Annotated in this window: 45 protein-coding genes and 1 tRNA gene (1 of these 46 running past the window's edge); 27 read left to right on the top strand and 19 right to left on the bottom strand. The window is 72.7% G+C overall.

Annotated features, from left to right (window positions below):
- A protein-coding gene (locus LN042_RS04345) for a nuclear transport factor 2 family protein (RefSeq protein ID WP_230048575.1) crosses the window boundary here: on the top strand, positions 1-362 show its 3' portion. Its footprint begins 34 nt before the window's first position; the window shows 362 of its 396 coding nt (coding positions 35-396); its start codon lies off the left edge, out of view; its stop codon occupies positions 360-362.
- A 7-nt stretch (positions 363-369) separates the two neighbouring features.
- Here the strand turns inward: LN042_RS04345 and LN042_RS04340 are convergent, their stop codons facing one another.
- Together LN042_RS04340 and LN042_RS04335 are read right to left on the bottom strand one after the other, a co-directional pair.
- Positions 370-1,617 carry an MFS transporter gene (locus LN042_RS04340; RefSeq protein ID WP_230048573.1) on the bottom strand — a complete coding sequence of 416 codons (1,248 nt, stop codon included), beginning with the start codon at positions 1,615-1,617 and terminating at the stop codon, positions 370-372.
- A gap of 125 nt (positions 1,618-1,742) precedes the next feature.
- Positions 1,743-2,510 carry a DedA family protein gene (locus LN042_RS04335; RefSeq protein ID WP_230048571.1) on the bottom strand — a complete coding sequence of 256 codons (768 nt, stop codon included), beginning with the start codon at positions 2,508-2,510 and terminating at the stop codon, positions 1,743-1,745.
- Positions 2,511-2,640: 130 nt separating this feature from the next.
- On the opposite strand from LN042_RS04335, the gene LN042_RS04330 reads away from it, so the two are divergent.
- Positions 2,641-3,426 carry a ZIP family metal transporter gene (locus LN042_RS04330; protein WP_230048569.1) on the top strand — a complete coding sequence of 262 codons (786 nt, stop codon included), beginning with the start codon at positions 2,641-2,643 and terminating at the stop codon, positions 3,424-3,426.
- Positions 3,427-3,433: 7 nt separating this feature from the next.
- On the opposite strand, the gene LN042_RS04325 is transcribed toward LN042_RS04330, so the two are convergent.
- Positions 3,434-4,015, bottom strand: a complete 582-nt coding sequence (locus LN042_RS04325) for a nucleosidase (protein ID WP_230048567.1) — start codon at positions 4,013-4,015, stop codon at positions 3,434-3,436.
- 28 nt (positions 4,016-4,043) lie between these two features.
- Complete coding sequence (locus tag LN042_RS04320) at positions 4,044-5,075, bottom strand: cytochrome c oxidase assembly protein (RefSeq protein WP_230048565.1); 1,032 nt, start codon at positions 5,073-5,075, stop codon at positions 4,044-4,046.
- 226 nt (positions 5,076-5,301) lie between these two features.
- Between LN042_RS04320 and LN042_RS04315 the strand changes: the two genes are divergently transcribed.
- The 13 genes from LN042_RS04315 (at position 5,302) to LN042_RS04255 (ending at position 26,049) form a co-directional block, all read left to right on the top strand.
- Positions 5,302-6,630 (top strand): GlnX family signal transduction membrane protein, encoded by a 1,329-nt coding sequence (locus LN042_RS04315; protein ID WP_230048563.1) that lies wholly within the window; start codon positions 5,302-5,304, stop codon positions 6,628-6,630.
- Positions 6,627-7,565 (top strand): glutamate ABC transporter substrate-binding protein, encoded by a 939-nt coding sequence (locus LN042_RS04310; protein WP_230048561.1) that lies wholly within the window; start codon positions 6,627-6,629, stop codon positions 7,563-7,565. The genes LN042_RS04315 and LN042_RS04310 overlap by 4 nt, the downstream gene beginning before the upstream one ends.
- 23 nt (positions 7,566-7,588) lie before the next feature.
- Entirely contained in the window at positions 7,589-8,938 is a 1,350-nt protein-coding gene (locus LN042_RS04305; protein ID WP_230048559.1) for a hypothetical protein, read from the top strand.
- 5 nt (positions 8,939-8,943) lie between these two features.
- Positions 8,944-11,475 (top strand): serine/threonine-protein kinase, encoded by a 2,532-nt coding sequence (locus tag LN042_RS04300; protein ID WP_230048557.1) that lies wholly within the window; start codon positions 8,944-8,946, stop codon positions 11,473-11,475.
- 2 nt (positions 11,476-11,477) lie between these two features.
- Positions 11,478-12,605, top strand: coding sequence for a PP2C family protein-serine/threonine phosphatase (locus tag LN042_RS04295; protein WP_308191758.1), 1,128 nt, complete (start codon positions 11,478-11,480; stop codon positions 12,603-12,605).
- Between the two features lie 78 nt (positions 12,606-12,683).
- Entirely contained in the window at positions 12,684-14,048 is a 1,365-nt protein-coding gene (locus tag LN042_RS04290) for a vWA domain-containing protein (RefSeq protein ID WP_230048556.1), read from the top strand.
- A gap of 164 nt (positions 14,049-14,212) precedes the next feature.
- Positions 14,213-15,340, top strand: coding sequence for an FHA domain-containing protein (locus LN042_RS04285; RefSeq protein WP_230048554.1), 1,128 nt, complete (start codon positions 14,213-14,215; stop codon positions 15,338-15,340).
- Positions 15,341-15,401: 61 nt separating this feature from the next.
- Complete coding sequence (locus tag LN042_RS04280) at positions 15,402-16,319, top strand: ABC transporter ATP-binding protein (RefSeq protein WP_230048553.1); 918 nt, start codon at positions 15,402-15,404, stop codon at positions 16,317-16,319.
- Complete coding sequence (locus tag LN042_RS04275; RefSeq protein ID WP_230048551.1) at positions 16,316-17,422, top strand: ABC transporter permease; 1,107 nt, start codon at positions 16,316-16,318, stop codon at positions 17,420-17,422. The genes LN042_RS04280 and LN042_RS04275 overlap by 4 nt, the downstream gene beginning before the upstream one ends.
- 157 nt (positions 17,423-17,579) lie before the next feature.
- Entirely contained in the window at positions 17,580-17,981 is a 402-nt protein-coding gene (locus LN042_RS04270) for a globin (protein ID WP_230048549.1), read from the top strand.
- Between the two features lie 213 nt (positions 17,982-18,194).
- The gene (locus LN042_RS04265) at positions 18,195-21,548 is read left to right on the top strand and encodes an FtsX-like permease family protein (protein WP_230048547.1); all 3,354 of its coding nucleotides are present in this window, start codon (positions 18,195-18,197) and stop codon (positions 21,546-21,548) included.
- Between the two features lie 191 nt (positions 21,549-21,739).
- Positions 21,740-24,973: an FtsX-like permease family protein gene (locus tag LN042_RS04260; RefSeq protein ID WP_230048980.1), complete on the top strand. Its 3,234-nt coding sequence runs from the start codon at positions 21,740-21,742 to the stop codon at positions 24,971-24,973.
- Between the two features lie 170 nt (positions 24,974-25,143).
- On the top strand, positions 25,144-26,049 hold the full coding sequence (locus tag LN042_RS04255) for an ABC transporter ATP-binding protein (RefSeq protein WP_230048978.1): 906 nt from the start codon (positions 25,144-25,146) through the stop codon (positions 26,047-26,049).
- A gap of 123 nt (positions 26,050-26,172) precedes the next feature.
- Here LN042_RS04255 and LN042_RS04250 read toward each other — a convergent pair whose 3' ends face one another.
- The 5 genes from LN042_RS04250 to LN042_RS04230 all read right to left on the bottom strand — a co-directional run bounded on the left by LN042_RS04250 (position 26,173) and on the right by LN042_RS04230 (position 32,506).
- Positions 26,173-26,937: a DUF8010 domain-containing protein gene (locus tag LN042_RS04250; RefSeq protein ID WP_230048545.1), complete on the bottom strand. Its 765-nt coding sequence runs from the start codon at positions 26,935-26,937 to the stop codon at positions 26,173-26,175.
- Complete coding sequence (locus LN042_RS04245; RefSeq protein WP_230048544.1) at positions 26,934-27,461, bottom strand: acyl-CoA thioesterase; 528 nt, start codon at positions 27,459-27,461, stop codon at positions 26,934-26,936. Before LN042_RS04245 ends, LN042_RS04250 begins: the two co-directional genes overlap by 4 nt.
- 145 nt (positions 27,462-27,606) lie before the next feature.
- Entirely contained in the window at positions 27,607-29,271 is a 1,665-nt protein-coding gene (ettA, locus tag LN042_RS04240; protein WP_230048542.1) for an energy-dependent translational throttle protein EttA, read from the bottom strand.
- Between the two features lie 359 nt (positions 29,272-29,630).
- Positions 29,631-31,079: a thioester domain-containing protein gene (locus LN042_RS04235; protein WP_230048540.1), complete on the bottom strand. Its 1,449-nt coding sequence runs from the start codon at positions 31,077-31,079 to the stop codon at positions 29,631-29,633.
- 458 nt (positions 31,080-31,537) lie between these two features.
- Positions 31,538-32,506 (bottom strand): single-stranded DNA-binding protein, encoded by a 969-nt coding sequence (locus LN042_RS04230; RefSeq protein WP_230048538.1) that lies wholly within the window; start codon positions 32,504-32,506, stop codon positions 31,538-31,540.
- Positions 32,507-33,123: 617 nt separating this feature from the next.
- Here LN042_RS04230 and LN042_RS04225 point away from each other — a divergent pair.
- Positions 33,124-33,196: transfer RNA gene (locus LN042_RS04225), tRNA-Arg, on the top strand.
- A 381-nt stretch (positions 33,197-33,577) separates the two neighbouring features.
- Here the strand turns inward: LN042_RS04225 and LN042_RS04220 are convergent.
- The 3 genes from LN042_RS04220 to LN042_RS04210 all read right to left on the bottom strand — a co-directional run bounded on the left by LN042_RS04220 (position 33,578) and on the right by LN042_RS04210 (position 36,262).
- A complete protein-coding gene (locus LN042_RS04220; RefSeq protein WP_230048536.1) occupies positions 33,578-34,525 on the bottom strand; it encodes a rhomboid family intramembrane serine protease in 948 nt (315 codons plus the stop codon).
- A gap of 171 nt (positions 34,526-34,696) precedes the next feature.
- Entirely contained in the window at positions 34,697-35,404 is a 708-nt protein-coding gene (locus LN042_RS04215) for a 4'-phosphopantetheinyl transferase family protein (protein WP_230048534.1), read from the bottom strand.
- 366 nt (positions 35,405-35,770) lie between these two features.
- Entirely contained in the window at positions 35,771-36,262 is a 492-nt protein-coding gene (locus tag LN042_RS04210) for an NUDIX domain-containing protein (RefSeq protein WP_230048532.1), read from the bottom strand.
- A gap of 113 nt (positions 36,263-36,375) precedes the next feature.
- Between LN042_RS04210 and LN042_RS04205 the strand changes: the two genes are divergently transcribed.
- Positions 36,376-37,191, top strand: a complete 816-nt coding sequence (locus LN042_RS04205; protein WP_230048530.1) for an enoyl-CoA hydratase/isomerase family protein — start codon at positions 36,376-36,378, stop codon at positions 37,189-37,191.
- A gap of 186 nt (positions 37,192-37,377) precedes the next feature.
- On the top strand, positions 37,378-37,575 hold the full coding sequence (locus LN042_RS04200) for a DUF1918 domain-containing protein (RefSeq protein WP_230048528.1): 198 nt from the start codon (positions 37,378-37,380) through the stop codon (positions 37,573-37,575).
- A 74-nt stretch (positions 37,576-37,649) separates the two neighbouring features.
- On the opposite strand, the gene LN042_RS04195 is transcribed toward LN042_RS04200, so the two are convergent.
- On the bottom strand, positions 37,650-38,882 hold the full coding sequence (locus tag LN042_RS04195; protein WP_230048527.1) for an acyl-CoA dehydrogenase family protein: 1,233 nt from the start codon (positions 38,880-38,882) through the stop codon (positions 37,650-37,652).
- A gap of 119 nt (positions 38,883-39,001) precedes the next feature.
- On the opposite strand from LN042_RS04195, the gene LN042_RS04190 reads away from it, so the two are divergent.
- Both LN042_RS04190 and LN042_RS04185 read left to right on the top strand, forming a co-directional pair.
- Positions 39,002-39,718 carry a TetR family transcriptional regulator gene (locus LN042_RS04190; protein WP_230048519.1) on the top strand — a complete coding sequence of 239 codons (717 nt, stop codon included), beginning with the start codon at positions 39,002-39,004 and terminating at the stop codon, positions 39,716-39,718.
- 76 nt (positions 39,719-39,794) lie between these two features.
- Positions 39,795-41,207, top strand: a complete 1,413-nt coding sequence (locus LN042_RS04185; RefSeq protein WP_230048517.1) for a glycoside hydrolase family 5 protein — start codon at positions 39,795-39,797, stop codon at positions 41,205-41,207.
- Here the strand turns inward: LN042_RS04185 and LN042_RS04180 are convergent.
- Together LN042_RS04180 and LN042_RS04175 are read right to left on the bottom strand one after the other, a co-directional pair.
- Positions 41,204-42,172 (bottom strand): LuxR C-terminal-related transcriptional regulator, encoded by a 969-nt coding sequence (locus LN042_RS04180; RefSeq protein ID WP_230048515.1) that lies wholly within the window; start codon positions 42,170-42,172, stop codon positions 41,204-41,206. The genes LN042_RS04185 and LN042_RS04180 overlap by 4 nt on opposite strands.
- Positions 42,173-42,236: 64 nt before the next feature.
- Positions 42,237-44,279, bottom strand: a complete 2,043-nt coding sequence (locus tag LN042_RS04175) for a M3 family metallopeptidase (RefSeq protein WP_230048513.1) — start codon at positions 44,277-44,279, stop codon at positions 42,237-42,239.
- A gap of 123 nt (positions 44,280-44,402) precedes the next feature.
- Between LN042_RS04175 and LN042_RS04170 the strand changes: the two genes are divergently transcribed.
- Complete coding sequence (locus tag LN042_RS04170; protein ID WP_230048511.1) at positions 44,403-46,094, top strand: bifunctional 3'-5' exonuclease/DNA polymerase; 1,692 nt, start codon at positions 44,403-44,405, stop codon at positions 46,092-46,094.
- Between the two features lie 15 nt (positions 46,095-46,109).
- Here the strand turns inward: LN042_RS04170 and dhaM are convergent, their stop codons facing one another.
- Complete coding sequence (gene dhaM / locus LN042_RS04165; protein ID WP_230048510.1) at positions 46,110-46,505, bottom strand: dihydroxyacetone kinase phosphoryl donor subunit DhaM; 396 nt, start codon at positions 46,503-46,505, stop codon at positions 46,110-46,112.
- A gap of 107 nt (positions 46,506-46,612) precedes the next feature.
- Here dhaM and dhaK point away from each other — a divergent pair, with 107 nt between their 5' ends.
- The 4 genes from dhaK (at position 46,613) to LN042_RS04145 (ending at position 51,071) form a co-directional block, all read left to right on the top strand.
- Positions 46,613-47,608 (top strand): dihydroxyacetone kinase subunit DhaK, encoded by a 996-nt coding sequence (gene dhaK, locus LN042_RS04160; RefSeq protein ID WP_230048508.1) that lies wholly within the window; start codon positions 46,613-46,615, stop codon positions 47,606-47,608.
- Between the two features lie 32 nt (positions 47,609-47,640).
- Complete coding sequence (gene dhaL / locus LN042_RS04155; protein ID WP_230048506.1) at positions 47,641-48,282, top strand: dihydroxyacetone kinase subunit DhaL; 642 nt, start codon at positions 47,641-47,643, stop codon at positions 48,280-48,282.
- A gap of 234 nt (positions 48,283-48,516) precedes the next feature.
- On the top strand, positions 48,517-48,735 hold the full coding sequence (locus LN042_RS04150) for a heavy-metal-associated domain-containing protein (RefSeq protein WP_230048504.1): 219 nt from the start codon (positions 48,517-48,519) through the stop codon (positions 48,733-48,735).
- Between the two features lie 71 nt (positions 48,736-48,806).
- Complete coding sequence (locus LN042_RS04145; RefSeq protein WP_230048502.1) at positions 48,807-51,071, top strand: heavy metal translocating P-type ATPase; 2,265 nt, start codon at positions 48,807-48,809, stop codon at positions 51,069-51,071.
- Positions 51,072-51,123: 52 nt separating this feature from the next.
- Here the strand turns inward: LN042_RS04145 and LN042_RS04140 are convergent, their stop codons facing one another.
- The 3 genes from LN042_RS04140 to recD2 all read right to left on the bottom strand — a co-directional run bounded on the left by LN042_RS04140 (position 51,124) and on the right by recD2 (position 56,178).
- Positions 51,124-51,843, bottom strand: coding sequence for an SDR family NAD(P)-dependent oxidoreductase (locus LN042_RS04140; RefSeq protein WP_230048500.1), 720 nt, complete (start codon positions 51,841-51,843; stop codon positions 51,124-51,126).
- A 550-nt stretch (positions 51,844-52,393) separates the two neighbouring features.
- Positions 52,394-53,704 (bottom strand): citrate synthase, encoded by a 1,311-nt coding sequence (locus LN042_RS04135; protein WP_372495669.1) that lies wholly within the window; start codon positions 53,702-53,704, stop codon positions 52,394-52,396.
- 221 nt (positions 53,705-53,925) lie between these two features.
- A complete protein-coding gene (gene recD2, locus LN042_RS04130; RefSeq protein ID WP_230048496.1) occupies positions 53,926-56,178 on the bottom strand; it encodes an SF1B family DNA helicase RecD2 in 2,253 nt (750 codons plus the stop codon).
- 159 nt (positions 56,179-56,337) lie between these two features.
- Here recD2 and LN042_RS04125 point away from each other — a divergent pair, with 159 nt between their 5' ends.
- Together LN042_RS04125 and LN042_RS04120 are read left to right on the top strand one after the other, a co-directional pair.
- Positions 56,338-57,129: a VOC family protein gene (locus LN042_RS04125; protein WP_230048494.1), complete on the top strand. Its 792-nt coding sequence runs from the start codon at positions 56,338-56,340 to the stop codon at positions 57,127-57,129.
- 30 nt (positions 57,130-57,159) lie between these two features.
- Positions 57,160-57,612, top strand: a complete 453-nt coding sequence (locus LN042_RS04120; protein ID WP_230048492.1) for a GNAT family N-acetyltransferase — start codon at positions 57,160-57,162, stop codon at positions 57,610-57,612.
- Positions 57,613-57,671 lie beyond the last annotated feature (59 nt).

The raw sequence follows: 57,671 nt of genomic DNA, 5'->3' as shown, positions 1-57,671 counted from the left end.
TCCGTACCGGTCTGCTGGCGGGCGCGTTCGCGCCGACCGGGGAGCTGTGGGCCGAGGACGCGGTCGTCGAGTTCCCCTACGCGCCCGACGGGCGGCCGCAGAAGCTCACCGGGCGGGACGAGCTCCTGGCCTTCGCCGCCACCACCGAGGCCGAACGGCCGGTGCGCTTCGACGACTTCCAGGTGATCGCGCTGCGCGACACGGCCGACCCCCGGGAGCTGATCGCGCAGTACCGGCTGACCGGCGCGGCCACCGCCGACGGGCAGCGCAGCACCGCCGTCTTCGTGCTGAAGCTGCGGGTCCGGGACGGCCGGATCACGCACTGGCGCGAGTACCAGGACCTCATCGCGCCACGGATCTGACGTCCCGTCAGACCGGCACGAGTTCGGGCGCCGGCTGGTCGTCGTGCACGGTCAGGGTGCGCACCGCCCGGACGGCCAGCGCGGCCGCCGTGGCCAGCGCGATCAGCGCGGCGGCGGCCAGCAGGGTGCGACCGGTGCCGATCCTGGCCGCCAGCGGCCCGGCGGCCGTCTCGCCCAGCGGCAGCGCCAGGAAAGAGCCCAGCGCGTCGAAGGAGTAGACCCGGGCGAGGCGGTCCGCCGGCACGTTCTGCTGCAGTGACAGGTCCCAGGCCACGCAGAAGAACTCGACCGAGAAGCCGGCCACGAACATCGCCGCGGCGACCGGCACGGCACCCGAGCGCGCCGCCAGCGCCAGCACCGGCAGCGCCATGGCGAACACCGCGGCCACCCCGACCAGCAGCGCCCGCCGGAACGCCGACCGGGCCACCACGAAGCCCGCCACGACCGCGCCCGCCATCTGGGTGGCCAGCACCAGCCCCCAGACACCGCGGCCGAAGGTGGCGTCGGCGATCCCCGGCCCGAGCACCGTGATCGAGCCGGACTCCGCCGCGTTCACCACCATGAACTGCAGCACCACCACCCAGACCCACCGACGGGCGGTGAACTCCCGCCAGCCTTCCAGCAGTTCGGCCAGCGGGCGGGCCTTCTCGGCAGCCGGTACGGCCGGCGCGCCGGACGGCAGCCGGACCGCCAGGTAGCCGCCCGCCGCGGCCAGCAGCACCAGCGCGTCCACCGCCAGCGCCCAGCCCGGGCCGACTCCGGCCGCCAGCAGACCGCCCAGCGAACTGCCCGCGATGAGCCCGGTGTTGAGGCCGATCCGGTTGACCGCGTTGGCCGGCCGCAGCTCCTCGGCGGGCACCGTCTGCGGCAGCAGCGCGGCACTGGCCGGCATCGACAGCGCCGCCAGCACGCCGTTGACCAGGCTCAGTCCGATCAGCAGCGGCAGCGAGGCGGAGTGCAGCAGCACCGCGAGGGCCACCAAGGCCTGGGACAGCGCCGAGGCCAGCGCGGTGCCCTGGAGGATCACCCCGCGCCGCACCCGGTCGGCCAGCACCCCGCCGAACAGCAGCGCCGCCACGTTCGCCAGCGACCGGGCGCCGACCACCAGCCCCAGATCGGTCAGCGATCCGGTCAGGTCCAGCACCGCGAAGGCGAGCGCCACCGGGGCCATGCTGTTGGCCAGGGTGGCGCAGCTGCGCCCCACGACCAGCCAGCGGAACGGTCGGTGGCGCAGCGGTGCGAAGGTGGCGGACATCCGGCCAGCCTGGCCAGGTCGGTCCGTCGCGTCAACGGATTAACGCCTCGGCCGGTCCGGCGGCGGGCCGGCCGGACCCCCGGGCCGAACGAGCGCCCGCTTGGGCGGACGAACAGCGGCCCGGGTCAGGGCCGTTCGTCGCCCCGCTCCTGGGCCTCGCCCCGCTCCTCGGCGTCCGTCCCTCCGCCGTCGTCCCGCTCCTCAGCGGCGCCCCGCACCGCCTCGCCCCGCTCCTCCGCGTCGCCCCGCTCCTCCGCGTCGCCCTGCTCCTCGGACCGCAGCGCCGCCCGCTCCCGCCGCCGCTTGCGCCAGAACCAGACCCCCAGCGCCACCACCACCAAGGCCGCGACCAGCACCGCCAGCGCCGTGCCGACCAGGTGCTCCACCTGGGCGTAGGCCGAGCCGGCCGCATACCCTAGCAGCACGAAGCCGACGCCCCAGATCACGCCGCCGGCCGCGTTGAAGACCAGGAACTTGCGGTACTGCATCCGGGAGACCCCGGACAGGAACGGCACCAGGGCGCGGAACAGTGCGACGAACCGGCCCAGGAAGACCGCCGCCGGGCCCTTGGCACGGATGAAGGCACGGGCCTTGTCGAGCCGGGCCCGGTGCTTGACGGCCGGGCGGGTGCGCAGCAGCCCCGGCCCCCACCAGCGGCCGAGTTCGTAGCCCGTGGTGTCGCCGAGGATCGCGGCGGCCACCACGACCGCCATCATCACCGGCAGGCTCACCTCGCGGTGCGCGGCGGCGATGGTGCCGCCGAGCACCGCGGCGGTCTCCCCGGGCACCACGAAGCCGACGAACAGCGCGTCCTCCGCGAAGACCAGCGCGCCCACCACCGCGTAGACCACGGGCCCGGAGAGCCCTGCGAGCCAGTTGGTCAGCGATCCCACCGGCAGGCTCCTTCCATCGCACCGTCTACGTCACTGTAGACGAACGATTCCCGAGAACTTCACGACATTCCCGGCCGGCTGCCCTAACCTCGGCCATCGTCATTCCCACCGACACCCTCGGAGAACCCGGATGTCCAGCGGTCAGATCGCCCTGCTCGGAGCCGTCGCCGGCGTCACCATCTACCTCGGTCTGCCGATCGGCCGACTGCGCCGCCCCGCGCCCCGGCTGCGGGCGGGGCTGAACGCGCTGGCCATCGGGATCCTGCTGTTCCTGGTGTGGGACGTGCTCACCCATGCCTGGGACCCGACGGACAAGGCGCTCGGGGACAAGCACTGGGGCACCGCCGTCGCCGGGATCCTGGTGCTGGCCGCCGGCCTGGCCGTCGGCCTGTGCGGGCTGGTCCACTACGACCGGTGGAACGCCCGGCGGCTGGCCGCGGCGAGCGAACGCGGCGAGCGGAGCGCGGCCGACCTGGCGATGATGATCGCGGTCGGCATCGGCCTGCACAACTTCGCCGAGGGCCTGGCGATCGGCAACTCGGCCGCCACCGGCCAGATATCGCTGGCCGTGCTGCTGATCATCGGCTTCGGGCTGCACAACGCCACCGAGGGGTTCGGCATCGTGGCCCCGCTGGCCGCCGAGGGCACCCGGCCGTCCTGGGGCAGCCTGGCGCTGCTCGGCCTGATCGGCGGCGGCCCGACCTTCGCCGGCACCCTGGTCGGCCAGCACCTGGTCAACGACTACCTGAGCACCGCGTTCCTCTCGCTGGCCGCCGGGTCGATCCTCTACGTGGTGATCGAGCTGCTCGCGGTGGCCCGCCGGGCCGCACTCAAGGAGCTGACCACCTGGATGGTCCTGGCCGGCCTGCTGGCGGGTTTCATCACCGACGCGGTGGTCACCGCCGGCGGCGCCTGACGGGCGCTCAGGCGGTGGCGAGGTCCTCGGCCAGCCAGGCGGCCAGCGCCTTGGCGCAATCGTCCACGCCCTCCCGCCAGGCCTTGGCCGCGCCCTCGCCAGCCTCGTCGCTGACGTGCTTCACCAGCCGGATCGGCACCCCGGCCGGCTGCGCGACGGCGGCCAGCGCATAGCCCTCCATGTCGACCAGGTGGGCCCGGGCGGCCAACTGCTCGCGGGCCACCGGGTCGGAGACGAAGAGGTCGCCGGTGGCCAGCGTCGGGCCGTCGGCGGCCAGGGTGATCGGGGCGCCGTAGCCGCGGCCGGTGAGCAGGGCCAGCACCCGGCTGTCCAGGTCGTGCTGGAGCACCGACCCGATCACATGGGTGCGGCCGGCCAGGCCCGGGCGCAGGGCGCCGGCGGTGCCCAGGTTGATCACCTCGGCGGGGCGCGGGCCGCCGGCGAGCACGGTGGCCAGGGCCGCGGCCGCGTTGACCTTGCCTATGCCGGTGAGCAGCACCGGGAGGCTGCCGTCCAGGTGGGCGGCCTCCTCGGCCACGGCCAGGACCAGCAGGGGGCGCTCGGGGGTGATCGTTCCGGTCAGCTGCATGCCGGCCATGGTAGTCGGACGACCTGGTTCACGAGCCGGAGCCGAACCGGTGCTTGAGGTTGGGATCGTCCAGCCACCAGGGGCGCATGCCCTCCTCGGGCTCCGGCTGCTGCTCCGGCGCGCCGCCGGGTGCCACCACCCGGGCGGCCCGCTCGGCTGCCTGCCGCTCGTACTCGGCGTCCAGCGCGGCGTCCACCGCGGCGTTCTCCTCGCGCCCGTCAACGATCATGCGGCGGATCAGCGCGCAGAGGAACGGCACGCCGACCAGGTCGCCGAGCACCCAGAAGGCGTTGCCGCCCCAGAACTGGTCCTGCGCCGGGCTCGGGCCCCAGGGGCGGGCCAGCCCGGTGTAGTAGTGCTGGGCCACGAGGTGCCCGCCGTAGATCAGCACGATGGCCAGCGCGGCGTCGAACATCACCTCGACGAAGGTGATGCACAGGCCCACCAGGTGCGGGTACTCACGGCCGACCGGGTCGAGCTGCAGCCGGGGCCAGAAGTAGGCCAGGCCGAGCAGCACCAGCGCGAGGTGCGTCGCGATGTTCCAGGCGCCGCTGGTCAACGACTTCTCGTACCAGGAGGTGAAGTAGAGCAGCCACGGCGGCACGATGAGCAGCACGGTGGAGACCGCCGGGAACATCAGCACCTTGGACGGGCCGCTGCGCAGCGCCCGCAGGATCCTCTGCCGGCGGGCCGGCGGCGAGGCCTCGACCAGCAGCGAGATCGGCGCGCCCATCGCCAGGAGCAGCGGCACCAGCATCAGCAGCAGCACCACCTGCACCGCGCGGTCGGTGAACAGGATCCGCTCGTAGACGCCCATGCCCGAGCAGGTGCACCAGACCCACAGCAGCACGCCGCCGAGGAAGGAGAGGGTGCGGGTGGGCTGCCAGCGGGTGCCGGAGCGGGCCAGCTTGGCCACCCCGAGCAGGTAGCCGCCGCCGAGCAGCACCGAGAGCGCGAGCACCACCGGCTCGGCGGTCCACGAGGTGGCGAGGTCCGACCACTGCCACGGCGGCGGCCCGTGGTAGCCGGTCGCGGCCAGGACGGTCTGTGCGGTCTGCATCACTTCGGCTCCATGTTCCGCCCCTTTTGGGCGGGTCTCGGCTGCCATCATGGCCGATCCCGAGACGATCACCGCGCCCGGGGCGCCCCGGGGGTGCCGCGTCGCAGGCGGAACCGCATAGGGTACGGCTCGCGTCTTGGACCCGCCGGGCCCGTCTTGGCGCGGCCCGGTGGCAGACTGCTGGCAGCAGCCGGTCCCGATCGGGCTCTTGGGGGAGGTAGGAACGGTGGCGACACCAGTACTACGGACGGCGGTGGTGCCACCACCGCGCGGCCCAGCGCGCGTGCGCCGCCGGGACCGCTGGCGCGCCGCGGCGCGCACCGCACCGGGGCGGCTGCGGCTGGCCGCCGTCGGGCTGAGCGTGCTCGTCCTGGGCCTGGGCGCGCTGACCGGCTGGCAGGTGACGGACCGGACCGACGCGGCCGACCAGGTGGTGACGCACAGTCAGCCGCTGAGCCAGAACGCGGCCGAGATCTACCGTTCGCTGGCCGACGCGGACACCACCGCCGCGGCCGGCTTCCTGCTGGCCGGCAGCGAGCCGGCCGACCTGCGCCGGCGCTACCAGGACGACCTGTCCAACGCGACCCAACTGCTCACCCAGGCCGCCGCGCAGTCCACCGGCTCGGCCAGGGCGCAGGCCCTGGTCAGCCAGCTCAACCAGCAACTGCCGGTCTACGCGGGCCTGGTGGAGACCGCCCGGGCCGACGACCGGCAGGGCCTGCCGCTCGGCGCGGCCTATCTGCGGTACGCCTCCACCACCATGCAGCAGCAGCTGCTGCCGCAGGCCCAGCAGCTCTCCGACCTGGAACTCGCCCGGCTGGACGGCGACTACGCGGACGCCCGGGCCACCCCGTGGGCGGCCTACGGCCTCGCGGTGGTGGTCCTGGTGGCGCTGGCCTGGGTGCAGCTGCGGCTGTTCCGGCGCACCAACCGGGTGTTCAACCCCGGCCTGTTGGGCGCCACCGGCGCGGTGCTGGTGATGCTGCTCTGGCTGGGCGCGGCGGTGCTGGCCGGCGACTCGTCGCTCAAGGAGAGCATCGACCGCGGCGCCGCCCCGCTGAAGGCGCTCAACGTGGCCCGGATAGACACGCTGAAGGCGCGCACCGCGGAGAACCTCAACCTGGTGGCCCGCGGCTCCACCACCACGTACGCGCAGCAGTGGACCGAGGACGAGATGGGCGACGCCACCGCGCTCTCCCGGGCCGCCGGGCTGGCTCCGGCCGGCGCGGCGGGGCACATCGCGGACGCCCGGGGCTCGTTCAAGGAGTGGAACGACCGGCACAACGCGGCCGGCGCCAAGAACGACGGCGGCGACTACCAGGGCGCCCTGGACGACACCGTGGGCAGCGGTGCCGGCAGCGCCGCGACGTCCTTCGACGCGACCGACCAGAGCCTGGCCGCTGCCGTGAAGGTCGAGCAGGCCGACTTCCTGAGCGCGGCCCGCGACGGCCGGGACGCGACCGGCACGGTGGCCGTGGCCGCGGGCGTGCTCGCGCTATTGGGCACGGCGGGCGCGCTGACGGGCATCGGGCGCCGGCTGGCGGAGTACCGATGAAGGGGACCGGACGGATGCGCACCAGGATCGCACTGCTGGCCGCCGTGCTGGCCACCCCGCTCACCCTCACCGGTGCGGCGGCCGCTCCCGGCAGCGGGCCCCGGGCGGCCGCGGCCGGGTCGGCCACCGCGGTGGCCGACCGGAACTGCGACCCGACCAAGAGCATCCGCCCCAGCACGAACGAGAACGGGCCGGCGGTGTCCGCCATCAAGGCGCGCGGGGTGCTGGTCGCCGGCGTCGACCAGGACAGCTACGACTGGGGCTTCCGCAACCCGGTCACCGGTCAACTGCAGGGCTTCGACATCGATCTGGTCCATGCGATCGCCAAGGCGCTGCTCGGCGATCCCGACAAGGTCCAGTTCAAGACGGTGCCGACCGCGAAGCGTATGGATGCCATCAAGAGCGGCTCGGTCGACCTGATCGCGCGTACCATGACGATCACCTGCGACCGGCTGGACGACCTGGCCTTCTCCACCGAGTACTTCCAGGCCGGGCAGCAGGTGGTGGTGCCGAAGGCGGCCCACGCCAGGACGATCGACGACGCGGTGAGGGGAAAGCGGGTGTGCGTGGCGGACTCCTCCACCGCGCAGGACTACCTGGGCAAGCATCCGCTCGGACAGTCCGCCGAGGTGGTCGTGGAGAACCAGCTGGACTGCCTGGTCCGCATGCAACTCGGCCAGGCCGACGCCACCGTGACGGACAACGCGCTCGCCGTCGGCCAGGCCGCCCAGGACCCGACGGTGCAGGTAATCGGCCCGTCGCTGACCAACGAGCCGTACGGCGTCGCGATGGCCAAGAACGCGCCCGACCTGGTGGCCCGGGTCAACCAGGTGCTGGAGGACTACCGTCGTAGCGGTTGGCAGGACAGCTACGACCACTGGCTGAAGCCGGGGCTCGGCCCGATGAGCCCGCCGGCTGCCAACTACCTGCCGTAGCACATGGGATCAGGAGGAAGGGCGTGGCGTTGACAGGATCCGCTGGCCCGGTGCTGAGCCGGGAGGAGGTGGACCGCGAGCTGACTCGGCTGACCGCCGAGCGGGAGGCCGTGGAGGCCGCGCTGCTCGCGCTCCAGGACCACCCGGGCCGCCGGCTGCTGGAGGGCGCCACGCTGACCGGCCGCACCGAGGAGCGCTGGCAGGCCGCCGCCCAGGGGTTCACCCTGCTGTGGACCTACTTCGACCGCTACAACGAGGCGTTGGCCGCGGCCCGGGCGGTGCGCTCCCGGCGCAGCCGGCCCGGCTCCCCGGAGCTGGCCGAGCTCAGCGAGCTGCTGCGCGGTCGGGCGGTCACCGTCTCCGGCGGCCAACTGCCCGACGCGGCACACCAGCTGACCGGGCCGGCCCGGCTGGTCGAGCAGCTCAGCCTGACCGAGCTGATGGACCGGATGAACAGCTGGTACGCCACCGTGCTGGAGGTGGTCAACGCCGCCGACGCGGTCTGGTCGGCACTGCCGGCCCGGATCGACCTGCTGCTGGCCGAGCTGCGCCGGGTGACCAGCCTGGCCGGCTCGGTCGGGGTGCGGCCCGGCAGCCATCCGCTGGGCGACGACCTGTCCGACCTGGAGCAGGAGTTGACCGGTCTTCGGGCCGAGGTGCTGGCCGATCCGCTGGCGCTGTGGCGCCCGGCCCGGGTGCCGGCCCAGCGCGGCCGGGAGACCACCACCAGCGTGGTCGCCGCCCAGCAGGCGGCGGCCGGCGCCGTGGACGTGAGCCGGTTCGACCAGGCCGGCCGGACCCTGGACTCGATACGGGTCGAACTGGAGCAGCTGCTGCGGCTGCGCGACGAGGCGGACGAGCGGCTGCACCAGGTCGCCGATCTGCTGCACCGTGCGGACGCCACGCTGGGCGAGGCGCGGCAGGCCCGCGGCGAGGTGCTGGCCAAGATCGCCGCCACCGAGGTGCCGGCCGTGCCGGGGCCGCTGGCGGCGCTGCGCGACGGCGTGCACCAGGCGGCGGAGCTGCGTCAGAACGGCCTCTGGCACCGGCTGGCGCCGCTGCTGGACGCCCTGGAGGAGCAGGCCGCCCAGGAGTTGCAGCGGGCCCGGCAGTCGCTCACCGAGGTGACCGCCCCGCTCGCGGTCCGGGCCGAACTGCGCGGCCGGCTGGACGCCTACAAGGCGATGGCCGCGCGCCTCGGGGTCGCGGAGGACCCGGAGGTGATCGAGCGCTACGAGAAGGCTCGCTGGCTGCTGTGGAGCGCGCCGTGCGATCTGCGCGCGGCCGCCGCGGCGGTGACCAGGTTCCAGCAGGCGCTGCGCCCGGCGGCGGCGCCGCAGGACGCGCGGCGGTACGACGGACAGGGGGAATGATCGCCATGGGCGAAGCGTGTGTCCGGCCGGGGTGTTCCGGCGGAGTGATCGACGCGGACGGGTACTGCACCGAGTGCGGCCTGGCGCCGCTGGGCGCGTCCGGCACCACCGGGACCGCCACCGCGACCACCGGGACCGCCACCGGGACGGGTGTCGGCGCCGGGTGCGCGCAGCCCGGCTGCACCGGCACCATCGACGCCGACGGCTTCTGCGACGAGTGCGGCATGGCGGCCGGCCCGGCGCGGACCGCGACCCCGGCACCGGCCCCGGTGCCCGGCTCCCGGAGCGCGCCGGACTCCGGCTCCGGCTCGGCCCGTTCGGTGCCGTCCAGCCGCACCGGCTCCTCCCGTTCGATGTCCGGCCGGTCCCGTTCGCACCGCTCCACCCGGACCGGCACCCGCGGCTCGGTCTCGGTGCGCAGCTCCAAGGGCAGCCGCAGCACCGGCAGCCGCAGCCGGCTGGGCGCCGGGCTGGTCAGCGTGCCGCCGGTGCCGAAGAGCGATCCGGCCCAGGCCGTGCTGGCCAACCCCGAGGTGCCCGAGCGCAAGCGGTTCTGCAGCAAGTGCGACGCGCCGGTGGGCCGGGAGAAGAACGGCCGGCCGGGCCGCCCGGAGGGCTTCTGCACCCAGTGCGGCCACCCGTACTCGTTCACCCCCAAGCTGCACCGCGGCGACCTGATCGGCGGTCAGTACGAGGTGATGGGCTGCCTGGCGCACGGCGGCCTCGGCTGGATCTACCTGGCGGTCGACCGCCGGGTCAGCGACCGCTGGGTGGTGCTCAAGGGCCTGCTGGACACCGGCGACGAGGACGCGCTGGCGGTGGCGATCGCCGAGCGGCGGTTCCTGGCCGAGGTCGACCACCCCAACATCGTCCGGATCATTAACTTCGTCGAGCACCCGGACCTGAGGACCGGCACCACCGACGGCTACATCGTGATGGAGTACGTCGGCGGCAAGTCCCTCAAGGACATCGCCAACGACCGCCGCACCCCGGACGGGGCACGTGATCCGCTGCCGGTGGCGCAGGCCATCGCCTACGCCCTGGAGGCGCTGCCGGCGCTGGGCTACCTGCACGGCCGCGGTCTGGTCTACTGCGATTTCAAGATCGACAACGTGATCCAGAGCGAGGACACGCTCAAGATCATCGACATGGGCGCGGTCCGCCGCTTCGACGACGACGGCCCGATCTACGGCACGGTCGGCTACCAGGCGCCGGAGATAGCGACCGACGGCCCCTCCCCCGCCTCCGACCTCTACACCGTGGCCCGCACCCTGGCGGTGCTGACCTTCGACTTCCAGGGCTACAGCACCACCTACCGGGACGAGCTGCCCGGGCCCGAGGAGGTGCCGGTCTTCGCCCAGTACGAGTCGTTCTACCGGCTGCTGGTGCGGGCCACCGACCCGGACCCGTCCCGGCGGTTCGCCTCCGCCGAGGAGATGGCCGACCAGCTGACCGGCGTGCTGCGGGAGATCCTGGCGCTGACCGACGGACAGCCCCGGCCCTCGCTCTCCACCCTGTTCGGCCCCGAACTGCGGGTGGTGGACACCGAGTTGATCGCCGACGGGGCGACCGGGACACCGGGGACGCCGCGGCTGGTGGTGCCGGACGCGGCCGCCTCGGCGCTGGCCCTGCCGGTGCCCCGGGTCGACCCGGGCGACCCCAACGCCGGGTTCCTGGCGGCACTGATGGCCACCCGGCCGGACGACGTGCTGAGCGCGCTCGGCACCGCTGCGCAGTTCTCGCCGGAGCTCGCGCTGCGCCGGGTGCGGGCACTGACCGAGCTCGGCCTGCACACCGACGCCGAGCAGACCCTGACCAACCTGCGCTCCGACCACGGCGACGACTGGCGGGTGGTCTGGTACCGCGGCCTGGCCCAGCTGGCCCAGGCCGGCGCGTCCGCGACCCAGGCGACCCGCGCGCTGGTCGAGGCCGCCGCCGAGGCCTTCGACGCGGTCTACGACGCCTTCCCCGGCGAGGCCGCGCCCAAGCTGGCCCTCGGCATCTGCGCCGAACTGCTCGGCAACCGCGAGGACGCCGCGGAGTTCTACCGGCTGGTGTGGACCACCGACCACGGCTACGTGAGCGCCGCCTTCGGGCTGGCCCGGGTCTGCCTGGCAGGCGGCGACCGGGCCGGCGCGGTCGCCGCCCTGGAGTCGGTCCCGGAGGTCTCCACCCACTACACCGCTGCCCGGATCGCCGCGATCCGGGCCCGGGTGCGGGCCCGCACGCCGCAGGAGCCGATCGGCGACGACCTGGCGGCGGGCAACGCCCAGCTCGCCCTGCTCGGTCTGGACGACCGGCGGCGCGAGCAGCTCTCGGTGGAGGTGCTGGAGGGCGCGCTGGGCTGGGCGCTGGCCGGCGCCCCCGGCCACTCGCCGGCCGGCGCCGAGCTCGGCGGCCTGCCGACCGAGGAGCGCGAGCTGCGGTTCGCGCTGGAGAAGTCCTACCGAGCACTGGCCCGGCTCGCCGAGCGGGCCGAGGACCGGATCGAACTGGTGGAGCGGGCCAACCGGTCCCGACCGCGGACGTGGGTGTGACGATGACCGAGTGTCCGGGCTGCGGCGAACCGCTCGACCCAGCGGACGTCTTCTGCGAGAACTGCGGGACGAGCCTGGTCGCCGCACCACCCGTGCCCGCCCCGGCGGCCGGGGCCGACTCCGCGCTGCCCCCGGCGGCCGGGCCGGTCTGCGTGCACTGCGGTGCCGGGCTGGTGGGCGGCGACGGCTTCTGCGAAGCCTGCGGGATGGCCCAGCCGAGCCCCCGCGACCACGTGGAGCGCTCGCTGGCGGGCGGCGCCGGCGTCAGCGACCGCGGGGTGCGCCACCACCGCAACGAGGACTCCTTCACGCTGGCCGCCACCTCGCTGCCGGACGGCCGGCCCGCCGTGGTCGCGGTGGTCTGCGACGGGGTGTCCTCCGCCTCCCGGCCCGACGAGGCGTCCCAGACCGCGGCCGACGCCGCCGGCGAGGCGCTGCTCACCGCGCTTGAGCACGGCGAGGCGGCCGAACCGGCGATGCGCGGCGCCATCGCCAGCGCCGCCGCCGCGGTGGCCGCGCTGGCGGCCGACGGCACCGCCCCGGAGCCCGGGCACAACTCCCCCGCCTGCACGGTGGTCAGCGCGGTGGCCGCCGCCGGGGTGGTCACCGTGGGCTGGGTCGGCGACAGCCGGGCGTACTGGATCCCGGACGACCGCACCGACGCCGAGCCGTACCGGCTGACCGAGGACGACTCCTGGGCGACCGGCATGATCGCGGCCGGCCTGATGACCGAGGCCGAGGCCTACGCCGACGCCAGGGCGCACGCCATCACCGGCTGGCTGGGCGCGGACGCCGACGAGGTCGTGCCGCACACCGTCGCCTTCACCCCGCACGTGCCCGGGGTGCTGCTGATCTGCACCGACGGCCTGTGGAACTACGCCGAGGCCGCCACCAGCCTGGCCGACCTGGTGCGCGCCGACGCCCGCACCGACCCGCTGCGGGCCGCCCGGGCCCTGGTGGCGTTCGCCGTCGCCGCCGGCGGGCACGACAACATCACCGTCGCGGTGCTGCCGGTGCAGCCGGATCCGGCGTCCGGCTGGGTGGACACCGTGCTCGACCTGCCGGTGATCAAGCCGACCGTTCCGCCGATGCCCAGCTTCCCGCCGGCCGTCCCCACCGAGCAGGGCTGACGCCCGCTCATCCAGCGTCCGACCGGCGCCTTCCACGGCCCTCGAGCCGATCGTCAACTCTTGTCAGGGGGTATGGCCATGGCCAGTCTTGCCAAGTCGAACCTGCCCAGGTTCACCACCGAGATCTTCCAGAACGAGTACCTCGCCGAAGGTGCCCGCGAGGTCAACGCCATCGTCACCGTCACCGCCACCGGCGGCGGCACCACCGGCGGACGGCCGCTGGGCCCGGGCGCCGACGCCGCGCCCGGCGCCGTCCAGGACGCCGCGGTGATCCTCATGGTCGACTGCTCGGGCTCGATGGACTACCCGCCGACCAAGATGCGCAACGCCAGGGACGCCACCGCCGTGGCCATCGACACCATCCGCGACGGCGTGGCCTTCGCGGTGGTGGCGGGTACCCACGAGGCCCGCGAGGTCTACCCGGGCGACGGCTCGCTGGCCGTCGCCTCGCCGGCCACCCGGGAGGCCGCCAAGCAGTCGCTGCGCAAGCTGACCGCGGGCGGCGGCACCGCCATCGGCACCTGGCTCACACTGGCCGACAAGCTCTTCCTGACCCGCCACGACATCACCATCCGGCACGGCATCCTGCTGACCGACGGCCGCAACGAGCACGAGAAGCCGCAGGACCTGCAGAAGACCCTGGACCGGGTGAGCGGCCACTTCACCGCCGACTGCCGCGGTGTCGGCACCGACTGGGAGGTCGCCGAGCTGCGCAAGATCGCCTCCGCGCTGCTCGGCACCGCCGACATCGTGGCCGAGCCGGCCGACCTGGCCGAGGACTTCCGCTCGATGATGACCGCCGCGATGGGCAAGCAGGTCGCCGACGTGGCCCTGCGGGTCTGGACCCCGGCCAACGCCCGGGTGAAGTTCGTCAAGCAGGTGGCGCCGGACCTGGAGGACCTCACCCAGCGGCGGTCCGAGGCCGGGCCGCGGGCCGGCGACTACCCGACCGGCTCCTGGGGCGACGAGAGCCGCGACTACCACGTCTGCGTCGAGGTGCCGTCCGCCGCGGTCGGCAACGAGATGCTGGCCGCCCGGATCTCCCTGGTGCTGCCCGGTGCCGACGGCTCCACCGAGGTGCTGGCCCAGGGCCTGGTCCGCGCGGTGTGGACGGACGACCTGGCCTCGTCCACCCGGATCAGCCCGCAGGTGGCCCACTACACCGGGCAGGCCGAGCTCGCCTCGTCGATCCAGGAGGGCCTGGAGGCGCACCGGGCCGGCGACGTGGACACCGCCACCGCCAAGCTGGGCGCGGCGGTCCGGCTGGCCCACCAGACCGGCAACGAGGGCACCTTCAAGCTGCTGCAGAAGGTGGTCGACGTGGTCGACCCCAAGGAGGGCACGGTCAGGTTCCGCAAGAACGTCAGCGAAGCCGACTCGATGACCCTGGAGACCCGCTCGACCAAGACCGTGCGGGTCGCCGCCAAGAAGCGCGAGGGCTGAGCGGCGGTCGGCGCGGCACCGGGAAGGCGGCACCGCGCGGCCGCCTTCGCAGTACCCGGCTGACCTGCCGCCGTTCACCACGGCTCGGCAGATCGGTATCGTGAGAAGCTGTCGTGAAACTGGTTCCGTCGGGGGCCGGGACCTGCCGAGATGTGGGGGACTTGATGCCGATCTGCCCTGGTGGCCACGAGTCGCAGTCGGACGACTACTGCGACTACTGCGGCCTCTCGATGCACCCGGCCGCCGCGGTCGGGGCCCCCGGGCCGTTCGGTGCTCCGGTGCCCCCGCCGCCGGCCATGCCGCCGCAGGCGCCGCCGGTGCCGGGTGGCTACCCCGGGGCCACCGAGAGCATGGCCGGCTGCCCGATCTGCCGCACTCCGAAGACCGGCCGCTACTGCGAGGAGTGCGGCTACGACTTCGAGCTGTCCACCTCGCCCGGGATGCCGGTGGTGGGCGCGCCGCAGGGCTACGGCTATCCGCCGCCGGGACCCGCGCAGCCCGGGCCGGCGACGACGCAGTCGCAGTCGCAGTCGGGATACGGCTATCCGCCGCCCGGCTCGGCGTACCCGTCGCAGCCCGACCCGGCCTTCCCTCCCGCGGACCTGTTCGGATCGGCGCCGTCCACCCGCTCGCCGTACCAGCAGCCGGGTCAGCCGGGTCAGCCGGGTGCCCAGCCGGCCGGGCACCCGGGGATGCCGCAGCCCGGCCAGCCCGGGATGCCCCCGCAGCCGTCCCGGGCGGTGCCGCCGCAGCAGCCGGGCATTCCGCCGCAGCCGGGGGCCCAGCAGTCGGGCATTCCGCCGCAGCCCAACCTGGAGCAGTACGGCACCTCGTTCTACCTCGCGCCGCCGTCCCAGCAGATGCCGCAGGCCGAGCCGGTCAGATCCCAGTGGGTGGCCGTGATCACCGCGGACCGCGAGTACTTCACGGACATGATGGCCCGCAGCGGCCCGGAGGCCTCCGGGCTGTTCTTCCCGCCGTACTGCCCGGAGCGCCGGATCCCGATCACCGGTCGCGGACAGCTGCGGATCGGCCGGCGCAGCCAGCACCGCGGCACCGTGCCGGAGATCGACCTGTCGGTGCCCCCGGAGGACCCGGGCGCCTCGCACCAGCACGCGCTGCTGGCCGAGCAGCCGGACGGCAGCTGGGTGCTGGTCGACCAGGACTCCACCAACGGCACCACGATGAACGGGGGCTCCGAGCCGATCGCCCCGCACACCGCGGTGGCGCTCAACGACGGCGACCGGATCCACATCGGCGCGTGGACCACCATCACCGTGCACCGCTCCTGAGTCCGTGACGAACGGTCCCGCCTATGGTCGGCGGGACCGGACGGCCCCTATCGTCGGCGCCATGACGACAGCGATAACCGCCGACGGGATACGGAAGCGGTACGGGGACGTGCAGGCCGTCGACGGGGTGTCACTGACCGTCCGGGCCGGGGAGTTCTTCGGACTGCTCGGGCCCAACGGCGCGGGCAAGACCACCACCCTGGAGATCCTGGAGGGGATCCGCGAGGCCGACGAGGGGCGGGTCGAGCTGCTGGGGCTGCCGCCCTGGCCGCGCAATCCCAGGCTGCTGCCGCGGATCGGCGTGCAGTTCCAGGCCTCGGCGTTCTTCGACCGGCTCACCGCCCGGGAGACCATCCGCACCTTCGCCTCGTTCTACGGAGTCGGCGCCCGGCAGGCCGACGGCTGGCTGGAGCGGGTCGGGCTGACCGACTCCGCAGCGGTGCGCACCGACAAGATGTCCGGCGGCCAGGCGCAGCGCCTGTCGATCGCCTGCGCCCTGGTGCACGATCCCGAGCTGGTCTTCCTGGACGAGCCGACCACCGGCCTCGACCCGCAGGCCCGCCGCAACCTGTGGGACCTGCTGCGCGACATCAACGCCGAGGGCCGCACGGTGCTGCTCACCACGCACTACCTCGACGAGGCGGAGGTGCTCTGCGACCGGGTCGCCGTGATGGACCACGGCAAGGTGCTGCGCACCGGGGCGCCCGCCGCGCTGGTGCGGGACCTGGACGACACGGTGCGGATCAGCGTGGAGTCCGGCCTGCTGGACGTGGCCGCGGCCCGTGAGCTGTTCACCGCGGCCGGCGCCGAGGTGACCGCCGTGCACGACGACGGGGTGCTGCTGTCCATCGCCACCCGGCTGCCCGGCCCGGTGCTGGCGGTGCTCGGCGAGCAGCAGGCGCTGCGCGGCCTGGAAGTCCGCGGCGCCACCCTGGAGGACGTCTTCCTGCACCTCACCGGACGGGAGTACCGGGCATGACCGAGCCGACCGACCGGTCCCGGAGCGGCGCCTTCGCCGGCCTCTCCCGGGTGATGCTGATCGCCTTCCTGCGGGACCGGACGGCGCTGTTCTTCGCGCTGCTGATGCCGCTGATGTTCCTGGTGCTGTTCGGGTTCCTGTTCAAGGGCGCCACCTCGGCGCACGTCAAGGTGGCCCAGGTCGGGCCGGTGGCGGTGCTGGACTCGGTGCCGCCGGACGCCAGGGCCGACCTCGACAAGGTGCTGACCATCCACCAGGTGCCGGACGAGGCCACCGCGGTGAAACAGGTCGAGAAGGGCGACTACGACGCGCTGATCGAGCAGGGGCCGGGCGGGCAGGTGATCGTCCGCTACAGCGCCGCCGACCAGGTCAAGGCCGGCGGTGTGCAGGCGGTCGTCCAGAGCGTGGTGCAGCAGGCCGACCAGCAGGTCTACCAGCAGGCCACCCACCAGGGGCCGGCCTACACGCTGGTCACCAGCCAGGTCGAGGACCAGTCGCTGAAGCCGATCCAGTTCCTCACCCCGGGCCTGCTCGGCTGGGCGATCGCCACCAGCGCGATCTTCGGCGCGTCGCTCAGTCTGGTCTCCTGGCGCAAGAAGCGGCTGCTGCGGCGGCTGCGACTGGCTCCGGTGAGCATCGGGGCGATCGTGGGCTCCCGGGTGCTGGTGACCACGGTGGTGGCGCTGGCCCAGACCGCGATCTTCCTGGCGGTGGCGACCACTCCGACGTTCGGGCTGGAGCTGACCGGGGAGTGGTGGCTGGTGATCCCGCTGGTGCTCTGCGCCACCTGGGCCTTCATGGCGATCGGGCTGGTCACCGGCGCGCTCGCCAAGACCGAGGAGGCGGCCAACGGCATCAACCAGGTGGTGATCCTGCCGATGTCGTTCCTGTCCGGTGCGTTCTTCCCGCTGGACAACACCCCGAGCTGGATCCAGCAGTTGTCGCACGTCTTCCCGCTGCGGTACCTGGTCACCTCGGCGCAGAGCGTGCTCTCCCGGGGCGGCGGGCTGGGCGACGCCCTGCCGACCATGGGCGGGCTGCTGCTGTTCACGCTGGTGGTGTCCGCGCTGGCCTGGCGGCTGTTCGACTGGGACGACGCGTAACCGCCTCTCCTCCCGCGTTCCAGGGGTCGCTGTGGGTTCCTCCTGGTTCCCATCGGCTCCTGGGGGACGCCTCCGTGTTCTTCCGCCCCTCCGCGGCCGGAGTCGTAGGACCGACGTCTCGGTTCCGGCTCCGGCCGCGGTCTGCGACCATGGTCGGGTGACTGAGACCGGGCATAGCGAGACTCGCGAGGAGACGTTCTATGAGGCGGTCGGCGGCGAAGCCACCTTCCGCCGGTTGGTGCACCGCTTCTACCAAGGGGTGGCCGGGGACGAACTGCTGCGCCCGATGTACCCCGAGGAGGACCTCGGCCCGGCCGAGGAGCGGCTGGCGCTCTTCCTGATGCAGTACTGGGGAGGGCCGCGCACCTACAGCGAGGAGCGCGGACACCCGCGGCTGCGGATGCGGCACGTGCCGTTCAAGGTCGACCGGGCCGCGCACGACGCCTGGCTGCGGCACATGCGGGACGCGCTGGACGAGCTGGAGCTGGCGCCGGCCGCCGACCGGCAGCTCTGGGAGTACCTGACCTACGCCGCGGCTTCGATGGTCAACTCCCAGTAATCCGGGGGCAATTGACTGCTTGACATGTACGAAGTGCATTTGCTTTCGCTCCGGACACTTTTTGCGCCGAACCCTTCCTCCTGAGTTCGCAGTCTGACAACATCGCCCGGTATTCGGTGCCAGGGCTCCGCAGGCCGCGACTCGGCAAGCACCTTCGCCGCCCCGCGCCCGAATCCACACTGTCGGGGGTTCTTCGGGGGAGGGACAGCGTCCATGGGCGGCTTCGTCCTGCGCAGGCTGCGCAGCAGACTCGCACTGGCTGGTGCGGCGATGCTGACGGTCCTGCTCACCGCGACCGCGCTGGCCGCGCTGAGCGCCTTCGAGGCCGGGGTCGGCGACGCCGGCCTGCACCGCGCGCTCTCCGTCCAGGACCGTGATCGGGCCACCGTCGATGTGGCCGTCGATGGCGGCGCCGAGCAGCGCGGCAAGGCCGGGCACCAGGTCCAGCAGTTGGCTCGTGGCCTGTTCGGCTCGCTGCCCACGGCCGTGCGGTGGGTGGCTCGCAGCCATCCGTTCGCCCTGCCCGCGCCGGTCCCCGCGCCGCGCAGCGCCGATGGTAGTCCCGCCGATCCCGACCTGACGTTCCTGTCCTCGCTCGACCCGGCCCAGGTCACCGTGACCGCCGGCCGCCTACCTACGGCCACTGCCGCGGGGGCGCCGATCGAGGTGGCGGTGCCCGATGTCGCGGTCACCCGGCTCGGGTTGCGCGCCGGTGCCCTGCCGGTGCCGTTGCGCCTGGTGGACCGGTTCGACGGCTCGGTGCGTGAGGTGCTGATCACCGGCACCTACCGCCCCACGGACATCACCGATCGCTACTGGCAGCTGGACGAGCTGGGCGGGCACGGGTTGTCGGTCAACGGCTACACCACCTACGGCCCGCTGCTGGTCCCGGACAGTGCGTTCACCGGCTCGGCGCTCACCCAGCAGAGCGCCGACTGGCAGATCACCGCGGACTTCGACAGCGCCAAGGCGGCCGACCTGGACGCGCTGCGCAGCCGGGTGGCGCAGGTGGTGGGTGACTTCCAGGGCGCCAGCGGGTACACGGTCAGCACCCGACTGCCGGCTGCTCTCGGTGACTTGCACGACGATCTGCTGGTGGCCCGGTCCACTCTGGTGATCGGCGGGCTGCAGTTGGTGGTGCTGGCGGTCGCCGCGCTGCTGCTGGTCACCCGGCTGCTGGGGGAGCGGCAGGCGGGGGAGAACGCGCTGCTCGCCGCGCGTGGCGCGGCTCGACGCCGGATCGCCGGGATCACCGCGCTGGAGGCGGGGCTGCTGGCGCTGCCCGGTGGGTTGTTGGGGCCGCTGCTGCTGGCGCCGCTGCTGGGGTTGGTCGGGCGGTTGGGGCCGCTGGCGCGTACCGGTGTGCGGCTGGGCAGCGGGCTGACGCCGAGCTCGTGGCTGGTGACCATGGCCACTGCCGTGGGGGCGGTGCTGATCGTGCTGGTGCCGAATGTGCTGCGGGCTGGTGGAGCCGTGCTGCGGCGCCGCTCCGGGCGGCGGCAGGCGGCGGTCTCGGGGCTGCTGCGGTCGGGGGCCGATGTGGCGCTGCTGGTCCTGGCGGGGCTGGCCTACCTGCAGCTCGATCACTACGGTTCGGGCGCGGCGGGTGGCGGGGCGCTGTCCACCGATGCCGGCGGGCGGCTCGGCCTGGACCCGGTGCTGGTGGTGGCTCCCACGCTGGCGCTGTGTGCCGGCACCTTGGTGACGCTGCGGCTGCTGCCGCTGGTCGCCAGGCTGGGCGAACGCTGGGCGGTCCGCGGCCGGGGGCTGGCGGCCGCGCTGTCGGGTTGGCAGTTCGCCCGGCGGCCGCGCCGCAATGCCGGGCCGGTGCTGCTGATGGTGCTCGCCGTCTCGATGGGCATGCTGGCGCTGGGCCAGGGCGCCACACTGAGCGCCTCGCAGCGCGACCAGGCCGATTTCAGCTCGGTCGGCGGGCTGCGGATCAGCGGGCTCGGTCTCACCTCGCTCGGGCAGGCCGGACTGCTCGGCGCCCTGCCCGGTGGCGATCGGGTGATCCCGGTCTCCCGGCAGGCGCTGCCGCTCAAGGGCGGTCAGACCGGTCAGCTGCTGGCCATCGACACCCGGCAGGCGAGCAGCTCGGTGTGGCTGCGCGAGGACGTGACCGGCGGGCGCACGCCCGCCCAGCTGTACGGTCCGCTCGCCGACCCGGTGTCGGGCAGCGCCGACGGCATCGCGCTGCCCGGCAAGCCGCTGCGGATATCCCTCGACGTCAGCGTGGCCACCACGGTGACCGGGCCGGCGGCCGTCCTCTCGCCGTGGTCGCCGCCCGCCCCCGCCACCGCGCCGCGCCTGCAACTGGTGATGCACGACCGCTACGGGCTGGTCTTCACCGCGCCGTTGGACAACGACCTGCCGTTGAACGGCGACGCCACGGTCACCGCCGATCTGAGCGCCATCTTCGCCCACCCCGCCGGGACGCCCGCCTACCCGCTCACCGTGACCGGCATCCAGGTCGCCTACTACGAGACCACCGACGGCAAGGCCAGCCGGCAGCTGACCGTCCACCGACTCACCGCCGGGCCGGCCGACGGCACGCCCAGCCGGCCGCTCGGCCGCCCCGACCGCCTGCGGTGGCAGCTGGCCGACCACGACCCGGCCGCGCAGCACACCCAGGACGACGCCGCGGTCACCCCCGCGAACCCGCAGGACCTGCTCGCCATGACCCTGACCACCGCTGTCGGCAACGCCGCCCCGGTCGCCACGGCCCAGCTGTCCGGCCGCGACACCGCCCCGCCCGCGATCATCCCCGCGCTGGCCACCAAGGACTTCCTGACCGCCGCCGGCGCCGAACTCGACGACGAGATCCCGATGCAGATCGGCACCGACCAGCTGACATTCAAGATCACCGGGGTGGTGGCAGCCCTGCCCACCACCGGCAGCCCCACCGGCGGGCCCGCCAACGCCCTCCTCGCCGACCTGCACACCATCGACCGCGTCATCACCAACCAGAACGACAGCCCGCTGGGCCCCACCGAGTGGTGGCTGCCCAGCCGGGGCCCGGGCGACCCCCAGCCCGCCGCCCTGGCCGCCGCCCTGCGCACCAGCGCGGTCTCGGGCCAGCTCCAGCTGGACGCCGACCTGGTGGCGGGCATGCGGGCCGACCCGCTGACCGCCGCCCCGCAGACCGGACTGCTCGCACTCACCATCGCCGCCGCCGTACTCGCCGCGATCGGCTTCGCCGCCGCGGCCATCGGCGCCGCCACCGAACGGGCCGCCGAATTCGCGGTGCTGCGCGCCCTCGGCACCCCGCACCGGCAACTGGCCCGCACCGCCGCCAGCGAACAGGCGATCCTGATCGGGCTGGGACTCGGACTCGGCGCCCTGCTCGGCACGGCACTGGTCCACCTCGTGGTACCGCTCACCGTCCTCACTCCCACCGCCCGGCGACCGGTCCCGACCGCGCTGGTGGTCCTGCCGGTCGGGCAGGTGCTGGTACTGCTGGCAGCCATCGCCGCGCTACCGGTCCTGCACACCGTCCACCGGATCCTGCGGCCGGGCCGCGCCGCCGAGACCACCACGCGCCTACGCCACTCGGAGGAGATGTGAGCCGAGGAGACGGGAGTGGAGGAGACGTGAGTGGAGGAGGCGGGAGCGCAGGAGACGGGAGCCGAGGAGGCGTGCGCCGCGGAGACGTGAGCGGAGGAGGCGGGAGCGCAGGAGGCGGGAGCACAGGGGGCGGGAGCACAGGGGGCGGGAGCCGAGGAGCCGGGAGCGCAGGAGACGTGAGCGGAGGACATGTGAGCGCAGGAGATGTGGGCCGCGACCACGTCGACTCGCCGGGGAGCGGTCGTGGGGCCGGACGGCGGGCCGGCCGGAACCCGGCGCCCTGGGTGCGCACCCGGCTGCGCACCAGCCGAGCCGCCGCCGCGTTGATGACCGTGCTGGTGCTGGGCACCAGCTTCCTGGCCACCGCGCTCCCCCGGACCCTGGACCGCGACGCCGACCGGGAGGTGACCCGACTGCTGGCCGCCCTGCCGGGGGCCGAGCGCGGTGTCTCCGCCACGGTCCTCGACACCGACCACACCAGTGACGGCGGCTCCGCCACGGCAATGTTCAGCCCGTCCAGCGTCAGCGCCACGGCGAGCAAGATCCAGCGGCAGCTGATCGCCCCGCTGGCACCGAACCCGCAGAACGCCTCCTTCGGCGCCCACTCGATCAAAGGGCGTCCACTGACCGATCCCGGACTGTCCCGAGTGGATGAGGTCGACCCCCAACTCAACCTGTTCGGCATCGTCGGACAGCTCTCCCACGTGACGGTGGTCCAAGGCCGGGCACCGCTGCCGACAGAAGGACTGCCCGGAATCGGCGGCCAGTCCTACGAGGTCATGATGTCCAAGACGACCGCCGATCAACTCGGCGTCCGACTGGGCGCGTTCCTCACTGCTCCGGGGGCGCCGGGGGTGCTGCACGAGAGCAGGGCGCCGAGCACCGCCAAGCTCCAGGTGGTCGGCCTCTTCCAACCCAACGACCCGAACGACCCGTTCTGGAACAGCGCACCCTGCGTCGTCAGTGCCTGCATCGCCTCCACCCCGGACAAGCCGCCCCTGCAGTACTGGAACGCCAGTGCCTTCATCAACGAGCAGTTGATGAGTGTGCTGCCCGACTACGCCCACTCCGAGCTGTTCTGGAACATCCCGGTCGACGCGCACCACCTGCACGCCGCCCAGGTGCCCGCCGCCCAGCAGTTGGTGAGCTCGATCCTCAACGGCCAACGCGCCGCCACCCTGCGCGACCAGGTCGGCGTACCGTCGATGGGGATCGATTCCCAACTGCCCGGCGTGTTCACCCAGGCGCTGCAGGAGCAGGCGGCGGCCGCCCCGATCTACGCGATCGGGCCGGTCGGCGCGGGATCGGTCGCGCTGGTGCTGCTGGCGCTGGCGGCCGGCCTCGCGGTCGACCGCAGGCAGTCCGAACTCCTGCTGCTACGGGCCCGGGGCGGCTCGCTGCGGGGCATCGGCGGACGGCTGCTCGCCGAGACCGCGGTGCCGGTGCTGCCCGCCGCCGTGCTCGGCACCGCGCTCGCCCTGGTACTGCTGCCGTCACCGCGCTGGGGGGCTGCGGTGCTGCTCGGCGCGGCGACCGGCCTGGCCTCGCTGCTGCCCTTCCCGATCCGCGCCCTGCTGATGCTGCGCGACCACGGGCCGCGCGGCGGCCGGAACCGGCGACCGGAACGGACGGCCGGCCGGCGGCGCGCGTCCATCGTGCGAGCGCTCGGCGAACCGCGGCGGCTGGTCGCGGAACTCGGTGTGCTCACGCTGGCCGTCGGCGCGGTGGTCGCGGTGCGCCGGCGCGGGGTGACACCGCCCGGCAGCTCGCTGGACCTGCTGCTGAGCTCGGCACCGCTGCTGCTCGCGCTGGCCGGTGCGGTGCTGCTGGCCCGGATCTTCCCACTGCTGCTGTCACCGGCCGCGCTGCTGGCCCGGCGGGGCAGGGGGGCGCTCGGGTTCCTCGGGCTGGCCCGCGCCACCCGGGCCGGTGGGGTCGGCGGCGGGCAGGGCGCCGGCGGTGATCGGGGGGCCGGGGGGCGGGCGCCCAGCGTGCTGCCGCTGCTCGCACTGGTGCTCGCGGTCACCACGGCCGGATTCGGCGTGACCGTGCTCGACTCCGCGACCCGGCAACGGCAGGTGGCGGTCCGGCAGATGCTCGGCGCGGACGCCCGGGTGACCGGCAACGACGAGACCACGCTGCCGCCCGGCTTCCTGGCCGCGGTGGCCAAACTGCCCGGGGTGCACGGTGGTACCGCCATGTTCCTCGACCGCGATGCCTCGCTCGGCGGCCAGGTCAGCGGCAGCATGATGCTGATCGTCGACCCGGCCTCGTACGCGGCCCTGGCCGGCCGAGTGGGCTACGGCCAGATCGACCCGACGCTACTCGAACAGCCCACCGCCACACCCGATGCGGCGGTGCCCGCGATCGTCACCGACCAGATCGCGGACCGGCTCGGCACCGGCGACCAGGCCGTCTCACTGCCCGCGGCCTACGGCGAACTGCGCTACCACGTGGTCGGCACCACCCACGGCTCGCTGGCCCTGCCGGCCGGCGGTCCGCGCCCGGTGCTGATCGTCTCCAGCGCCGCCGTCGCCCGACAACTACCCAGCGCCAAGTACCTGGTGGACAACCCCAACGCCTGGTTCGGCACTGGCGACGGCATCAGCAGCACCGCCCTACGGGCGCTGCTCAGCGGTGAGTTGACGGCCGACCAGCACGGGAGCGCGGACGTGACGGCGAGCGCCGGTGCGGGTGCGGGTGCGGGTGCGGGTGCCGACCAGGGTGCGTCGGGTGCGGGTGCCGACCAGGGTGCGTCGGGTGCGGGTGCCGACCAGGGTGCGTCGGGTGGGGCGGCGAGCCCGGGTGCGAGTGCGTCGGCGAGCCCGGGTGCCGGTGCCTCGGCGAGCCCGGGTGCCGGTGCGGGACCGGCCGGTGGGACGCCGTCCAGCGGCTCCTCCACCAGCAGCACTGCCGGCACGCTGAGCGTGGACGACTTCTTCTCCGTCGCCACCAGCGACGACCTCAGCGCCGGAATCAGCGGGCACCCGCTGCAGCACTCGGCCGAGCAGCTCTTCTGGACCGCGGTCGTCACCGCCGCCGGATACAGCCTGCTCTCGCTACTACTGACCCTGCTGCGGGCCGCCCCCGAACGGGCCGCCCTGCTGGCCCGGTTGCGAGCCATGGGCCTGCGACCGCGCCAGGGCGTGGCGCTGATCCTGTGCGAGGCACTCCCGCAGGCACTGACCGCGGCGGCGGCCGGTGCGGGCATCGCCTGCCTGAGCGCGCCGCTGCTCGGCTCGACGGTCAACCTGTCGGCGATGGTCGGCGCCGCCGTGCCGGGCGGGCTACGGACCGACACGGCGGCCGTGTGCTGGCTGGCTGCCGCCCTGGCCGGGCTCTGCACCCTCCTGATCCTGGTGGAAACGGCACTGACCGGGCGGCGGCAGATCAATACCGAGTTGAGAGCGGGTGACCAGCGGTGACCAATCCGGACAACGACACCACCGAGCAGCAGCCTCCGGGCAGCGGAGAAACAACCGACAGCGCGGCAGCGACCGACGGAGCCGCAGGACGTCAGGCGACCCCCGGCAACACCGGCGGGGAAGTCACCCTCGCCGAGCTTCGCCGCCGCGCCGAGGCCGCCCGCAACCAGGTGACCTACGGCCATGACTCGGTCATTGCCTGCGACCAGGTGGTACGGATCTTCACCGCCGACCGGGTCGAGGTCCAGGCCCTCCAAGGGCTCGACCTGCTGGTCCGCAAGGGCGACCTGATCGCCCTGGTCGGAGCCTCGGGCAGCGGCAAATCCACGCTGCTGAACATCCTGGCCGGCCTGGACGCCCCCACCGCGGGCGCAGCCACCGTCGCCGGCCGTGACCTGCTGACCATGACCGCCAAGGAACGGCTGCGCTACCGCCGCGAGGTGGTGGGATTCGTGTGGCAGCAGACCGCACGCAACCTGATGCCCTTCCTGACAGCGGCTCAGAACGTGGCGCTGCCGATGCAGCTCAACGGGGAACGCTGGTCCGCCGGCCGCGCCAAGCGCCGCGCCGTCCGGGCTCGCGAGCTACTGGACGCGCTCGGCATCGCCCACCTCGCCGACCGGCGGCCGACCCAACTCTCCGGCGGGGAGCAGCAACGGGTGGCGATCGCGGTCGCGATGGCCAACAACCCGTCCGTGGTCCTGGCCGACGAACCGACCGGCGAACTCGACTCGGAGACCGCCGCGTCGATCTTCGAAGCGTTCCGCACCGTCAACCGCGAGCTCGGCGCCACTGTGGTGATCGTGACCCACGACCCCATGGTCGCCGGTGAAGTGCGGCGCACCGTGGCGATCCGCGACGGGCGCACCAGCTCAGAGGTGCTTCGCGAGACCCTCACCGACGAGCACGGCCGGCAGTCCACCCGCGAGCGTGAGTACGTGATGCTCGACCGCACCGGCCGGGTCCAACTCCCCCGCGAGTTCCTCGCTGCCCTGGGCATGGAGCACCGCGTCGCCGTGGACCTCGCCGGCGACCACATCGCCGTCCGCCCCGACGAACGCGGAGGTCGTGCCTGAGCCGCTCTTCACCAGGGCGGCTGCTCGCATGTCGCCTCCTCGGCGACGGCCTCCTCGCATGCGCCTGCTCGGGGAGGCTCCTCGCGTGCGACTCCTTGGGTGCGACTCCTTCGGTGCGACTGCTCAGCCGAGCGGTGTCAGCCCGAGGCCCGCGCCCGGGACGGCAGTGCGCAGCGCGACCGTGCCGTGCGGCGCCGTGAGGCGCAGCCAGCCGCCCGCCCGGTGGGCGGTGAGCGGGGCGCCCGGGTGCAGGAAGCCGATCCGGTAGGCGGCGTGCGCCGCCCGCAGCGGCACTTCGGGCAGGGCGGCCAACGGGCGCGCCCAGATCTCGTCGGCGATCCGGTCCAAGACGGCACGGCTGCGGTGATGCTCCGGCACCTCGTCCGCGCGAACCTTGAACTCCCGTACCGATTCCATCAGTTGAGGCATCACCAGGTCCACGTCGGTGCTGCCGAGCGGCTGCCAGCCGGTGCGCGGCGGCAGCATCCCGGCCCAGGCCGGCCCGGTCACCGGTGGCGGGAGCACCACGGCACCACGTTCCTCGTCGACTGCGTCCAGCAGCTGCCCGGCCGACACCGTCGCATCGGCGGCCGGGGCCGGGCCGGCCAGCTGGGCGGTCCGCAGCGCCAGTACTCCGCTGCCGCCGAGCGGCAGCCGACCGTAGACGGCGAGCACACCGCCCGCCGTCGCCGACCCGCCGGCGCGCTCCCCCGCTTCCCGGGGCTCCCCCTGCTCGTCCGGCTCCATCGGGTCAACCGGGCGCGGCTCCGGCACGGCCAGCAACCGCACGGCCGCCGCCCGGTCGAACCGGAGCAACCGGCTGAGGAACGCACCGAGGTCCGCCGCCTCCCGCGGGTCGGCGAACGTCAGGGCTGCGGTGCCGATCACGCCGCGACCTTCTCGCCCTCGGCTGCGGCGTCCTGGCCGTTCTCGGCCTCACCGTTCTCGGCCTCACCGGCCGCGACCTGGCCGGCCTCGCCGCCGTCACCGCCGTCCGGCAGGAAGCGGCTGAGGAACTTCCGCTCCACCGGGCTGATCCGGCGCGGCCGCGCGGCCTTCAGGTCGTAGGGCACGACCACGCTGGACGCGCGGATGTAGACGGTCTCGCTGCCATCGTCCGCGATGTCCTTGATCTCGTAGGCGACGGTCACCGACGCGCCGCCGATCCTGGTCACCCAGGTCTCGATGGTGACCGGCGAGGGCCGATGCACCAGGGGCCGCTTGTAGTCGATCTCGTGGCGTGCCACCACCGATCCGCCCGCGAACTCGCCCGCGCCGGCCTCGGCGGCCTGGCGGAACATGAAGTCGATCCGGGCCTCCTCCAGGTAGCGCAGGAAGACCACGTTGTTGACGTGTCCGAAGGCGTCCATGTCGGACCACCGCAACGGGCAGGCATAGATGTGGCGTGCCACGAGTGTCTTTCTCCCTCTGTACCTTCGCTCCGCACGCGCCGGCCGGTGCCTTCGTGTGCTTCCGCACGCGTCGGCCCGGTGGGCTCCCCAAGGAGGGCGCCTCACCGGGCCGACGGACGGTTCAACTGACCGAACGACCGAACGGTCAGCCGCGGGTCAGCTTCTTGTAGGTCGCCCGGTGCGGACGGGCCGCGTCGGCGCCCAGCCGGTCGATCTTGTTCTTCTCGTAGGACTCGAAGTTGCCCTCGAACCAGAACCACTTGCTCTCACCCTCGTACGCGAGGATGTGGGTGGCGACCCGGTCCAGGAACCAGCGGTCGTGCGAGATGACCACGGCGCAGCCCGGGAACTCGAGCAGCGCGTTCTCCAGCGAGGAGAGGGTCTCGACGTCGAGGTCGTTGGTCGGCTCGTCGAGCAGCAGCAGGTTACCGCCCTGCTTGAGGGTCAGCGCGAGGTTCAGGCGGTTGCGCTCACCACCGGAGAGCACGCCGGCCGGCTTCTGCTGGTCCGGGCCCTTGAAGCCGAAGGCCGAGACGTAGGCGCGGGACGGCATCTCGACCTGACCGACGTTGATCCAGTCGAGGCCGTCGGAGACGACCTCCCAGAGGGTCTTCTTCGGGTCGATGTTGGCGCGGCCCTGGTCAACGTAGCTGATCTTGACCGTCTCGCCGACCTTGACGCTGCCGGAGTCCGGGGTCTCCAGGCCCTGCAGCATCTTGAAGAGCGTGGTCTTGCCGGCACCGTTGGGGCCGATCACACCGACGATGCCGTTCCGGGGCAGGGTGAAGGAGAGGTCCTCGACCAGCACCTTCTCGCCGAAGGCCTTGTTGAGCTTGTCGACCTCGACCACCACATTGCCCAGGCGCGGGCCCGGCGGGATCTGGATCTCCTCGAAGTCCAGCTTCCGCATCTTGTCGGCCTCGGCCGCCATCTCCTCGTACCGGGCGAGGCGGGCCTTGGACTTGGCCTGGCGGCCCTTGGCGTTGGAGCGTACCCACTCCAACTCTTCCTTGAGCCGCTTGGCGCGCTTGGCGTCCTTCTGGCCCTCGACCTTGAGACGGGCCTGCTTGGTCTCCAGGTAGGTGGAGTAGTTGCCCTCGTAGGGGTAGGCACGACCGCGGTCGAGCTCCAGGATCCACTCGGCGACGTGGTCCAGGAAGTACCGGTCGTGGGTGACGGCGACGACGGTGCCGGCGTACTTCGCCAGGTGCTGCTCCAGCCAGTTCACCGACTCGGCGTCCAGGTGGTTGGTGGGCTCGTCGAGCAGCAGCAGGTCGGGCGCCTCGAGCAGCAGCTTGCAGAGCGCGACGCGACGACGCTCACCACCGGAGAGGTTGGTGACCGCCCAGTCACCGGGCGGGCAGCCCAGCGCGTCCATGGCCTGCTCCAGCTGGGCGTCGAGGTCCCAGGCGTTGGCGTGGTCCAGCTCCTCCTGCAGCTTGCCCATCTCGTCCAGCAGCGCGTCGGAGTAGTCGGTCGCCATCAGCTCGGCGATCTCGTTGAACCGGTCGAGCTTGCCCTTGATCTCCTTGACGCCGTCCTGGACGTTCTCCAGGACCGTCTTGGAGTCGTCCAGCGGGGGCTCCTGCAGCAGCATGCCGACGGTGTAGCCGGGCGACAGGTACGCCTCGCCGTTGGAGGGCTGCTCCAGGCCGGCCATCATCTTCAGCACCGTGGACTTACCGGCGCCGTTGGGACCGACGACACCGATCTTCGCCCCGGGGAGGAAGTTGAGCGTCACGTCGTCAAGGATGACCTTGTCGCCGTGTGCCTTGCGCACCTTGCGCATGGTGTAGATGAATTCCGCCACGTGAGATCGCTCCGGCGTCGTCGAGGAGAGGGGGACTTGGGCATTACCGCGTTTCAGCGTTCCATTGTGCCGCACCTGGGCCCGCAACCCGAACCCCTGCCCCGGTGGCGGACCCGGCTCTGACTCGGGGTGGCGACTTGGGGTGGCGACTTGGGGTGGCCGGTCCCACGGGGTGCACCCGCCCGCCGAGGTGCGCAGGCCCCGGACCGGTGCACGGAATCCGATGCACTGGCGCGACGAGGCCGGTGACCCAGCCCCTGGGTGGGACCGGGCCACCGGCCTGGTGCGCTTCAGACGATCGGATGACGCGGTCAGCGGTCACCGCGGTTCCGTCCCAACCGACAGGTCGACGTCGTACCTCAGCCAGCGGTGCGACCGTGGCGACCGCGACGTCGCATCGCATAGAGGGCGCCGGCACCGACCAGGACCAGCGCACCGGCAACGCCCGCGATCAGACCGGCCGAGCCACCGCCGCCGGTGAAGGCGAGGCTGGAGCCGCCCTTCGCGCTCGGGCTCGCGCTGGAGGACGGAGCGCTCGGGGCCGCGGGACCACCGCTTGACGCGGCGCTGTGGGAGGGAGCCGGGCTGGGGGTACCGCCGACGACGTGGCAGTCCAGGATGCCCTTGAACTCCTTGGTCTGGCCGTTCAGCACCGGAACGTCGATCTTGTACGCGGCGCCCTGGATGCCGGGCACCGAGACGGTCTTGGTCTGCCCGGCAGGCACCGACACCGGCTGGCTGCCGTGGTCGGACGTCACGGTGGTGCCGAAGGGCTGGTCACCGTTGTTGGCGATGGTCACGACGATCGCGTTGTGCGCGCAGTCGACCGCGGCGGAGACCGCCGGCGCCGGGCCGGTCGGCGCCCAGGAGGCGCTCGCGCTCGCCTTGACGGTGACCGGCTGGCTGCCCGCGAGGATCAGCGTCTGGCTGTGGTTCTCGGGGGTGTAGCCGAGGCTGGTGAAGGCGCGGCCGATCTGCAGCCCGGTGGTGGTCGAGGTGGAGACGGTGGCGCTGCCCGCGCTCGCGCCGGCCGGGGCCTTGAGGTAGAGGGTGTCGCCGTCCTTGGCGGGCTTGGTCAGCTTCCCGCTCTTGTCGGACAGCACGGTGGCGCCGGACTTGTCGGTCAGCACCACGCCGGCGCCGGCGGCGGCCGAGTCGAGCTGGACCGAGACCGAACCGCCCGAGGTGCTGACGGTGATCGGGCCGAGCACGGCACCACTCTTGCCGGAGACCGACAGCTGGCTGAGGCCCAGCGTGGGGTTCGGCTCCTTGAGGTCCTTCGCGTTGGCCTCGAGGTACTTGGTCAGTTTGGCCGCCTCACCGTCCACCGGGAAGGCGTCGCGGTGGTCCGAGTAGTGCCAGATGGCAGCCTGCGTCGCGGCCGCCGCCTGGTCTTCGGAGAGCGAGTCGGCGCCCGCATCCGTCGCCAGCACCGTCAGGTCGGTGATGTGCGGGTAGGAGTTCTGCAGAATCCAGTTGATCTTGCCGGCGTCGCTGTTGTTCGCCAGCGATGTGGAGGCCCAACCGGCCTCCTGGTACTGGGCGTGCTCCTTGGTCTCCATCGCGAGGTCGATGCAGTAGGTCTCGATCATGGAGCCGTCAGCGCCCTTGAGGAGGATCACGCCACCGTCGGCATAGCCGCCGTCACCGAGGTCGACCTTGCCGTAGTGCTGCATGCCGTCCTGCAGTGTGGCGATCGCACCGGACCCACCGGTCGACATGTCGCTGCCACTGTCCGCGACGGCCGCACTCGCCACCGTCAGCCCGCCACCAACCGTCAGACTCGACGCGAGCATGACAGCTGCCATGCGGGCAATACCCCGCTGTTGCATCTGGAACATGAAAGACCCCTCTGGGCAGAGTCGGCCCCTTGGGCGACTCGCCTCACAGTGCCGCGCTCCCTGTGCGCCGACACATCGTGTTGAACGAGACGCATCCTATTGACCCCCACCAGCGGTCAAACCAAAGGATCCACCAAAACCGCTTCCGTATCGGAATTGTTATCAAGGAACAGGTGCAGTCAGCATCTTGACGAAGCGCCAGTCAGATACTCATCACTTTATCGACTTCTGCCGGCCCATTGCTTCGACAGATTGCAGCCCCCAGGAGGGCAACTGCCGCCAAAAGCTCAAAGGACACTCAAGGACCCGCTCACCGAGCGGACCCACCCCGCTACGGCGAGTTCATGAGGCTATGTCAGTTCGACTGCGGCCGACTACTACCCGTATTCACCAAACCGCCTGACGGATCGTTCATCATTCACCTTTCACGCCCGCAGGGCCTCCTCCTCGGACGCCGGAGCTCCACCCACCCCGGCGAGAACACCCGCCCGGCCTCCGCGGCCGCTCCGGGCAAGCCGGCCACCACGCATCCCCCGCGCTGCCACTCCGGTCGCCGCGGCTTCGAGCACCCCGTCCTCCTCGGGAGCAGTATCGGCCGCAGCACTCACCGGCTCCCCCACTCGTCGCCTTCTGGCCGGAGCCCCATCGGCCACCTGAGGCCCTACCGCCGCCGGATCGCCGACCAGCCCCGGCAGCATCTCCCTCTCCGCCTGCCGCTGCCCCACATCCGCCGGCTCATGCTCCAGCGCGGGATCCGATCGCCGCCGACGCGCCACCGGTGACGACGGCTCGACCGCCCACTCGTCCGCCGTCGTCCCACCCCCTGACGACCCACCCGCCCGCGCATGCCCCGTCGCCACGGCTCCTTGACTGATCACCCCGGCCCAGCCGACCGATTCTGCGGCCACCTGCTCACCCACCGCGCCGGCCAGCGAAGCCTGCCCGCCGTGGGCTCGCCGCTCCCGCACCGCCTGCGTGATCCACTCGGGCACCGCCTCGCCGGCCGACTGGACACCGGCCACCTCGGAACGCCCGCGAACCGACGGGCGGAACGCAGAGGTGCCGCGCCCCAGATCGTGCCCGATCGCCCGAGCGTCGATCTCAACCACCGACCGCCGCTTGCCCTCGTCCTCCCATTCACGCACCCTCAACCGCCCGCTCACCACCACAGGATCGCCCTTGCCCAGCGAGCTGACGACATTCGACGCGAGCCCACGCCAGGCCAACACCGTGACCCAGAGCGTGTCCCCGTCCACCCACTCGGCACGCCCCCGGTCGTAGCGCCGCTCGGTCGAGGCCAAACGGAAGTTCGCCATCGGGATGCCCCCCGCCGTCTGCCCGTACTGCACCGGCGAGGCGACATTTCCAATCATCGTGACCACGGTCTCGTTCACCACAGGCCCTCACATTTCTCGCGTTTCTCGACGCCCCGGAGGAATCCCGGTCGCTATCGATGCTCGCGCAGACCTGGAGCAGTCGGCCGATGGGAATTGAAGCCTGTGGAAAAACCCCACCTTGTGGACAACTTTGCTGAGCCATAGCAGTATGATTTTCTCAACCCCAGGACAAACCCCGCCGTGCGTTCATGACAAGCACCTGCCGCAGCGTCGGACGGCCTGGTCGGCGCACCCCTGAACGAGTGGCCTACACCAGCTCCGCCCATGTCATCCGACTTGACGAAGCGATATCCCGGCAGACTCCGCCGATACTCATCGGTCACGTTCCCGGCACACCCCGCTACCGGCACGGCTAGTCCATAACGGGTGAGGAGACATCGCCGTAACGACTGCACAACGTCCGGCGGCAACCCCGGTCCCAACGCTGCACTCGTCGGATCCACCTGCGATTATCAGACCGCTATCGCAAGGCCGACACACCCACTCCACGCGTGGAAAGCCGAGCAAGGCAGCGGACGCCCTTATCCTGTCCCGGCAGGGCAAGGGCTTCTCACCCCCACCCGCACCCAAGGCAATAGGCAGGAACCCCGACAGGCTCCGCCCAAAGCCCGCCCGCCCCCGTAGCTCAGCGGATAGAGCAGGTGCCTTCTAAGCACTTGGCCGCAGGTTCGAGTCCTGCCGGGGGCGCCTGAGCCCTCTGACCTGTGAAAAGGTCAGAGGGTTTCGTCGTGGAGAGCACGCACAGCGCCAATGCGCCAAGTGCCTGGACCCATCTTCGTATGTGCTCCTGGCTTCAGCCCAGGGCACACAACCCCGGCCCAGCGTTCCAGGCAGCGATGACACGCCCCGGTCGACCCGTTCCCGTGGTGGCTCGTTCGAGCACGAGCTCCACCCCCTCAGGGGCATCGCTCCGGGACGCGCTCGACCGGGTCGAGGCCACCATCCGTCCTCGCCCCGACCCGTGAACACCACCGTGCCCCGGTCCTGGCGACCGAGGAGGTAGTCGGGCAGCGTCTCCGCGCGAAGGCACCGACACGTGGGACGGCGAGGAGTCCAGGCTCCGGGTCGTCAGCCTGTGAGGGCGGCGGTCTGCGCCAGCACGGCGACCACCAGCAGTGTGCCGACCGCGAGCACGGCCGCCACCTGCACGACCGCCCGTGCCCGGCGCGGGGCGAAGACGAAGGCCGTCCCCAGCAGCAGGCCGGTGAGCAGGCCGCCGAGGTGCCCTTGCCAGGAGGTGATGCCGGCCGAGGCGACCAGCCAGACCACCGAACCGATGAGCTGGCGCCCACCGCCCAGCGGGTCGGAATGCATTCGGCGGGTCATCAGGAAGTAGGCGCCCACCAGTCCGAAGATCGCACCGGAAGCGCCGAGGGCGGCCTCGGTCGGGGAGATCACGTAGCCGAGCACCGAACCGCCGACCGCGGAGAGCAGGTAGAGCGCCAGGAACCGCACCCGGCCGAGCTGTACCTCCATGACCCGGCCGAACAGCCACAGCGAGTACATGTTCAGCAGGATGTGCAGGATGCCGAAGGAACCCTGACCCTGGGGCTGGTGGAGGAAGGCCGAGGTGAGCAGGCGGTACCACTCGCCGTGCGCGATGCCGACCAGGTGGAAGCCGGGCGGCAGGGTGCTGGGGTCCTGGAGGCGGTAAGCCATGCCGTCCGGGCCGAGCACGCCCTGGCCCAGGTTGTCGAAGCGCTCGACCGTGGTGGGCCGCGCCAACTCCAGCAGGTACGCCAGCACATTGAGCGCGATCAGGACGTAGGTCAGGACGGGAACGGCGTTCGAGCGAGCACCGAAGACCGTGCGCGCCTCGCGCATGCCCTTGTGGCCGGCCCGCACGCACTCGGGGCACTGGTGGCCGACCGGTGCGTCGTGCATGCAGTCCGGGCAGATGTAGCGCTCGCACCGGGTGCAGCGGATGTAGGACTCGTGCTGCGGATGCCGGTAGCAGCTGGGGGCGGGCGGCGCCTCGGGGGACTGGGTGCCCTCGGGGGCGGGCGTCGGGTTCATGGTGGCGCGGGTCTCCGTCTGAGGCCGTCGGTGGTTTGACCGCGCATAAGGTAGCGAACAGGTGACCGGTGTACGTGAGTGGGCCCTGCCGGCAGGTACGCCAGTGTGGAACGCATGACGGCATTCGGTGGCCGCGGCAACCGCGCGGGAGCCGGCCGCCGTCCTGTGCGGTCAGCCGAGGGTGAGGGCGCGAACGGTGACGTCCAGGGGGCCCGGAGCGTCGGTGCGCAGGGCGATCGCGGCGTCGTAGTCCTCGGGGACCGGGACGGCCTGGATGGTCCAGCCGGGCGGCGGGCCGGCCGGGGTGGGGGGGTAGCCGGGGCCGAGGCCCACGTAGTCGGCGCCTGCGCCGGCCCCGAGTCCCATGCCGGTGCCCTTGAGGTAGGCCTCCTTGCGGACCCAGCAGCGCAGGGTGGCGGCCGGGCGCAGTTCGGCGGCGACGGCGGCGAGTTCGGTCTGCTCGGCCGGGTGCAACTGGCGCGCGATGTCGGTGGCCGTGGCGGCGCCGAAGGCCGCGAGCTGCTCGACGTCCAACCCCACGGTGACCGGGGCCAGCGCGATCAGGGCGAGACCGGTGGTGTGCGAGAGGGAGAACTCCAGCGGCTCGTCGCAGAGCACCTCGGGACGGCCGTGCGGCTCGCCGCAGCCGGGGCAGGCGGCCTGGCGGAACAGCAGGTCGGCGGCGGGGCGGTGGAGGCGGTCGGCGAGCAGGGTGCGCAGCGCGACGTGGGCGACCCGGTAGAGGTCCTGGTCGGCCGGGCGGCGGAAGGCGGCGGCCTTGCGCTGCTCGGCGGCGTCGAGCAGCCGCGGCGCCAGGGACTCGGCCGCCGTGCTGTTGGCCGGCGTCACCGCGATGCGCCAGACCTCGATCTCCCCCATGCCCACCATCCGTCGTCCATTTCCGACCGGTTCTGATCTTCGGTCATCCCACCGTATGAGCGGTGGTGTTGTAAACGGGCAACGGCAACCGCGGCCCACGGCCTTGCGGCGGGACACCGAGGCCGCCCCCTCCACGGTCCCGATGCCCCGTCGGAAGGCCGTCGACCTGCGTTGTTGGCGCTGCGCAGTTCCTTCGTCATCCGGAGCGATGACTATTCATCCGGCTCTGTCAGATCCTGTCAAGAGTGTGATGGGCATGCGAAGGAACTGAAGAATTGTCACGCTCACTTACCGTGAATGTTGTCCGGTTTGCTCGCAGTTGTTCCTCACCCTCCGCATGCCCACGGTGCCCGTGCCGCCGGCGGCTCAGATTCCGGAGACCGTGCCCGCGATCACTCGCACCACACCGTCCTCCCGTGCGGCCAGCGCGGCGCGCAGCCGGGCTTCGCGAGCCGGGCCGAGCAGCTCGTACGCCTCCGCCGGCGGAACCCAGCGGTACTCCTCCAGCTCGGCGGCCTGCAGCGCGATCTCGGTGCCGACCGGCACGGAGCCTGCGTCGAAGAAGAAGTGCACGGCGGGGTGCGGGAGTTCTTCGGACGGGTGGGTCCAGGCGACCACCAGCAGGGCGCCGACCGTCCGGTCCAGACCGGTCTCCTCCAGCAGTTCGCGCCGGGCGCACTGGGCGGCGTCCTCACCGAGGTCGATGACGCCGCCGACGAGCTGCCAGCCGGGGCGGTAGTTGGGCTTGACCACCAGCACCCGCCCGGCCTCGTCGGTCAGCAGGGTGCCGGCGGCGGTGTAGGAGCGGGGCAGTGAGGCGAGCCAGGCCTCGCGGGGCAGCAGCTGGTCCTCATCCATGGGGCTCCTCCGAAGGGATGGTGTTGCGGACGCGCCGACGCTACTGCCACGGCGCCGCCGGGGCACCCGTGCCCGCCGCCGGTGCCGCACCCGCGACCTGGGAGAGTAGGCCCATGACCGACCAGACGACGCTGACCGCTGATCGTGCCGAACTCCCCGGCCCGGTCCCGGGCCTGCGGACCTTCCAGGGCGAGGACGGCGTCGGCGTGCTGCTGCTCGACCGGCCGAAGCGCCGCAACGCCGTGACCCTGCAGATGTGGCAGGCGCTGCCCGAGGTCCTGGCCGGGCTCGCCCGACGCCCCGGCTTCCGCGCCCTGCTGGTGACCGGCGCCGCGCGGACCTTCAGCGCCGGCGCGGACATCGCCGAACTCGCCGACACGTACGGGGATCCGGCCGCCGCTGACGCCTACCACGCCCGCAATGTCGAAGCGGAGCAGGCGCTGGCCGACTTCCCGCATCCGACGCTGGCCGTGGTGCACGGCTCGTGTGTGGGCGGCGGCTGCCAGCTGGCGCTCGCCTGCGACCTGCGGTTCGGCGCAGAGGACGCCCGACTCGGCATCACCCCGGCGAAGTTGGGCGTCGTCTACCCGGCGGTGCCGACCGTCCGGCTGGCCCAGCTGGTCGGCGTGGCCCGGGCCAAGTACCTGCTGTTCTCCGGCGAGTTGGTGGACGCGGCGCGGGCCGAGCGGTTCGGTCTGCTGGACGAGGTGCATCCCGCGGCGGAGTTGGACGGGCGGGCGCTCGAGTTCGCCCGGCTACTGGCCCGCCGCTCGCCGCAGACCATCGGTGCGGCGAAGGCGGCGCTGGGGGCCGACGGCCTGGCCGGGGCCAGGGCGGCGCTGGCGCCCTGGGAGCGCCGCTCGCGCGAGGCGCCGGACGTGCGCGAGGGGCTGGCGGCTTTCCTGGAGCGCCGCGAGCCCGCGTTCTGACCCGCGCTTCCGCCTCCGCTCCCCAGGCCCGGACCGGTGCGCGAACCCGCGTTCTGACCCGCGCTTCCGCCGCCGCTCCCCAGGCCCGGACTGGGCCGGGCGGAGTAACGTGAGACGTGAGTCCAGTGACTCTCTGGTGGGATGCCCGAAGAGGGAATCCGATCCCGAGGCAAGGAGTTTCCGGACATGCGCGCAGACGTTGGCGACCGCATCCACATCCACAGCAGATCCATCGGCATGCAGGAGCAGCAGGGGGAGATCACCGAGGTGCACGGGCAGAACGGCGAGCCGCCGTACGTGGTCCGGTTCAACGACGGCCACGAGGGCCTGATCTACCCCGGCCCCGACTGCACCATCGAACGCCGCCGCGCCGAGGAGCAGTAGCACCCGCGGCCCCCGACCCCGCCCTGGCGGCAGCTGCCCACCAGGGCGGGTCGCGGCGCACCGCGCGCACCGGATCAGCGGATCGGCACGCCCGAGATGCTCCGCGCTATCACCAGCCGCTGGATCTCGCTGGTCCCCTCGAAGATCGTGTAGATCGCGCTGTCCCGGTGCATCCGCTCCACCGGGTACTCGCGGGTGAACCCGTTGCCGCCGAGCAGCTGCATGGCCTGCGCGGTCACCCATTTGGCGGTCTCGCCGGCGTAGAGCTTGGACATCGAGCCCTCGGCGGCGGTGAACGGCTGCTGGTTGGCGGCCATCCAGGAGGCCCGCCAGACCAGCAGCCGCGCCGCGTCGATCCGGGTGCGCATGTCGGCCAGGGTGAAGGCGACGCCCTGGTTGTCGATGATCGGGCGACCGAACTGCACCCGGGTCTTGGCGTAGTCGAGCGCCACCTCGTACGCGGCCCGGGCGATCCCGATGGCCTGGGCGCCGACGGCGGGGCGGGAGGCCTCGAAGGTGGCCATGGCGGCGTTCTTGCCGCGCGAGGACGAGCCGCCGCCGGCCGCCCGCTCCCGGGCTCGGGCCAGCCGCTCGTCCAGCTTCTCCTTGCCGCCGAGCAGGCAGTGGCCGGGGACGCGGACGCCGTCGAGGACGACCTCGGCGGTGTGCGAGGCGCGGATGCCGTGCTTCTTGAACTTCTGGCCCTGGGCGAGGCCCCTGGTGCCCGGCGGCACCACGAAGGAGGCCTGGCCGCGGGCGCCGAGCTCCGGGTCCACGGTGGCGACCACCACGTGCACGTTGGCGATGCCGCCGTTGGTGGCCCAGGTCTTGGTGCCGTTGATCACCCACTCGTCGGTGGCCTCGTCGTAGACCGCGCGGGTGCGCAGCGCGGAGACGTCGGAGCCGGCGTCCGGCTCGGAGGAGCAGAAGGCGGCCACCTTGACGTCCTCGGGCGTGCCGAACATCTGCGGGACCCAGGTGCCGACCTGCTCCTCGGTGCCGTTGGCCAGCACGGCGACGGCCGCCAGGGTGGTGCCGACGATCGAGAGGCCGATGCCGGCGTCGCCCCAGAACAGCTCTTCCATGGCGATCGGGATGCCGACGCCGGACGGGTCGAAGTACTGCTGGGCGTAGAAGTCGAGCGAGTAGATGCCCACCTTGGCGGCCTCCTGGATGATCGGCCAGGGGGTCTCCTCGCGCTCGTCCCATTCGGCGGCGGCCGGGCGGATCACGTCCCGGGCGAAGCCGTGCAGCCAGTCGCGGACGGCCTGCTGGTCCTCGCTCAGCGCCATCGAGAAGGCGTTCATCCCAGTCACTCCTCGTCACTCCACACGTTGGTTCGGCCGGGCTCGGCATCGGGGCCCGATACCGTGCCGCCGAGGGTGTTACCACGGGTAACATCGAGGGAGTCTGCTACTGATAGGTAATGGCTGTCAACGAGTCCGGACGCGGCAGTGCGGAACGCGAGAACGAGGAGGGGGCCGGGGTGACCGCGCTGGAGGAACCGCGCAGGGAGCAGCTGCTCAACGCCGCCGACCGGGTGGTCCGCCGGGACGGGCCGGGCGCCAGCATGAACGCCATCGCCACCGAGGCCGGCATCACCAAGCCGATCCTCTACCGCCACTTCGGCGACCGCAGCGGCCTGTTCCAGGCGCTGACCGAGCGGCACACCGCCGGCCTGCTGGCCGCGGTCCGGGCCGCCCTGGCCGAGCCGCTGGAGCGGCGGGAGCAGGTCGAACACGTTCTGGACACCTACCTAGCCGGGATCGAGGCCCGGCCGCAGGTCTACCAGCTGCTCACCCATCCGGAGGCCGGCGACCCCAACGGCGTGGGCGGGGTGCTCGCCCCGGCGCTGCGGCAGATCGCCGAGGAGATCACCCGGGCGGTGACCGCGCAGGTTGACCTCGGCCCGGACGGACCGCTGCTCTCCGAGGCCTGGGGCCGGGCGATCACCGGCATGGTGCTGGCGGCCGGCGACTGGTGGCTGGAGAACCGGCCCTGCCCACGCGCCCGGATGGTGCAGGCGCTGGCCGACCTGCTCTGGGGCCGGCTGGCAGCGGCGGCTCCGCTGCCCACTCCCCCGGCACCGGCCCCGGAACCGGTGGAGCCCGCCAACACCCTTGACGGCCAAGCGGATTCCTGACGCCGTACCCCTTGCGCGGGGCCCCGCCGTTCGGCAGCATCGGCGACCAACCACCGCCTGCCCGAGCGAGGTGCCCGTGCGCGTCCGCCGTACCGCCACCGCCCTGCTGCTGACCGCCGCCGCGCTGCTCGGCTGCGCACCGCTGGCCCAGGCCGAGATCCCGAGAGCCACCGCCGACTTCCCGACCGGCACCGCCACCGCACCGGACGGCCGGGTGCTCTTCACCGATGTGCGCGGCCGGACGGTCGAGCCGCGCGGCTTCAACGTCGACAAGTACGACGAGACCACCGAGGCCGATCTGCGCTCGATCGCCGCCGACGGCTTCACACTGATCCGGGTGGCGGTCTCCTGGAACCGGCTGGAACCCGCCCAGGGTCGGTACGACGGCACTGAACTCGCCAAGCTGAGGCGGCTGTTGGACTGGGCCGACCAGGACGGCCTGCTGGCCGTGGTCGACTTCCACCAGGACGTCTACGGGCCCGTGTTCGGCGGCGGGGACCGCGGCATTCCGCCATGGGCCACCAGGGACGACGGGCTGCCGTTCGTCCCCGACCCCGACGACTGGTTCGCCGGCTACTTCCAGCCCGCCGTCCAGGCCGCCTTCCGCCACCTGTACGACGACCCCGACCTGCGCCGCTGGCAGGCCGACTTCTACACCCACATCGCCCGTGAACTGCGCGGCCACCGCTCGCTGTTGGGCTATGACCTGTTCAACGAGCCGTTCGGTCCGGTACTCGGCGACCCCGGCGACCCGGCGGTGCTGGCCGCGTCGTCGGCCCAACTGGAACAGGGCCGACTGGCGTTGATGTACCAGCGGCTGATCGACGCCATCCGCGGCGTGGACCAGCACAGCTGGCTCTTCGTCGAGCCGACCGTTCTGGTCGGCGAGGGCATACCGACCCAACTGCCGGGCTTCGACGACCCGCGACCCGGCCCGGCCCGGCTCGGCTACGCACCGCACTTCTACGACACCGCCGTGGAGAACGGCGCCGACTGGAACCCGGCCGACGGCTTCATCGAGGCCTACACCGCGGCGATCACCGACTATCCGCGCCGCCACCGGATGCCGCTGCTGGTCGGCGAGTGGGGACCGCCGAGCGCCGCCACCCCGGGCAACGCCGAACTGGTGCGCCGCCAGATCGCCGCGATGGCGGGCTTCGCGAGCGGCTGGACCATGTGGTACTGGTGCCGGGGCAACGGCGGCTACTGCGCGCTGGGGCCCGACGGGCGACCGGCCGGCGGGGACGGCCCGGCCTTCGGGCCGTACGCGGCGGTGCTGGCCGGACTACCGAGCACCGAGAGCTGGACGGCCGACCGGTACACGGTCGCGTTCACCGCCACCGGCGGCTGGACCGAACTCGTCGCACCCCCGAGCGCCCGGCTCACCGTCACCGGCAGCGACGCGGTGGAGGTCGACCGGCGCTCCCCGGGCCGGTTGCGGCTGCGCGTGCCGCACGGCGCCCGGGTGGTCGTCGAGTCGGACGATTAGAGCAGGTCCGCCCGGGCGGCCTGGATGCCCGCCTGGAACCGGGTGCGGGCGCCGAACCGGTCCATCAGCTCCCGCACCCAGCGCTGCACGGTGCGCGTGGAGACGCCCATCTGCCGGGCGATGCTCTCGTCGGTCAGCCCGGCAGCCAGCAGGGCGAGCAACTGGCGGTGGCGGTCCTGCGGCAGGTCCGTCGAGTCGGCGGCGGGCAGCCGCATCGCCCTGGTCCAGTAGAGCTCGAACAGCCCGGCCAGCGCGTCCAGCAGCGAGGACGGCCGCACCAGTAGCACGTTCTGCAGCTCGGTGCCGGTGCTGACCGGCAGCAGCGCCCACCTGTCGTCCACCAGGGCCAGCTTGAGCGGGAGTTCGGGCAGCACCCGGGCCTGCTCGCCGGCGCCGGTGAAGAGCCGGATCTCGGCCAGCCGGTCCGGCTCCCGCAGCACCCGGCTCTCGTACACCACCCGCATCCGCACCCCCCGGGCCAGCGCGGCGAGTTCGAGCTCCGGATCGGCCCGGCGGATGTAGGGCGGCTTGTCCAGCACCCGCAACTCGCCGCGCACGCCCAGTTGGAGGCTGCGCCACAGCTCGGCTATCGAGTCCCGACCGGTGATGACCTCGACCAGCTCGCCGGCCTCGGTGCCGCCGCGGGCCTTGCGGTACGTGCGCAGCAACTCGGTGATCCGGCCCCGGGTGCGGCGCAGTTCCAGCTCGCGGCGGAGCAGCAGCTCCTCCAGTGCCACATCGGGGGCCGCCGCGCTCCACAGCGTGCCGTTCGGCACCGGGCGTTCCACCAGCCCGAGTTCGGCCAGTGAGACGAGCGCCGCCAGCGACCGTTCGGCACCGATGCCGAGCACCTGGCCGAGCTGAGCGGCGCTCAGCCCGACCACGGTCAGCAGCTGGAGGTAGAGCCGTTCCTGGTCGGGGGTCAGTCCGAGAGCACCGAGCCGTGCGGTCCACTGCTCCGCCATCCGACTTACCGTCCCCGAGAGTTGGCCATGGCTGTCATGCTACCGCCAGGGTGCCCGAGCGGAATCAGTCCTGCGCCAGCCCCCGGCGCGCCAGCAGCGGCCCGACCTGCGGGTCGCGCCCGAGCACCGCGCGGAAGGCCGCCATCGCCGGCACGCTGTCGCCGCGGCTGAGCAGCTCGCGCCGGAACGCCTCACCGCTCTCGCGCACCGATCGGCCGTTCTCCTTGAACCACTCCACCGTGTCGGCGTCCAGCACCTCCGACCAGAGGTAGGAGTAGTAGCCGGCGCTGTAGCCGCCGACGAAGAGGTGGGCGAAATAGCCGGTGCGGTAGCGCGGCGGCACCGCCGGCAGCGCCAAGCCCGCCTCCTTGAGCACCCGGGCCTCGAACTCCTCGACGCCCGCAGCGTCCTGGACGGCCGCCAACTCCTCGGCCGAGCGGGTGTGCCAGGCCCAGTCGAGCAGGGTGGCGGCCAGCACCTCCACCATCCGCAGGCCCTGGCCGAAGCCCTCCGCCTGCGCCAACCTGGCCGACAGCTCGGCCGGCAGCGGCTCGCCGGTCCGGTGGTGCCGGGCGTACCGGGCCTGCACCGCGGGCCAGGTCGCCCACATCTCGTTGACCTGCGAGGGGAATTCCACGAAGTCGCGCGGCACTCGGGTGCCGGCCAGCGACGGGTGGCGCACATCGGAGAACAGGCCGTGCAGCGCGTGGCCGAACTCGTGGAAGAGGGTGCGCACCTCGTCCGCGCTGAGCAGCACCGGACGGCCGGGTGCCGGCTTGGTGATGTTGAGGTTGTTGAAGACCACCGGCCGCTGCCCCAGCAGCTCGGACTGCGTGACCAGTTCGCTCATCCAGGCACCGCCGCGCTTCGACGGCCGGGCGAAGAAGTCGGCCAGGAACAGGCCCAGCGGCGTGCCGTCCCCCTCGAACACCTCGAAGACCCGGGTGTCGGGGTGGTAGCCGGTCAGGTCGGGGCGCTCGGTGAAGCGCACCCCGTAGGCCAGCTCCGCGGCGTGGAAGACGCCGTCGTGCAGCACCTGCTCCAACTCGTAGTAGGGGCGCAGCTCGGCGGCGTCGACGGCGTACTCGGTCCGGCGCACCTGCTCGGCGTAGTAGGCGACATCGTGGGCGCCGAAGTCGGTCACCCCGTCCGCCTCGGCGGCCTCGGCCAGCCGGGCCAGCTCGCGTTCGGCGTTGGCCACCGAGGGCGCCACCAGCTTGGCCAGCAGCTCGTCGACGGCGTCCACCGAGCCGGCCGTCTGGTCGTCCAGCACGTAGGCGGCGTGGCTGGGGTGGCCGAGCAGGGCGGCCCGCTCGGCGCGCAGCGCGGCCATCCGGGCGGCCAGCGGGCCGTTGGTGCTCAACCCCCGGGCGAGGGCGCTGTCCAGCAGCCGGCGGCGCAGGCCGCGGTCGGCGAGCTTGGCCAGCAGCGGCTGGTTGGTGAAGTTCACCAGGGCCAGCAGGTAGCCCTCCTCGCCGCGCTCACGGGCCCGCTCGGCGGCGGCCTCGATCTCGCCCTCGGAGAGTCCAGCCAGCTGCTCGACGTCCGTGACCAGCAGCGCACCGGCCGCGTTGGCGGCCCGCAGCTGCTGCTCGAAGGTGGCGGAGGCGGCGGCCAGTTCGGCGTTCAGCTCGCGCAGCCGCCGCTGCTCGGCGGCGGACAGCCGGGCGCCGGCCCGGACCAGCTGCTGGTGGCGGCGCTCCAGCAGCCGCAGCGACTCGGCGTCCAGCCCCAGCTCGCCCCGGTTCCGGTGGACCTCGTCGATCCGGGCGAAGAGCGCCCGGTCCAGGTGGATCGCGTCGGCGTGCGCGGCCAGCTTCGGCCGGTACTCGATCTCCAGCTCCTGAACGGCGTCATTGGTGTCGGCGGAGGACTGGTTGTCGAAGACCACCAGCACCCGGGTCAGCAGGGCACCACTGCGCTCCAGCGCGACCACGGTGTTCTCGAAGTCCGCGGGCTCCGGGTTGCCGGTGATCCGGGCGATCTCGGCGAGCTGCTCGGCCATGCCCTGGTCGAGTGCGGGCCGGTAGTGCTCCTCCCGGATCTCGCCGAACGGCGGAAGCTGGTACGGCAGCGAGCTTGGCGCGAGGAAGGGGTTGTCCGTCATTCCGCCGACCCTACGCGCCGCGCTGCTCTCCCGCTGGTCGATCCGGCCCGGTTGTCAGTGCGGGGCGCTACGGTCGGGATTGCCTGATCCGTGCCCGACACCGACCCGAACAGGAGGCCGCCGATGACGTCCAGGATCGCCCTGGTGCCCGACCAGCACGGGCGCGGCGGCCGGCTGCAGCGCCTCACCGAGCTGGGCGAGCCGGTCGGCGGGGTGCTGACCACGCGGGAGCTGGCCGCCGCGGTGGCCGAGCTGGAGGCCGCCGAGCGGCCGCGCTGGGTCTGGGCCGCCGCCGAGTCGGCCTATGCCCCGCTGCTGGCCGAGCTGCCGCGCCGACTGGGCCGCTGCCACGACCTGCGGCTGGTCGAGCCGCTGCTGCTGGGGCACGAGGGCCGCTGGGGCGCGCCGCGCTCGCTGGGCGCCGCCTGGGCGCGGTTGCGCGGCCTGCCGGTGCCCGACGATCTGCCGGAGGCCGGCGCGGCCGAGGCCCAGGATTCGCTGTTCGCCCCCGACCGGTTGCAGCTGCCGCCGGGCACCGACGCGCTCACCGCCGTGCTCGCCGTCCACGCCGACCAGCAGCGCCGCCTCGGCGCCATCGATGACGCGGCGGAGCGCGCCCGGTTCCGGCTGCTGGTGGCCGCCGAGTCGGCCGGTGCGCTGGCCGCCGCGGAGATGGCCGCCGACGGGCTGCCCTGGCGCACCGAGGTGCACGACGCGATGCTCACCGAACTGCTGGGCCCGCGCCCGACCGTCCCCGGCACGCAGCCGGCCCGGCTGGCCGAGCTCGCGGTGCGGCTCCAACAGGCGCTGGGCAGCAAGCCGTTCAATCCCGACTCGCACGCCCAGGTGCTGAAGGCCTTCGCCGACCAGGGCATCCGGCTCTCCTCCACCCGGGTCTGGGAGCTGCGCGGGATCGACCACCCGGCCGCCGAGTTGATGATCCGCTACAAGGAGCTGTCCAGGATCCACTCCGCGCACGGCTGGGCCTGGCAGGAGACCTGGGCGCGCGGCGGCCGGTTCCGCCCGGAGTACGTGGTGGGCGGCGTGGTCTCCGGCCGCTGGGCCAGCCGGGGCGGCGGTGCGCTGCAGATCCCGCGGCTGCTGCGCCGGGCGGTGGTGGCCGACCCGGGCCGGCGACTGGTGGTGGCCGATGCCGCCCAGTTGGAGCCCCGGGTGCTGGCGGCGCTCTCCGAGGACGCCGGGCTGGCCCGCAGCGCCGCCGGCGGCGACCTCTACCAGGCGCTGGCCGCCACCGCGTTCCACGGCGAGCGGGACAAGGCCAAGCTCGGTCTGCTCGGCGCGATGTACGGGCAGACCAGCGGGGACATCGGCCCGCTGCTGGCCATCCTGCGGCAGCGCTATCCCGCCGCGATGGGCTACGTGGAGGCGGCGGCCCGCACCGGGGAGGAGGGCGGCATCGTCCGGTCCCGGCTGGGGCGCAGTTGCCCGCCGCCGTCGGACGCCTGGCTGGACCTCACCGAGGCGGCGGCCGGCGAGGGCGAGCAGGGGCCGCGCTCGGCCCGGGCCCGCGGCCGGTTCACCCGCAACTTCGTCATCCAGGCCTCGGCGGCGGACTGGGCGCTGGCACTGATCGCCGCGCTGCGCCGAAGACTCGCGCAGCTCCCCGACCACCCGCACCTGGTCTTCTTCCAGCATGACGAGGTGATCGTGCACACTCCCGCCGAGCTGGCCGGGCAGGTGGTGTCAGCGGTCAACGAGTCGGCTGCCGAGGCCAGTCGACTGGTCTTCGGGCCGACCCCGGTGCAGTTCCCGATGAGCACCGCCGTGGTGGAGTGCTACGCGGACGCCAAGTGACGAACTGACCGCGGATCAGAACTTGTGCGACTGCCAGGCTTCCTGGGCGGCCCGGACCACCTCGGCGAGCGCCGCCCCGGTGGAGGCGGTCACCACGGCCGCCACCGCTCCCTCCACGAACGGGGCGTCCACCAGCACCACTTGATCGGGGCGGTCCAGGTCGGCGAGCACCGCGCGGGTGGTCAGCACGGCACTGCCCAGGTCCGGCAGCACCGCCACGCCGGCGCCGCCGTCGGCCGCGTGCACGGCGGCCTGGATCAGCTCGTAGCTGGTGCCCGTCGAGCCGTCCTCGGTGCCGGCCGCGACCGCCACCGTCACGGCGCCGCCGCCCAGTTGCTCGGCCAGTTCGCGCACCCCCGCGCCGAGCTGCGGGCTGTGCGACACCAGGACGATTCCCACCGAGGTCCTCATGGGCCGAGCCTAGCCGGACCGCCACGCCAGGCAGGGTGAACGGCTGAGGAATCCCATCCGGTGGCGTAGGTTCGACAGCACGGTCCGACCGCCACCCGGGAGTCCGCATGAAGAAGCTGATCAACACGCCCGAGTCCGTGCTCGACGACACCCTCGCCGGAATCGCCGCCGCACATCCCGAGTTGACGGTGGACCGGACGGCCCGGGTGGTGCACCGGTCGGACGCACCGCGTCCGGGCAAGGTGGCACTGGTCTCCGGCGGCGGCTCCGGTCACGAACCGCTGCACACCGGCTTCGTCGGCCCCGGAATGCTGGACGCGGCCTGCCCCGGCGAGGTGTTCACCTCCCCCGTGCCGGACCAGATGCTGGCCGCGATCTCGGCCGTCGACGGCGGGGCCGGCGTGGTCTTCGTGGTCAAGAACTACACCGGCGACGTGCTGAACTTCTCGCTCGCCGCCGAACTCGCCGCCGAGCAGGGCACCGAGGTCCGCACCGTGCTCGTGGACGACGACGTGGCGGTGCAGGACTCCACGTTCACCGCCGGCCGGCGCGGCACCGGCGCCACCGTGGTGGTGGAGAAGGTCTGCGGCGCGCTGGCCGAGCGCGGGGCCGGCGCCGCCGAGGTGGCCTCGATCGGCCAGCTGGCCAACGCCCTGTCCCGCTCCTTCGCGGTGGCGCTGACCGCCGCGACCGTACCGGCCGCCGGCAAGCCCGGCTTCGACCTGCCGGGCGACGAGATCGAGGCCGGTGTCGGCATCCACGGCGAACCGGGCCGCCGCCGCGAGCCACTGCGCCCCGCCCGCGAGCTGGCGGCCGAAGTGGTGGAGACCGTCCTGGCCGACCACACCCTGACCTCGGGCGACCAGGTGATCGCCCTGGTGAACGGCCTGGGCGGCACCCCGCTGCACGAGCTCTACCTGGTCTACGGCGAGGTGGCCGCCCGCCTCGCCGAGCGCGGCATCACCATCGCCCGTCGGCTGGTCGGCAACTACGTGACCAGCCTGGACATGGCCGGGTTCTCGCTCACCCTGACCAAGGCCGACCCGCAGCTCCTGGAGCTCTGGGACGCGCCCGTCGCCACCCCCGCCCTGCGCTGGTCCTGACAACCCCTTGTGAGACCGACGGAGCATCAGCAATGTCCTACGCCATCGACCACGACCTCGCCGTCGCCTGGCTGCGTGCCGCGGCCGCGGCCGTCGAACAACGGCACCAGGAGCTCACCGAGTTGGACGCCGCGATCGGCGACGGCGATCACGGCAGCAACCTTCGCCGCGGCTTCGTGGCCGTCACCGAGCTGCTGGACTCCCTCGACCCGGCGACGCCGCCCGGCACCGTGCTGATCCGGGCGGGCACCACCCTGATCTCCAAGGTCGGCGGCGCCTCCGGACCGCTCTACGGCAGCGTCCTGCGGGCGGCCGGCACCGCGCTGCCCGCGCCCACCGCCGACCTGACGGCGCTGGCCGAGGCGCTGCGGGCCGGTCTGACCGCGCTGCAGAAGCTGGGCGGCGCGGCGGTCGGCGACAAGACCATCGTGGACGCCTTCGAACCGGCCGTCGCCGCGCTGGAGCGCGCCGCCTTCGATGGCTTCACGCTGCGCGAGGCGAGCGCGCTGGCCGCCGAGGCCGCCGAGGCGGGGGCCCGGGCCACCATCCCGCTGGAGGCCCGCAAGGGCCGCGCCTCCTACCTGGGGCCGCGCAGCGTCGACCACCAGGACCCGGGCGCCACCTCCACCGCGCTGCTGTTCGCCGCGCTGGCCGAGGTGTCGTCACCGCACTGATCCTCATCCGCATCCGAAGGCCACCTGGACACGCATTGTGACCAGGTGGCCTTCTCGTGTGCCCGGGGACGATGGAATAGCACTCTGTGTCCACATGCGGCTACTCTCAGTGCCCTGCTGTGGCGATCATCTCACGCCGCCCGCAGCGCCCCCCTCTTACGGAATACCCTAGGGGGGTATGGTGTTCTCAACGGTACGGCGCCACCCGGCGCCCCTGACCCTCGGAGGCTCTCAATGGCCAGCACGACCACCTACACCGTCACCGGCATGAGCTGCGGCCACTGCGAGAAGTCGGTGACCGAGGAGCTCTCCGCACTGACCGGCGTGCTCACCGTCGCCGCCGACGCCAAGGCCGGCACCGTCACCGTCTCCTCCGAGCAGCCGCTGGACGAGGCCGACGTCCGCGCCGCGATCGACGAGGCCGGCTACGAACTGGTCGGCCCCGCGGCCTGACCGCGGTCCCGGGGGGGCGCGTCCCCACCGGCCGCCCCCCGCACCCCGGATCTTCGAAGGAGACCAGCACGATGAGCACCGCCAGCAGCACCGTCGCCAGTGCGGCCGTCGACCGCGTCGAGCTGTCGATCGGCGGGATGACCTGCGCCTCGTGCGCGGCCCGGATCGAGAAGAAGCTCAACCGGCTGGACGGCGTCGAGGCCACCGTCAACTTCGCGACCGAGAAGGCCCGGGTCGACTTCGGCCCCGGCGTCACGGTGGCCGACCTGATCGCCACCGTGGAGCGCACCGGCTACACCGCCGAGCTGCCCCCGCCGCCGACCGCCCCCGCGCCCACCCCTGGGACCGCGGCACCCGCCGAGGCACCGGACCCGCTGCGCGAGCGACTCACGGTCAGCGCGCTGCTCACCGTCCCGGTGATCCTGCTCTCCATGGTCCCCGCGCTGCAGTTCACCAACTGGCAGTGGCTGGCCTTCGCCCTGACCGGCCCGGTGGTGCTGTACGGCGGCTGGCAGTTCCACCACGCCGCCGCCACCAACCTGCGGCACGGCGCGGCCACCATGGACACCCTGGTCTCGCTGGGCACCCTGGCCGCGTTCGGCTGGTCCGTCTGGGCGCTGTTCTGGGGCGAGGCCGGGCGGCCCGGCATGAAGCACACGTTCTCACTGGCGGTCGACCGGACCGACGCCGGATCGTCCCTCTACCTGGAGACGGCCGCCGCCGTCACCGCCCTGATCCTGCTCGGCCGCTGGCTGGAGGCCCGCTCCAAGCGGCGCGCCGGAGCCGCCCTGCACGCCCTGCTGGACCTGGGGGCCAAGGACGTCGCGGTGCTGCGGGACGGCCGCGAGGTGCGGATCCCGGTCACCGGACTCACCGTCGGCACCCGGTTCGTGGTCCGGCCGGGCGAGAAGATCGCCACCGACGGCGTGGTGGTGGAGGGCGCCTCCGCGGTGGACGCCTCGATGCTCACCGGCGAGTCCGTTCCGGTCGAGGTCTCGGTCGGCGACCCGGTCACCGGCGCCACCGTCAACGCGGGCGGCCGCCTGGTGGTCGAGGCCCGCCGGGTCGGTGCCGACACCCAGCTGGCCCGGATGGCCGAGCTGGTCGAGCAGGCGCAGAACGGCAAGGCCGCGGCGCAGCGGCTGGCCGACCGGATCTCCGCGGTCTTCGTACCGGTGGTGGTCCTCCTCGCGCTGGGCACCCTGGGCGGCTGGCTGCTGGCCGGCGGCAGCCCCACCGAGGCGTTCACCGCCGCGGTCGCGGTGCTGATCATCGCCTGCCCGTGCGCCCTGGGCCTGGCCACCCCGACCGCGCTGATGGTCGGCACCGGGCGCGGCGCGCAGCTCGGCATCCTGATCAAGGGTCCCGAAGTACTGGAGACCACCCGCCGGGTCGACACCATCGTGCTGGACAAGACCGGCACGGTGACCACCGGAAAGATGGCGCTGACCGCCGTGCACACCGCCGACGGGGTTTCCGAGGAGCAGGCGCTGCGGCTGGCCGGCGCGCTGGAGGACGCCTCGGAGCACCCGATCGCCCGGGCCGTCGCGGCGGCCGCCGCTGAGAAGCTGGGCGCCCTGCCGGGCGTCGAGGGCTTCGAGAACGTGCCGGGCCTGGGTGTGCGGGGGGTGGTGGACGGCCACGCGGTGCTGGCCGGCCGGGAGCGCCTGCTGGCCGACTGGGCGCAGCCGCTGGACGCCGGGCTCGCGGCCGCCAAGGCCGAGGCGGAGGCGGCCGGGCGGACGGCCGTCGCGGTCGGCTGGGACGGCGCGGCCCGGGCGGTGCTGGTGGTGGCCGACACCGTCAAGCCGACCAGCGCCCAAGCGGTGCGGGAGCTGCGCGAACTGGGTCTGCGCCCGGTGCTGCTGACCGGCGACCACCGGGCGGCCGCCGAGGCGGTGGCCGCCGAGGTGGGGATCCCGGCCGCCGACGTGATCGCCGAGGTGCTCCCGGAGGACAAGGTGGCCCAGGTCCGGCGGCTGCAGGCCGAGGGCCGCTCGGTGGCCATGGTCGGTGACGGGGTCAACGACGCCGCCGCGCTGGCCCAGGCCGACCTTGGCCTGGCGATGGGCACCGGGACCGACGCGGCGATCGAGGCCGGCGACCTGACCCTGGTCCGCGGCGACCTGCGGGTGGCCGCCGACGCGATCCGACTCTCCCGGCGGACCCTGGCCACCATCAAGGGCAACCTGTTCTGGGCCTTCGCCTACAACGTGGCGGCGCTGCCGCTGGCCGCCACCGGCCTGCTCAGCCCGGTGGTGGCCGGCGCGACGATGGCCTTCTCCTCGGTCTTCGTGGTCAGCAACAGCCTGCGGCTGCGCCGCTTCGGCGGCTGACCCGCCGATCGGGTCCCCGGCTGGTCGTCGAGCCGAAGCAGCTCCTCGGACGTCAGCGTCCGAGGAGCTCGCCGCCGTTGCAGTGCAGGATCTCGCCGGTGATGAAGCCGGCTTCCGGGGAGGCCAGGAAGTGCACGGCCGCGGCCACCTCGCCGGTCTCGCCGATCCGGCCCAGCAGGGTGCGGGCGGCCCGGCGGGAGACCTCGGCCTCGTCCAGCCGGGGCCCGAAGAACTCGGTGCCGGCCACCGTGCCCGGGGCGACGATGTTGGCGGTGATCCCGGACGGGCCCAACTGGGCGGCCAGGAAGTGGTTCCAGGCGTGCAGCGAGGCCTTGGCGGCTCCGAACGAGCCGGCCCCGCGCAGCGCGGCGATCGAGCTGATCGTGACCACCCGGCCCTCCCCCGGGGTAAGCCGGTCCCGGACCGACTCGGTGAGCAGCACGGCGGTCAGCACATTGCGCTCGAAGTCGCCGCGCCAGCGGGCCAGCAGTGCGTGCGGGCCGACGCCGAAGCCGGTCTCCCGGCTGCCCGCGTTGTTCACCAGCACGTCGATCCGGGACGGCAGCGCGTGCAGCGCGGCCTCCACCTCGTCCGGATCGGCCAGGTCGCAGACCAGCGGCGCGACGCCGCCGCCGAGCTCGGCGACGGCAGCGTCCAGGACCGCGCGGCGGCGGCCCACGATCACCACCTGCTCGCCGGCCTCGACGAAGCGCCGGGCGATCTCCAGGCCGATTCCGGTGCCACCGCCCGTGACGACAACATTCCTGGCCATCTGCAAATCTCCCGCCCTGTCCATACCGGAATGACACGATTCCTATCACGCAGGGTTGCCGTCACTGCGGGGAGGGTGACGCTCGGCGCCGAGGATCGTGTGGTATGTGCGGGTGGCACCGAGCAGCGAGAGGCAACTCACACCGCACGGACGTAACTTTGCCGGGCCTGATACGTCTTACCTTGGTGAGTGCGACCTTTCTCCGCGGAACGGCGTGCGCGTGCCACCCTCCCCCCTGGGCCGGCCCGCGCACCCGCGGCCAGGTCGCCGTCGGGGCTCCGGCGGGCCCCGGGATGACTGTCGTGCTACGACGGTCCTCGCGCACGGCGCCGGGCAGTGGAGTGGATCTGGAACGCTTTGAGCGGCCGTTCCCGGTCTCGTCTCCGCTTCGCTCGGTCGCCGTGCGTCGCACGTGCGGAGGGCCCCACTGCCGAGCAGTGGGGCCCTTCGTTTCGGCACTTCAGCGCTTCAGCCACGTCAGTGTTGCGGCGCGGAGCGCGGTGCGGCGTGCGGCGCGGAGCGCGTGCGGCGCGCCGCACGGGCGCGCGGGTCAGCGCTTGTCGAGCGCCACGTAATCCCGGATCGCGGTGCCGGTGTAGATCTGGCGCGGACGGCCGATCCGGCTGCCCGGCTCCTTGATCATCTCCTGCCAGTGGGCGATCCAGCCGGGGAGCCGGCCGAGCGCGAACAGCACGGTGAACATGCTGGTCGGGAAGCCCATCGCGCGGTAGATCAGACCGGTGTAGAAGTCGACGTTCGGGTACAGCTTGCGGGAGATGAAGAAGTCGTCGCTGAGCGCGTGCTCCTCCAGCTTGAGCGCGATCTCCAGCAGCTCGTCCGACTTGCCGAGCTGGCCGAGCACCTCGTGCGCCAGGCCCTTGACCAGCGCGGCACGCGGGTCGAAGGCCTTGTACACGCGGTGGCCGAAGCCCATCAGCTTGACGCCGTCCTCGCGGTTCTTCACCTTGCGGATGAAGGCGTCGACGTCGCCGCCGTCCTTCTGGATCTGCTCCAGCATCTCCAGCACGGCCTGGTTGGCGCCGCCGTGCAGCGGGCCCCAGAGCGCCGAGATGCCGGCCGAGACCGAGGCGAACATGTTGGCGTGGCTGGAGCCGACCAGGCGCACCGTGGAGGTGGAGCAGTTCTGCTCGTGGTCGGCGTGCAGGATGAGGAGCTTGTCCAGCGCGTTGACGATCACCGGGTTCAGCTCGTACTCCTCCGCCGGGACGGCGAAGGTCATCCGCAGGAGGTTCTCGACGTAGCTCAGGTCGTTGCGCGGGTAGACGAACGGCTGGCCCATCGCCTTCTTGTAGGCGTAGGCGGCGATGGTCGGCAGCTTCGCCAGCAGGCGGACGGCCGACAGGTTGCGCTGGGCGTCGTCGAAGGGGTTGTGGCTCTCCGGGTAGAAGGTGGAGAGCGCGCCGACCACCGAGGACAGCATCGCCATCGGGTGCGCGTCCCGGGGGAAGCCCTGGAAGAAGCGCTTGACGTCCTCGTGCAGCAGGGTGTGCTGGGTGATGTCGCTGCTGAAGGTCGCCAGCTGGTCGGCGGTCGGGAGCTCACCGTTGATCAGCAGGTAGGCGGTCTCGATGAAGCTGCCCTGCTCGGCCAGCTGCTCGATCGGGTAACCGCGGTAGCGGAGGATGCCGTTGTCACCGTCGACGAAGGTGATGGCGGACTTGTACGCAGCGGTGTTGCCGAAGCCGTTGTCCAGGGTGACCAGGCCGGTCTGCGGGAGCAGCTTCGAGATGTCGAACCCAGAGTTGCCCGCCGTGCTCTCGACCACGGGGTACTCGTACTCGCCGCCCTGGTACTTCAGGACTACGGCGCCTTGACTGTTCTCGCTCACGCTATTCCTCACCGACGTATTGAAATCCGCTTCGCGTGCCCTGCCGTCCACCCTCCCCCATGCGGTGGGCGACCGCGCACCCGGGGTGGCCCAAAAGAGCCTGCCCCTACAAAATCGGCAGCCCCGGCCGGTACGAACCGGACAAGATCACTGCACGACTAGGCTGGTCCATCAATTTCTTCACGTCAAGATACCCCCGTTCCGCCCCAATACCCCATTCGGGTTCGAGCTGTTCATCCGCTTGACAGCCGGTGGTCAAGCGCTGCATGCCTGCGACCGGCCCCCACCGTCCGCACCGCTTGCCCGATCGCCTTGCGCGAGCCCACCAGAACCACCAGCTTCTTGGCCCGGGTGACCGCCGTGTACAGCAGGTTCCGCTGCAGCATGGTCCAGGCCGAGGTCGTGACGGGAATCACCACCGCCGGGTACTCGCTGCCCTGCGAGCGGTGAATCGTCACCGCGTAGGCATGCTGCAGTTCGTCAAGTTCGTCGAAGTCGTACGGCACCTCCTCGTCCTCGTCGGTCAGCACGGTGAGCCGCTGATCCTCCACACTGAGCGAAGTCACCACGCCCACGGTGCCGTTGAAGACTCCGTTGCTGCCCTTCTCGTAGTTGTTGCGGATCTGGGTGACCTTGTCGCCGACCCGGAAGGTGCGACCGCCGAAGCGCTTCTCCGGCAGGCCCTCGCGGCCCGGGGTCACGGCCGCCTGGAGCAGGGTGTTGAGGTTGCCCGCGCCGGCCGGGCCGCGGTGCATCGGAGCGAGCACCTGCACGTCGCGCCGTGCGTCCAGCCGGAAGCGCTGCGGGATCCGGCGGGCCACCACGTCGACCACCAGGCCGGCGGTGCGCTCGGTGTCGTCCTCCACGAACAGGAAGAAGTCGGGCAGGCCGTCGGTGAGCGGCGGCTTGCCCTCGTTGATCCGGTGCGCGTTGACCACCACACCGGACTGCTGGGCCTGGCGGAAGATCCTGGTCAGCCGCACCGACGGGATCGGGCCACCGTCCGCCAGCATGTCCCGCAGCACCTCGCCCGCCCCCACCGACGGCAGCTGGTCCACATCGCCCACGAACAGCAGGTGCGCTCCCGGCGCCACCGCCTTGACCAGCTTGTTCGCCAGGATCAGATCCAGCATCGAGGCCTCGTCCACCACCACCAGGTCGGCGTCCAGCGGACGGTCCCGGTCGTAGGCCGCCTCGCCCCCCGGCCGCAGCTCCAACAACCGGTGAACCGTGGCCGCTTGATGCCCGGTCAGCTCGGCCAGCCGTTTGGCCGCCCGGCCGGTCGGTGCGGCCAGCAGCACTTTCGCCCGCTTGGCCAGCGCCAGGGTGACGATCGACTTGACGGTGAACGACTTGCCGCAGCCCGGACCGCCCGTCAGCACGGCGACCTTCTCGGTCAGTGCCAGCCGGACCGCCTGCTCCTGTTCGGGCGCCAGCTCGGCGCCGGTCCGCTCGGCCAGCCACGGCAGCGCCTTCGACCAGTCGACACCCGGGCCGTGCCGGTCGGAGAAGGCGGGCATCCGGTCCGCGTCGGCGTGCAGCAGCCGCAGCAGCTGGTTGGAGAGCGACACCTCGGCCCGGTGGAACGGCACCAGGTAGATCGCGCTGACCGACTCGCCGTCATCCCCCGGCAGCAGCTCCCGGACCACGCCTTCCTCGGCGACCAGCTCGCCCAGGCAGTCGATCACCAGGCCGACGTCCACCTGGAGGAGCTTCACGCCGTCCGCGATCAGCCGCTCCTCCGGGAGGTAGCAGTGGCCCTGGTCGCTGCTCTGCGACAGCGCGTACTGCAGACCCGCCTTGACCCGCTCCGGGCTGTCGTGCGGGATCCCGACCGCCTGGGCGATCCGGTCGGCGGTGAGGAAGCCGATGCCCCAGACATCGGCGGCCAGCCGGTACGGCTCGTTCTTCACCACGCTGATCGAGGCGTCGTCGTACTTCTTGTAGATCCGCACGGCCAGCGACGTCGACACCCCCACCCCCTGGAGGAAGACCATCACCTCCTTGATCGCCTTCTGCTCCTCCCAGGCCGCGGCGATCATCTTGGTGCGCTTGGGGCCGAGCCCCGGAACCTCGATCAGGCGGGACGGCTGCTCCTCGATCACCGTGAGGGTGTCGATGCCGAAGTGGCCCACGATCCGCTCGGCGAACTTCGGCCCGATGCCCTTGATCAGGCCCGAGCCCAGGTAGCGCTGGATCCCCTGCACGGTGGCCGGCAGCACGGTGGTGTAGTTCTCCACGGTGAACTGGCGGCCGTACTGCGGGTGCGAGCCCCAGCGGCCGTGCATCCGCAGCGACTCACCGACCTGAGCACCGAGCAGGGCGCCGACCACGGTCAGCAGCTCGCCGCCGCGGCCGGTGTCGACCCGGGCGACGGTGTAGCCGGTCTCCTCGTTGGCGTAGGTGATCCGCTCCAGCACGCCCTCCAGCTGGGCCGGCTGGGGTGGTACCGCGGCCTGCGCCTGCCGGCCCTGCAGCGTGCCCATCCGGTAACCCCCTCTGTGGTGGTGGCGGCCCTTCCGCGGTAGCGCCGTGTGGGATGAACGCTACCGCTCCGTACCGACACCACCGGCCGCGATTGTGGCCACCGCGTCCAAGGCCGACGATGACAAGTGGAGACCCTTTCGACTGAAGCGGACGACACCATGTTGACCACCGATTTCGCGCCCGGCGCTCCCAACTGGATCGACCTCGGCAGCCCCGACACCGACGCGGCCCAGGCCTTCTACGGTCAGCTGTTCGGCTGGACCTTCGCTTCGGCCGGGCCGAACGCCGGCGGTTACGGCTTCTTCCGCCTGGGCGAACAGACCGTGGCCGCCCTGGGGCCGTTGACCGAGGGGAGCGGTGCGGCGGCCTGGACGGTCTACTTCCGGACCGAGGACGCCGACCGGACGGCCACGCTGGTCTCCCAGGCCGGCGGTGCGGTCCGGTTCGGCCCCTTCGACGTCTTCACCTCCGGCCGGATGGCGGGCTTCACCGATCCCACCGGCGCCACCTTCGCCGTCTGGCAACCGGGCACCACCAGAGGCGTGGACGCCGTGACCAGCATCGGCACCCTCTGCTGGACGGAACTGCACAGCAGCGACCCCGAGCAGGCCAAGGTGTTCTACCGGAAGGTCTTCAACTGGCTCGAGCAGGACGTCCCGTTCGGCGACTTCACCTACACCGTGATCACCCCGACCGGCGGCGGCACGGATGCCAGCCAGGGCGGTATCGCCACCCTGATCCCCGTGGACAAGGCCGTGCACACCGGCTCCTACTGGCTGCCGTACTTCGAGGTGGCCGATGTGGAGGCGACCCGCGCCAAGGCGGTGGAGCTGGGTGGCGGGCAACGCGGTGAGGTGATCGACGAACCCGGGGTCGGGCGCTTCGTGCAGCTCACCGATCCGCAGGGGGCGGTCTTCTCGGTGATCACCAGCACTCCTCCCGGCAGTTGAGCGGGCCGGCGCGCCGCTAGGCTGCCCCGCATGAACGATCTGATCATCCGTCCGGCGACCCGTGAAGACGTCCCCGCGATCGTGGCCCTGCTCATCGAAGACTCACTGGGGACCAGCAGGGAGACACCCGACGATCTGACGCCCTATCACGCCGCCTTCGACCGGCTGGCGGCCGACCCGAACCAGCACCCGACCGTGGCCGAACGCGACGGCGAGGTGATCGGCACGCTGCAGCTCAGCGTGATCCACGGGCTGTCGCGGGCCGGCACCACCCGAACGATCATCGAGGCGGTGCGCATCAAGGCGAGCGAGCGCGGCAACGGCCTGGGCACCCACCTCATCCAGTGGGCGATCGAGGAATCCGGCCGGCTCGGCGCCGGTCTGGTGCAGCTCACCTCGGACAGCAGGCGGGCAGACGCACACCGGTTCTACGAGCGGCTCGGATTCACCGGCTCGCACGTGGGATTCAAGCTGCAGCTCTGACCGGCCGGGTCCGCGGGCATGCAGAAGAGCCCCGACGGGTGACCCGTCGGGGCTTCTTC

Origin of the sequence: Kitasatospora humi (assembly GCF_020907985.1) — a bacterium.
Classification (GTDB): domain Bacteria; phylum Actinomycetota; class Actinomycetes; order Streptomycetales; family Streptomycetaceae; genus Kitasatospora; species Kitasatospora humi.
Note: the sequence above shows the minus strand (reverse complement) of the source record. Positions and strands in the feature narration are given on the sequence as shown.

Coding starts and splice junctions, on each gene's coding strand:
- LN042_RS04280 (WP_230048553.1), top strand. CDS start 15,402: ATGACGACAGCGATAACCGCCGACGGGATACGGAAGCGGTACGGGGAC.
- LN042_RS04140 (WP_230048500.1), bottom strand. CDS start 51,843: ATGGCCAGGAATGTTGTCGTCACGGGCGGTGGCACCGGAATCGGCCTG.
- LN042_RS04125 (WP_230048494.1), top strand. CDS start 56,338: ATGTTGACCACCGATTTCGCGCCCGGCGCTCCCAACTGGATCGACCTC.
- dhaK (WP_230048508.1), top strand. CDS start 46,613: ATGAAGAAGCTGATCAACACGCCCGAGTCCGTGCTCGACGACACCCTC.
- LN042_RS04195 (WP_230048527.1), bottom strand. CDS start 38,882: ATGAACGCCTTCTCGATGGCGCTGAGCGAGGACCAGCAGGCCGTCCGC.
- recD2 (WP_230048496.1), bottom strand. CDS start 56,178: ATGGGCACGCTGCAGGGCCGGCAGGCGCAGGCCGCGGTACCACCCCAG.
- LN042_RS04175 (WP_230048513.1), bottom strand. CDS start 44,279: ATGACGGACAACCCCTTCCTCGCGCCAAGCTCGCTGCCGTACCAGCTT.
- LN042_RS04210 (WP_230048532.1), bottom strand. CDS start 36,262: ATGGATGAGGACCAGCTGCTGCCCCGCGAGGCCTGGCTCGCCTCACTG.
- dhaM (WP_230048510.1), bottom strand. CDS start 46,505: ATGAGGACCTCGGTGGGAATCGTCCTGGTGTCGCACAGCCCGCAGCTC.
- dhaL (WP_230048506.1), top strand. CDS start 47,641: ATGTCCTACGCCATCGACCACGACCTCGCCGTCGCCTGGCTGCGTGCC.
- LN042_RS04205 (WP_230048530.1), top strand. CDS start 36,376: ATGACCGACCAGACGACGCTGACCGCTGATCGTGCCGAACTCCCCGGC.
- LN042_RS04325 (WP_230048567.1), bottom strand. CDS start 4,015: ATGCAGCTGACCGGAACGATCACCCCCGAGCGCCCCCTGCTGGTCCTG.
- LN042_RS04310 (WP_230048561.1), top strand. CDS start 6,627: ATGAAGGGGACCGGACGGATGCGCACCAGGATCGCACTGCTGGCCGCC.
- LN042_RS04150 (WP_230048504.1), top strand. CDS start 48,517: ATGGCCAGCACGACCACCTACACCGTCACCGGCATGAGCTGCGGCCAC.
- LN042_RS04200 (WP_230048528.1), top strand. CDS start 37,378: ATGCGCGCAGACGTTGGCGACCGCATCCACATCCACAGCAGATCCATC.
- LN042_RS04340 (WP_230048573.1), bottom strand. CDS start 1,617: ATGTCCGCCACCTTCGCACCGCTGCGCCACCGACCGTTCCGCTGGCTG.
- LN042_RS04220 (WP_230048536.1), bottom strand. CDS start 34,525: ATGAACCCGACGCCCGCCCCCGAGGGCACCCAGTCCCCCGAGGCGCCG.
- LN042_RS04265 (WP_230048547.1), top strand. CDS start 18,195: ATGGGCGGCTTCGTCCTGCGCAGGCTGCGCAGCAGACTCGCACTGGCT.
- LN042_RS04300 (WP_230048557.1), top strand. CDS start 8,944: ATGGGCGAAGCGTGTGTCCGGCCGGGGTGTTCCGGCGGAGTGATCGAC.
- LN042_RS04145 (WP_230048502.1), top strand. CDS start 48,807: ATGAGCACCGCCAGCAGCACCGTCGCCAGTGCGGCCGTCGACCGCGTC.
- LN042_RS04275 (WP_230048551.1), top strand. CDS start 16,316: ATGACCGAGCCGACCGACCGGTCCCGGAGCGGCGCCTTCGCCGGCCTC.
- LN042_RS04170 (WP_230048511.1), top strand. CDS start 44,403: ATGACGTCCAGGATCGCCCTGGTGCCCGACCAGCACGGGCGCGGCGGC.
- LN042_RS04320 (WP_230048565.1), bottom strand. CDS start 5,075: ATGCAGACCGCACAGACCGTCCTGGCCGCGACCGGCTACCACGGGCCG.
- LN042_RS04295 (WP_308191758.1), top strand. CDS start 11,478: ATGACCGAGTGTCCGGGCTGCGGCGAACCGCTCGACCCAGCGGACGTC.
- LN042_RS04285 (WP_230048554.1), top strand. CDS start 14,213: ATGCCGATCTGCCCTGGTGGCCACGAGTCGCAGTCGGACGACTACTGC.
- LN042_RS04330 (WP_230048569.1), top strand. CDS start 2,641: ATGTCCAGCGGTCAGATCGCCCTGCTCGGAGCCGTCGCCGGCGTCACC.
- LN042_RS04180 (WP_230048515.1), bottom strand. CDS start 42,172: ATGGCGGAGCAGTGGACCGCACGGCTCGGTGCTCTCGGACTGACCCCC.
- LN042_RS04120 (WP_230048492.1), top strand. CDS start 57,160: ATGAACGATCTGATCATCCGTCCGGCGACCCGTGAAGACGTCCCCGCG.
- LN042_RS04190 (WP_230048519.1), top strand. CDS start 39,002: ATGGCTGTCAACGAGTCCGGACGCGGCAGTGCGGAACGCGAGAACGAG.
- LN042_RS04235 (WP_230048540.1), bottom strand. CDS start 31,079: ATGGCAGCTGTCATGCTCGCGTCGAGTCTGACGGTTGGTGGCGGGCTG.
- LN042_RS04290 (WP_230048556.1), top strand. CDS start 12,684: ATGGCCAGTCTTGCCAAGTCGAACCTGCCCAGGTTCACCACCGAGATC.
- LN042_RS04215 (WP_230048534.1), bottom strand. CDS start 35,404: ATGGGGGAGATCGAGGTCTGGCGCATCGCGGTGACGCCGGCCAACAGC.